Here is a 49557-nt window from a genome sequence, read left to right as displayed (position 1 = left end):
GGTGACATGTGGAGCTGACGAATACTAATAGATCGAGGACTTAACCATATAATATGAAGCAAGTGTTATCTAGTTTTGAAGGAATATGCCTTCATAGTTTGGTGATGATGGCAGAGAGGTCACACCCGTTCCCATACCGAACACGGAAGTTAAGCTCTTTAGCGCCGATGGTAGTTGGGGCCTTGCCCCTGTGAGAGTAGGACGTCGCCAAGCAACTTTAAGACGAGTCATTTTGACTCGTCTTTTTTGTCTTTGGAAAGATTATAAAGAACAAACACATTGCCCAAATAAGATTCATATCATATATATATAACGAAACGATGTATATCTTTTTGAAAAGTGTCAAGGAATAGAAATATGAAATACTTGAATTCAAAGAGAGGGGAGGAAATGTCCTAACTCATTTTTATTTAGAGAAGAATGAGATGGATAAAGCTATGAAATCAAAAGATGAAGTCTGTATTGTATGTGAAAATAAAAGAGATAATGGTATACATGTACGCACTAGTTTTATATGTGGTGATTGTGAACGGGATATGGTGAGAACAGATACAAATGATCCTAAATATATATACTATTTACAACAATTGCGAAAGATCGAAATATCATATTCATGAATAGGCGCATGCCTATTATTTTTTTTGCCCGAATATCTGTATAATAGATAGAGAATGAAAAGTAAGGAAGAGATAAACATGAATCAAAGTCGAATGCCATTATATGAGGCATTAATCCAGTTTAAAAATAAGAAACCTTTATCTTTACATGTTCCAGGGCATAAGAATGGCTTAGATTTTCCAAAGGAGGCCCGAACTGGTTTTAGTGACATACTTTCTATCGATGTAACAGAATTGACAGGGCTAGATGATCTGCATAGTCCATTTGAGTGTATAGATGAAGCACAGCGACTGTTAGCTGAAGTATATGGCGTCCAAAAAAGTTACTTTTTAGTTAATGGCTCTACTGTCGGGAACTTGGCAATGATCTTATCCTGCTGCGGAGAGCATGATATCGTACTTGTACAAAGAAATTGTCATAAATCTGTTATCAATGGTTTGAAATTAGCTGGAGTTCATCCAGTCTTTTTAGAACCTTGGGTGGATGAAGTATATGGTGTACCGGTTGGAGTTCAGCATGTGGTTATTAAGAAGGCGATTGAACAATATCCAAGTGCTAAGGCACTAGTCTTAACACATCCCAATTACTACGGTATGGGAGTAAATTTAAAGGAAAGTATTGCTTACGCACATACGCATAAAATTCCTGTTTTAGTGGATGAAGCACATGGTGCACATTTTTGCCTAGGAGAGCCGTTTCCAAAGTCTGCACTGGCATATGGTGCGGATATTGTTGTACATTCAGCACATAAAACATTACCCGCTATGACCATGGGATCGTATTTACATATAAATAGTCATTTAATAAATGAAGAAAAGGTTTCTTCCTATTTAAATATGTTACAATCTAGCAGCCCATCTTATCCAATTATGGCATCACTTGATGTAGCTCGTTTTGCATTAGCAAATAGGAAAGAAGAGGGATGTCATAAAATTATAGAATTTATGCAGCGATTTAGGGCGGGGTTGCAGTCTATTCCCCAACTTGCTGTTTTACAGTATCCCTTGCAGGATGAACTGAAGGTTACAGTACAAACACGCTGCCAGCTATCTGGATACGAATTACAGTCCATATTTGAAAAAGTAGGTATATATACAGAAATGGCAGATCCATATAATGTTTTGTTTATTTTACCATTACAAGTAAACGATCAGTATATGGAGGTGGTGCAGTCAATACGACTAGCATTACAGAACTATAAGGTGAAAGACAAGACATCATCTATTCGGTATACTTACAATGGGGGAATTTCTCCTTTACAATTTACGTATAAACAATTAGAAGGGTATGCGAAAAGAGTGGTACCCATGCAAGAGGCTGTTGGTATGATCTCGGCCGGTATGGTTATTCCATATCCACCAGGAATTCCATTGATCATGTATGGGGAGGAAATTACGGAAGAGCATGCTAAACAAATTTCTTATTTAGAAGAAACTGGAGCGCGTTTTCAAGGAAATACAACATCTATAGATGTATATGGTATAGAGAGAAAGTAGGTTTTAGGATGAAGGGATTATTTGTAACAATTGAGGGACCAGAAGGTTCAGGTAAATCAACATTAATTACCAAGTTATTACCGTACTTTGAAAAGAAAGCAAAAAAGGTAATTGCGACAAGAGAACCAGGTGGTATTGCAATTTCAGAAGAGATTCGAACTATTTTACATAAACAAGAATATACGATGATGGAAGCACGTACGGAAGCACTATTATATGCCGCGGCGCGTAGGCAGCATTTAGTAGAAAAGGTTATGCCAGCATTGAAGGAGAATTATCTTGTATTATGTGATCGCTTTATTGATAGTTCTCTTGCTTACCAAGGTTATGCAAGAGGTTTAGGGATTAACAAAGTATTTGAAATTAATCGCTTTGCAACAGAAGATTGTATGCCTGGTTTAACAATTTATTTAGATATTGAGCCAGAAGTAGGTTTAGCACGTATTGAAAAAGATGCTGGTAGGGAAGTAAATCGTTTAGACATGGAAAGTATCACATTCCATAAGCGCGTACGTGAGGGATATTTACAAGTTGTAGAAAGATTCTCAGACCGTATTGCTGTTGTGAATGCTGACCAGCCAATGGAAAAGATTGTAGAAGAAGCCATTCAGCTTATAGAAGGTAAATTATTATAATAGAAGGCAAGTATAAGACAAGTGAGGTATGCATTATGACGAAGACGTGGGAGCAGCTTTCCGCTATACAGCCCATTGGTGTAAAGATGTTGATGAATAGTATTGCAAAAGAGCGTATATCCCATGCTTATTTGTTAGAAGGGGGAAAAGGAACAGGAAAATTCGCAACGGCAATTCAAATGGCCAAAAGCTTTCTTTGCTTACAAAGAAATGGTGTAGAGCCTTGCCATTCATGTACGAATTGCCGCCGAATTGATTCGGGTAATCATCCTAATTTACATATTGTAAAACCGGATGGATTATCTATTAAAAAACAACAAATTCATGATTTACAAGAAGAGTTTTCAAAAACAGGCTTAGAAGCAAATAAGAAGGTATACATTATTGAGCATGCAGACCGTATGACGGCAAATGCTGCCAATACCTTATTGAAATTTTTAGAAGAACCAAATAGTGATACAACAGCTATTTTGCTTACTGAACAAAGTCATCAAATTTTAAATACTATTTTATCTCGTTGCCAGGTTGTTACATTTAGACCACTTCCTACTGAATCTTTAATTAGGAGATTGCAGAGTGAAGGTATTACAGTTTCTTTATCTACTCTTGCTGCACAAATTACGAATAGTTTTGAGGAAGCATTATTACTGTGCAATGATGAATGGTTTGCACAAGCACGAACTTTAGTGATAAAATTATGTGAAGCGCTCGAAAAAGATACGGCCTCTCTTTTTTTTGTACAAGAAAAATGGGGGAAACACTTTGGAGAGAAAGAACAATTACAGCAAGGTTTAGATATGTTACTCCTTATTTATAAGGATTTATTATATGTTCAATTAGGAGAGGAAGATCGTCTTGTTTTCCAGGAGCAAAAGGAGATGTTCCAATCTTTCTCCTATGCTCAGAAGCGCATTGTATCAGCTCTTTTTAATATATTAGAGGCAAAAAATAGAATCAACGCTAATGTAAATGCGCAGCTTGTGTTCGAACAGTTAGTGTTGCGGTTGCAGGAGGGATGACCGTTTTGTATGATGTAGTAGGTGTTCGCTTTAAGAAGGCCGGAAAGGTATATTACTTTGATCCTAATCAATTTGATATCTCAGAAAATGAGTTTGTGATCGTGGAAACGGTAAGAGGTATTGAATATGGAAAAGTGGTTATTACAAAAAAACAAGTTGATGAAAACGATGTTGTATTACCGCTAAAGAAGGTTATTCGAATTGCAAATGAAAATGATCGAACCATTGTTGAAGAGAACAAGCATGCTGCAAAAGAGGCATATCAAGTTTGTCAACAAAAGGTGGGGGAACACAATCTGGATATGAAACTTGTAGACGTAGAATATACGTTTGATCGTAATAAGATTATTTTTTATTTTACAGCAGATGGTCGGATTGATTTCCGCGAGCTGGTCAAAGACTTAGCAGCAATTTTTCGGACACGAATTGAGCTAAGACAAATTGGTGTTCGCGATGAAGCAAAAATGCTTGGTGGTATTGGTCCATGTGGTCGTATGCTTTGTTGTTCTACATTTTTAGGGGATTTTGAACCTGTATCCATTAAAATGGCCAAGGATCAAAACTTATCATTAAATCCTGCAAAAATTTCTGGTTTGTGTGGCCGCTTAATGTGTTGCTTAAAATATGAGAATGACGAATATGAGGCGGCAAAAGAGCAACTTCCTGATTTAGATCAACGTATACAAACACCACATGGTCTTGGACGTGTCATCGGATTAAATATTTTAGAAAGATTAATTCAAGTGGAACTAGTAGACAAGGAACGGATAGTAGAATATACGTTAGATGAATTAATTAATGAAGGGGTCGTTTCGAGTCAAACCACAGATTAATGAGGTGGGTGCTTGTGGAGAAAAAGGATATTTTTGCAGCGGTTTCCAGCATGGAAGAGCAAATTGGGCATTTATATAAACAGTTGGGAGAATTAAAGCAACATCTTGCAGAATTACTGGAAGAAAACCAACATATTAAAATGGAAAATGAAAATTTGCGACGTCGTTTTGAAGAAGTGCAGAATAAGGAAAAACAAAAAACTCAAAAACGCAAAGAAATGAAACCAAAAACAGATATTGGCGAAGGATATGATAATTTAGCACGCTTATATCAAGAAGGTTTCCATATCTGTAATTTACATTATGGAAGTGTACGTAAAGAGGGAGATTGTTTATTCTGTCTGTCATTTTTAAATAAAAAATGAAATTACCTTTCCAATATATTTGGAAAGGTAATTTTTTATACATGAGAGAACAAATCGTGTTTTTACGTTAATAGAGAATCAAATAGGGTAGGTTAAGTGTAAGAAAGGAAATAGCATATGAATTTATATGAAGATGAGCGTTTAGATTATTTACTAGCAGAAGAAATGAAAATTATTCAAAGTCCATCTGTGTTTAATTTTTCTTTAGACGCAGTTTTACTCGCAAATTTTGTTTGGGTTCCGATTCAAAGAGGCAATCTACTTGATTTATGTACAGGAAATGCAGTTATTCCGCTTTTATTAAGTACAAGAACAAAAGGTACGATCACAGGTGTAGAAATTCAAGAGCGTCTATATGATATGGGGGTTAGAAGCGTTAGGTATAATAATCTGGAAGGACGAATTCATTTAATTCACGGAGATTTAAAGGATATGCCAGAAAAGCTGGGGCGCCATCAATACGATGTTGTAACATGTAATCCACCTTATTTTCAAACACCAAAAGCATCTGAGAAAAATATGAATGAACATTTAGCTATAGCACGTCATGAAATTATGTGTACATTGGAAGATGTCGTATACGCTAGTAGTCAATTGGTGAAGCAAGGTGGTAAAGTGGCATTTGTTCATCGTCCAGGTCGTTTGCTTGATATTATAACGTTAATGAGAAAATATAAAATTGAACCAAAACGTGTACAATTTGTATATCCAAAATCTGGTAAAGAGGCAAATACACTGTTAATTGAAGGAATTAAGGATGGAAATGCAGATTTAAAAATTTTACCACCTCTTTTTGTATATGAGGAAAATAATGAGTATACAAAGGAGCTTCGTTCGATTTTGTATGGAGAAGAATAAACATTATTTTTATGTTGTGGAATGTTCAGATGGAAGTTACTATGCCGGATATACCAATCATATAGAGAAACGAATTCAAACCCATAACAATGGCAAGGGAGCTAAGTATACACGTGCTAGGCTCCCGGTTGTTTTGAAATACTTGGAGGTTCATGAAGATAAACGAACAGCTATGCAAGCTGAATATCATTTTAAGCAGTTAAAACGAAGAGAAAAAGAAGAATACATGCAAAAAGGAGAACGTTATGTGGCAGCAAAAAAGCTTTCAACAAAATGAAAAGGGAGTACTATACTTAGTTCCGACTCCAATTGGTAATTTAGAGGATATGACATTCCGTGCTATTCGGATATTGAAAGAGGCGGATGTTATTGCTGCTGAAGATACAAGGCAGACGAAAAAACTTTGTAACTATTTCGAAATTGAAACGCCAGTTATGAGTTATCATGAACATAATAAAGAAGTAAGTGGCCGAAAAATTTTAGATAAGTTAGAGGATGGCAAGACAGTAGCACTTGTGAGTGATGCTGGTATGCCGTGTATTTCTGACCCTGGTTACGATATTGTTGTAGAAGCTGTGGCAGAACAATATCATGTGATTCCGCTTCCAGGAGCAAATGCTGCACTTACAGCGTTAATTGCATCAGGATTAGAAACGAGACATTTCCATTTCTATGGATTTTTGCAGAGGAATAAAAAAGAGCGTAAAGCCGAATTAGAAAAACTTCGTTATATCCCAACTACAATGATGTTTTATGAAGCACCACATCGACTAGATGATACATTAATTTCTATGAAAGAAGTACTTGGGAATAGAGAAATTGTATTGTGCCGAGAGCTAACGAAAAAGTTTGAAGAGTTTATTCGTGGCTCAGTCGAAGAAGCAATTGAATGGACAAAACAAAATGAGGTTCGTGGCGAATTTTGTATTTTAGTAGCTGGATCAACAGAAGAAGCTGCCCCAGAGGAACAATGGTGGGAATCTGTTTCAGTGTATGAGCATATTGAACAATACATAAACGAACAAGGAATGTCTTCAAAAGAGGCCATTAAAGCAGTCGCTAAAGAGCGAGATTTGTCGAAACGGGACGTCTATCAAATCTATCATGTTGATAAAAAATAAGCTTCTCATAATTGAGAAGCTTATTTTGCTGCCTGAATGTATTGTTGAAGCTCGTTTAAGATTTGTTCAGCGCCTTCTTTGCTTAAGATGATTTTACCTTCAGCTAAAGAAAGGTTGCCATCAGATACTTCACCAGTTACTTGGCAAGTCATATTTGGTTTATATTTTTTTAGAATGATTTTTTCGTCATCAACGTAAATTTCAAGAGCATCCTTTTCAGCAATACCTAATGTACGGCGTAATTCAATTGGAATTACTACACGACCTAATTCATCAACTTTACGAACGATACCAGTAGATTTCATATTCGTTATCCTCCTCATATTTTGTAAGTTTTCGAGTCTATATTTTGATTCGTCATTTTTCGACAAAATACCCTATGAACATATGATACCAATCATTTACATTTCCGTCAATTCTTAAATTATATATTTTATAAAAGATTTATAGATTTTTTATCCTTCTTATTTCTTATATATAATAGAATAGGCAAGACTTGTATAAGTATTTTACTTTATTTTCTGACTTTATCAATATTTCAGATAAATTTTTGTATATTTTTTTGGAATATGAGTAATAGATGATAAAGATATCGATTATTAATTCGTTTTTATGCGTCAGTTTTTGATATACTGTTTATAAATACATATGAGGTCATTTGGGAGGTTCAAAACAATGACAGAGGAAAATAAGTCCTTTTATATTACTACTCCAATTTATTACCCAAGCGGAAAGCTCCATATTGGGCATGCTTATACAACGGTAGCGGGAGATGCAATGGCACGCTACAAACGCATGCAAGGGTATGATGTTCATTATTTAACAGGTACTGATGAACATGGACAAAAGATTCAAAAGAAAGCAGAAGAATTACAAGTTACACCGCAAGCATATGTCGATAACATTGTAGCGGGAATTAAAGATTTATGGAAAAAAATGGATATCTCTTATGATGATTTTATTCGTACAACCGAAGATCGTCATAAAGAAGTTGTCGAAAAGATTTTTAAACAACTTGTTGATCAAGGAGATATTTATCTTGATGAATATGAAGGATGGTACTCTGTACAAGATGAAACATTCTATACAGAGCATCAACTTGTTGATCCGATTATGGAAGGTGACAAAGTAGTCGGCGGAAAAAGCCCAGATAGTGGCCACGCTGTTGAACTTGTTCGTGAAGAATCGTATTTCTTTAGAATGGGGAAATATGTAGATCGACTTTTACAGTTCTATGAAGAGAATCCTCATTTCATTCAACCAGAATCCCGTAAAAATGAAATGATCAATAACTTCATTAAACCAGGATTAGAAGATTTAGCAGTTTCTCGTACTTCATTTGACTGGGGAATTCGTGTTCCAGGAAATCCGAAACATGTTATTTACGTATGGGTAGATGCATTATCTAACTATATTACAGCACTAGGATACGGAACATCGAATGAAGAGAAATATAAGAAGTTCTGGCCAGCAGATGTTCATTTAGTTGGAAAAGAAATTGTTCGATTCCATACAATTTATTGGCCGATTATTTTAATGGCATTAGATTTACCACTTCCGAAAAAAGTGTTTGCTCATGGCTGGATCTTAATGAAAGATGGAAAAATGAGTAAATCGAAAGGAAATGTAGTGGATCCTGTTACATTAATTGATCGTTATGGATTAGATGCATTGCGTTATTACTTACTGCGTGAAGTTCCATTTGGATCAGATGGCGTATTTACACCAGAAGGCTTTGTTGAACGTATTAATTTTGATCTTGCTAACGACTTAGGGAATTTATTAAATCGTACAGTAGCGATGATTGATAAGTACTTTAATGGAGAAATACCTGCGTTTAAGGCCAATGTAACAGAATTTGATGAAACATTGGTAGCATTTGCGCAAGATACATTGAACAAAGTAGAAGAAGCAATGGAAAACATGGAGTTTTCAGTAGCATTAAGTTCTATTTGGCAATTGGTTAGCCGTACAAATAAATATATTGATGAAACGCAACCTTGGGTATTGGCGAAAGATGAGAATGATCGTGATAAACTTGCATCCGTAATGGCACATTTAGCAGAAGCGCTTCGCCAAACGGGTATTATGCTTATGCCATTTTTAACGACAACACCAGGTAAAATCTTTGCACAACTTGGCATTACTGATGCAGCACATCAATCTTGGGAAAGTCTTTCTACGATTGGTTGCATTCCAGCTGGTACGAAAGTAGTGAAGGGACAACCAATCTTCCCACGTTTAGAGATGGAAGTAGAGGTTGAATATATTAAAGAACAAATGAAAGGTTCTGCTCCTAAAGTAGAAGAGAAAAAGGAAGAGGAACCAAAAGTAGAAGAAATTACAATTGATGATTTCTTTAAAGTAGAACTGCGTGTAGCAGAAGTAATAGAAGCTGCACCTGTAAAAAAAGCAGATAAATTGTTAAAAATCCAACTTGATTTAGGTACAGAAAAACGCCAAGTTGTTTCTGGAATCGCTAAATTTTACACACCAGAAGAATTAAAAGGGAAAAAGGTTATTTGTGTAACGAATTTAAAACCAGTAAAATTACGCGGTGAATTATCACAAGGCATGATTTTAGCAGGCGAAGAAAACGGTATATTATCGTTGGCGACAATTGATCAAAATTTACCAAATGGTACAAAAATCAAGTAATTATGACAAAGAAAGAGGTGTTTCACGTGTAACATTCGTGGAGCATCTTTTTTCTTGTTAGAAACCTTTCTGAAATTCCCTTTTTTGTATTAAAATTGTGATATTGTTGTCATTACGTTGTTAGGAAAGTGATTTTTTCTATTAATAGAATTTATTTCAAATAAAAGGAGTTATTTGTCATGTTGTTTGATACACATTCACATTTAAATGCAGAGCAATTTGAAGAAGATTTACAGGAAGTCATTGCAAGAATGAAAGAAGCTGGTGTTACATATACAGTTGTTGTCGGTTTTGATGAAGTGACAATAAAGAAAGCAATTGAACTCGCAGAAACGTATGATTTTATTTATGCAGCAGTTGGCTGGCACCCTGTTGATGCAATTGATATGACAGAAGAGCATTTAGTATGGTTAGAGGAGTTAGCTGCTCATCCAAAAGTGGTTGCTCTTGGTGAAATGGGATTGGATTATCATTGGGACAAGTCTCCAAAAGAAATACAGAAAGAAGTATTTCGTAAACAAATTCAGTTAGCTAAGAAAGTAAAATTACCTATTATTATACATAATCGTGATGCAACGCAAGATATTGTAGATATTTTAGAAGAAGAAAATGCGGCTGAAGTAGGAGGGATTATGCATTGCTTTAGTGGCAGTGTGGAAGTAGCGAAGAAATGTATTGATATGAATTTCTTAATCTCATTAGGAGGACCGGTAACGTTCAAAAATGCAAAGAAACCAAAAGAAGTTGCTATGGAAATCCCGATGGAGAAATTACTGATAGAAACAGATTGTCCATACTTAACGCCTCATCCATTTCGTGGTAAGCGAAATGAACCAAGTTATGTCAAACTTGTAGCAGAAGAAATTGCAAACTTAAAAGGAATTTCATATGAAGATGTTGCACAAGTAACAACAGAAAATGCAAAAGCTTTATTTGGTGTTAAATAAGAGAAAAGAATGGTGAGCCCCATTCTTTTCCTTTATTACCTTCTCCTATCGTTATCTTCCGGTGAAAAAAGCTACTAGAAATGGTGGAAGAGAAGTACAAGCTATATGTATCCATTTTGATTTTCCAGCATATAAGTCACTGCTATGAAGAACAAAAAGTGACCGCTACTTATTTTCTCTCTTTGTTTTCACTTGGCATGGGGCAGGAAAAGGATCTGACCGCTTCTATGCATGGCCGGATTCTCCCTCCCACCTAAAAAGAAAGGTTTTATGTCGATTTTTCAATTTTTACTTATATAGTTGAGGAAAAGGGGCATCTTCTTATGGGTCTTGATAAGAAAAGCATGTTAATGGGGCTGAGAGTAAGTAAAAGTGTTGCAATGAAGGTTGTAAGTGCAGATGGATATAATTTCTTGGTCTTAATATGAAATGAATCACTGTTGATTCTTGTGTTATTCCACTTGGTACAAAGGTTTGGATAGAAGGTTATAGAGATGGCTTTGCTGGGGACACAGAATAGATTTGTTAATACCCACTGAGGCACAGGTATACTCGGGGAGAAGAAAACAAGTAAAGAGTAAAGTGTTACAATAAGAATGGTAGGCAGAGGGTTTTTTTCTCCTCTGCTTTTTAAATTGTATGAATGGGAAAATAATAATGGAAAAGTATTCGTTTTTTTGTTTTACTAAGTAGAGACGAAATGAGTGTGGAGGCAGGCATGAAAATTAAAGAGATTATCGTTGTAGAAGGTAAAGATGATACAGTTGCGATTAAGCGTGCTGTTGATGCAGATACAATTGAAACGAACGGTTCAGCAATCGGTGATCATGTTATTGAGCAGGTGAAATTAGCACAGCAAAAACGGGGCGTTATTATTTTGACAGACCCGGATTATCCAGGAGAACGTATTCGGAAAATTATTTCTGAGAAAGTTCCAGGTTGTAAACATGCTTTTTTACCAAAAGAGGAAGCACTTGCTAAAAGGAAAAAAGGCGTCGGCATAGAACATGCTTCTAATGAATCCATTCGCCGTGCTTTAGAAAATGTTCATGAGGAAATGGAAGCTTATATGAGCGAAATTAGTTGGAGCGACTTAGTAGATGCTGGCTTAGTGGGCGGAGAAATGGCAAAAAGCCGCAGGGAAAGAATGGGTAAGCTATTAAAGATTGGTTATACAAATGCAAAGCAGTTACATAAACGTTTACAAGTGTTTCAAATTTCAAAAGAAGCATTTGCGGAAGCTTATAAAAAAGTATTACAGGAGGAAAAGAAATGAAGGATATCGCAACACCGAATCGTACAAAAGATATTGTTGAAAAGTACGGGTTTTCATTCAAAAAAAGTCTAGGACAAAATTTTTTAATTGATACAAATGTATTAAATCGTATTGTAGATTATGCAGAAATCGGATCAGAGAGTGGAGCAATTGAAATTGGTCCTGGTATTGGGGCGTTAACAGAGCAATTAGCAAAACGTGCGAAAAAAGTAGTAGCTTTCGAAATTGATCAGCGATTATTACCAATCTTAGATGAGACATTAGCTCCTTATGGTAATGTAACTGTCATTAATAAAGATGTTTTAAAAGCAGATGTGCATGAAGTATTCAAAGAACAATTTGAAGAAGGACAAGACGTAATGGTAGTAGCTAATTTACCGTACTATGTTACAACACCAATCTTATTTAAATTGCTTGAAGAAAAGTTACCAGTTCGTGGATTTGTTGTTATGATGCAGAAGGAAGTAGGAGATCGTTTAGCCGCTAAACCAGGAACGAAAGATTACGGTTCTTTATCTATTGCAATTCAATATTATACTGAAGTAGAGACAGTTATGACTGTTCCACGTACGGTATTTGTACCACAACCGAATGTAGATTCAGCGGTTATTCGTCTTCTAAAACGTCCAAAGCCGATTGTTGAAGTAAAAGATGAGAAATTCTTCTTTGAGGTAGTACGAGCAAGTTTTGCACAACGTCGTAAGACTTTAATGAACAATTTATCAAATAACCTAAATGGTTTCCCAAAAGATAAAGAGTTATTAGATCGTATTTTAACAGAGGTAGGAATTGATCCGAAAAGACGAGGCGAAACATTATCAATTGAAGAATTTGCAGCATTAAGTAATGCATTAGTTCCTCATAAAGTAAAACTTTAATGAATGAGGATAGCTGATTGCAAATAGCTAGATAAGCAATAAAGGGACAGCTCAATTGAGCTGTCTTTTTTGTCACCCTTTCCACTCTGAACTCATACGTTAAGAACAGAAGATGGTTAGTGAGATGGCCTAATGGGTTTGGAGGTAGGATAATGGCTGTACATGTTGGAGATCTAGTAGAACGACATTCGTATAATCGAGATATTCTTTTTCGGATTACAGAAATAAAAGGTGAAATGGCAATATTGTTTGGTGAAGAAGTTAGGCTTGTAGCAGATGCGCCGCTTGAAGATTTAATTCTCGTTGATCAGCGCGAATATAAAAAAAGAGCAAAACGTGAAAAGGAAACAATGGAGCGCACATATCGCTTATTTCAGCAAGATTATGTGTTGATGAAGCAGCGCCATGAACATACTTCTACAGGTGGATATACGAGTGAAGTCAATTATTTTCAAATGCCAGGGCGGGTTTTGCATATAGATGGAGACCCATTATATTTACGAAAGTGTTTAGATTTATATACCAAGATAGGTGTTCCGGTTCAAGGTGTTCATTGTAAAGAAACAGAAATGCATGAAAAAGTAGTCGATTTGATTGATCATTTTCGCCCTGATATTTTAGTAATAACAGGTCATGATGCGTATACCAAGTCAAAGGGATTGATGGGGGATTTAGCTGCTTATCGTCATTCTAGACATTTTGTACAGGCTGTTCGAGAAGTGCGAAAGAAATATCCATCATTAGATCAGCTTGTTATTTTTGCTGGGGCATGTCAATCTCATTTTGAGGCGTTGATTCGGGCTGGCGCCAATTTTGCCAGTTCCCCCTCTAGAATTAACATTCATGCTTTAGATCCCGTTTATGTAGTAGGGAAAATCAGTTTTACTTCTTTTATGGAACGCGTAAATGTATGGGATGTTGTACGTAATACGATTACTGGTGAAAAGGGCCTTGGTGGGATTGAAACACGGGGGATTTTGCGAACTGGATTGCCCTTTCAATATTATGATGAGTAAGCAAGGTACATGGGTGCCTTGCTTTTTTTTGAAGGTTTTAGTTAGCTTAGTAAGCGATAGGTGTATAAATAATGATTTGAAAGAGTTTGGATAAAAAAAGGTAAGAACGTACAGACTATACAATGATACTTTTACAATATAGTATTTCTTCTATCTATTCGAACGCATTAGGTTCTTGTAACTATATTATCTGTTACTTGCGATTAATATTGGGATAGATATATCGTGTTTTTAAGTATTCAATCTAAATTACAGCGAGGTGTAGCATGGTATATGTCAAAACGTTTAGATGAAATTAAAAGCGAACTAGACCATCATCTTGGAAAGCGCCTTATGTTAAAGGCGAATAGTGGAAGAAGAAAGACGGTGGAACAATCCGGTGTGCTGGCAGAGACATATCGCTCTGTATTTGTTGTACAGCTAGATCAACAGGAAGATACATTGCAGCGTGTTTCGTATAGCTATGCAGATGTTTTAACAGAGACAGTAGAATTAACGTTTTATGATGATCCTCATAATGAGGTTATTTTAGGATAAGTATTTTGTTGTTACATATATTCCCATAAATGAAACGATATATTATTTTGCATACTAACTATACCGTAGCAAAATAAGGAGGGACCCTGCATTGAGTAGACGAAGAGGAGTCATGTCAAATCAGTTTAAAGAAGAGCTTGCAAAGGAGCTTGGATTTTATGATGTTGTTCAGAAAGAAGGATGGGGCGGAATTCGTGCGAAAGATGCTGGTAATATGGTGAAACGGGCCATTGAGATTGCAGAGCAGCAATTAATGAAACAAAACCAGTAGTTGTAAGATAACTTCTATGCTACGGTAGCCGAGGAGAAACTCCTCGGCTTTTTGCACGCTAAAAGGTGTCATCATTTTGTATAAGTAGTTTCATTCTGAATGCTTTTCGTTATAATTAGGGAAGTGTCATCGTCTTACTATAAATTTATGGTAAAATAAACGATAAAAGATTGAGTACATAGAGTGGGTGAATAGATTGAAGCTACTAGTGAAAGCACCAGCAAAGATTAATCTGTCGTTAGATGTACTGGGAAAAAGACAAGACGGCTATCATGAAGTAAAAATGATTATGACAACAATTGATTTAGCGGATCGTTTAGAGCTAACAGAATTATTAGAAGACCGTATTGAAATTGTATCCCATAATCGGTATGTCCCAGACGACCAACGTAATTTAGCTTATCAAGCAGCAAAATTATTAAAAAAGAAGTTTAAGGTGAAGCAAGGTGTATCTATTGCTATTGAAAAAACAATTCCAGTAGCAGCAGGATTGGCAGGTGGAAGCAGTGATGCGGCTGCTACATTACGTGGCCTTAATAAGCTGTGGAACTTAGGTCTTACAATAGATGAATTGGCAGAACTTGGTGCGGAAATTGGATCAGATGTATCCTTTTGTGTGTACGGAGGAACAGCAATTGCTACAGGAAGAGGAGAAAAAATTGAGCATATCAAGACACCTCCTTCTTGTTGGGTAATTTTAGCAAAACCACATATTGGTGTATCTACTGCTGACGTATATGGAAATTTACAATTAAATCGTGTTACACATCCAAACGTAGAGAAAATGGTTGAAGTGATTAATCAAGGTGACTATAAAGGAATATGTAATGCAGTTGGAAATGTATTAGAAGATGTGACGTTTGAAATGCACCCTGAAGTTGCTCGTATTAAGGCACAGATGAAGCGCTTTGGCGCAGATGCCGTTTTAATGAGCGGCAGTGGTCCAACTGTGTTTGGGCTTGTACATCATGATTCACGCATGCATCGTATTTATAATGGTTTGAAAGGTTTTTGCGAACAAGTATATGCAGTACGTCTATTAGGAGAGCGAGAAACGCTTGAATAAAGACGTATAATAAGTTATTATTTGTTTAGAATATTCGTGATTTGAGGTGAGAGTGTGAAAATTAGACGAAGTACAAGGTTAGTCGATATGACTTATTATTTGCTACAAAACCCTCGTCAGCTAGTGTCTCTCACTTTTTTTGCTGAAAGGTATCAATCTGCTAAATCTTCTATTAGTGAAGATTTAGTTATTATTAAGCAAACGTTTGAGCAACAAGGGGTCGGCACATTGCAAACGATACCAGGAGCAGCAGGAGGAGTGAAATATATTCCATATATAAGTGAAGAAGAGGCGAATCTGATTATTAACGAGCTGTGTAACTTATTTGAAAATCCAGATCGTATTTTACCAGGTGGATACTTATATATGACGGATCTTTTAAGTAATCCTCGTCATATTAATGGTGCAGGGCGTTTATTTGCTTCTGTTTTTGCAAGACAATCAATTGATGCGGTTATGACGGTAGCAACAAAGGGGATCCCACTTGCTTACGCAGTGGCCAACTATTTAGATGTGCCAGTAGTAATTGCAAGAAAAGACAATAAGGTAACAGAAGGACCAACTGTTAGTATTAACTATGTATCAGGTTCATCTAAGCGTATTCAAACAATGACTTTAGCGAAGCGCAGTCTTCCAGAAGGAGCTAATGTTTTAATTGTTGATGACTTCATGAAAGCTGGAGGAACGATTCAAGGCATGATTAGTATGCTAGAAGAGTTTAAAGCGAATGTAGTTGGAATTGGTGTATTAGTAGAATCTACAGATATCGAAGAAAGACTGATTAATAACTTTGTTTCGTTAATTCGTTTATCAGAAGTAGATATAAAGAACAAAACCATTCAGGTGGAAAGAGGGAATTATTCACTTGCACCATTTGATGAAGGGCTCATAGAAGGTGAATAAAAAGGTAAAGCAAAAGGCTTTATCTTTTTTTGTAAATGAAAGTGCTAGTAGGCGGTAAGTCTTTTCTTATATCATTAGAGTCTTACCGCCTACTAGCACAGTGCATTCTATTTATTTTAGAATAGATGAAACTAAGTTTGTATGGGCATTTTGATGGTAAAAATAAAATAATAAAAGGGTGAGAAGTATGAAAGTCGTTCAAACAAATCAGGCACCACAAGCAATTGGGCCATATTCACAAGGAATTATTGTAAATAATATGTTCTATAGCTCAGGACAAATTCCATTAACAGCAGGTGGAGAACTTGTAACAGGTGATGTAAAAGTACAAACAGAGCAAGTGTTTCAAAATTTACAAGCTGTATTAGAAGAAGCTGGTGCGTCATTCGATACAGTTGTAAAAACAACTGTATTCTTGCAAGACATGGATGATTTTAATGCTGTAAACGAAGTGTACGGCTCTTATTTTTCCATACATAAACCAGCGCGTTCTTGTGTGCAAGTTGCAAGATTACCGAAAGATGTTTCTGTCGAAATCGAAGTAATCGCTCTTATAAAATAAACTTTTGTAAGCGATATCTCCAATTAATTCTCATATTCCATTAAAATAAAAAATTTTATCTTAAAAATTTTTAAAAAATTAGAGGGAAAATAGAAAATTTGTGGAATTTATACAAATATATCGCTTATTTAGAAAAGGGTGGTGAACACAAGATGGAAGTGACTGACGTAAGATTACGCCGCGTAAACACAGAAGGCCGTATGAGAGCAATTGCCTCTATTACCCTAGACCATGAATTTGTTGTTCATGATATTCGTGTAATTGATGGCAATAATGGATTATTTGTAGCAATGCCAAGCAAACGTACTCCAGATGGAGAATTTCGTGACATTGCACATCCAATTAATTCTAACACACGCTCTAAAATTCAAGATGCGGTTTTAACTGAGTATCACCGTTTAGGCGAATTAGAAGAAGTTGAGTTTGAAGAAGCTGGAGCTTCGTAAAATTCGAATAAAAAGGGCTCTAATAAAAAGAGCTCTATAATTTTGCAACAAACTCCTGTAAACACTTACAGGAGTTTGTTTTTTATTATTTAGTTATCTGTGGTATTGATATATAGCCTTAAGGTGAAATGGTGAGAAAAGAAATTAGGCAGAGGATAATCTACCTGCAAAAGTTTAATTGATTTAATATCATTATATTTTTATAATAAAATTTTTTCTAACATATAAGTTGCTGCTATGAAGAATAAAAGGTGACTTGCACTCGTTTTCTCTTTTTATTTTAACTTGGCATGGGGCAGGAAAAGGATCTGACCGCTTCTATGCATGATCGGATGCTCTCTCCCACCTAAAAAGAAAGGTTTTATGTTGGTTTTTCAATTTGTACTTATACAGTACTTGTTTTGGATGAAGATTTCCATTAATTAAAGCTTCCACTATTGTCCTCGTTATATGTAAACTTCTAATTTGTTTAAAATCATATAAAATAGTATAGCTTATTTCTGAAAAAAGATACTAAAGAGTAAAACATCTTATAAGAAGTATGGTAAAATTTAATAGTTATGCTGTGTTTCTTGAAATATATAAAGATTTAGGATAATATCTTTAATGGATAAATAGGTTGCGATGGAGGGTCTATATGTCAAACAGATTTGCAGTGATTCTAGCTGCAGGTAAGGGCACACGTATGAAGTCAAAGCTATACAAAGTGCTTCATCCTGTATGCGGAAAACCAATGGTGCAGCATGTAGTCGATCAAGTATCTCAATTAGGATTGCAGAAACTTGTAACGGTAGTTGGACATGGTGCTGAAAAAGTACAAGAACAACTAGGGAACGTAAGTGAGTTTGCATTACAAGCAGAACAACTTGGTACAGCACACGCTGTTGATCAAGCTGCTGATGTACTTGCGAATGAAGAAGGAACAACTTTAGTTATTTGTGGTGATACACCGCTTATAACTGCAGAAACAATGGAAGCATTGTTAAAGCATCATGAAGAAGCAGGGGCGAAGGCGACAGTGCTAACGGCATACATAGAAGAACCTGCTGGATATGGCCGCATTGTTCGTAATGAAAGTGGTCATGTTGAAAAAATCGTTGAGCATAAAGATGCAAATGAAGTAGAGCTAGCTATTAAAGAAATCAATACAGGTACGTATTGTTTTGATAATAAAGCACTATTTGCCTCACTTTCTAAAGTTTCAAATGACAACGTACAAGGTGAATACTACCTTCCAGATGTAATTGAAATTTTGAAAAACGAAGGGCAGATTGTATCAGCTTATCAAACGGAGCATTTCGATGAAACGTTAGGTGTTAACGACAGAGTCGCTCTATCGCAAGCGGAAATTATTATGAAAAATCGTATCAACCGTAAGAATATGGTGAATGGTGTTACAATTATCGATCCAAGTAACACATACATTTCTGCGGATGCAATTATTGGCAGTGATACAGTTCTTCATCCAGGAACGATTATTGAGGGGAAAACTGTAATTGGTTCTGATTGTGAAATTGGCCCGCATACAGTAATACGCGATAGTGAAATTGGAGACCAGACAACAATTCGTCAATCTACTGTACACGACAGCAAGGTTGGTACAGAAGTTTCGATTGGTCCATTTGCACACATTCGCCCAGATTCAGTCATTGGTGATGAAGTACGCGTTGGAAACTTCGTAGAAATTAAAAAGACTGTTTTTGGTAATAGAAGTAAAGCTTCACACTTAAGTTATATTGGCGATGCACAAATTGGAGAAGAAGTGAATCTTGGGTGTGGTTCAATTACGGTGAACTACGATGGCAAGAATAAATTTAAAACAGTTATCGGAGATGGCGTATTTATTGGTTGTAATTCGAACCTTGTTGCTCCTGTAACAGTTGAAGATGGTGCTTATGTGGCGGCAGGCTCTACAATTACAGAGGATGTCCCATCAAAAGCATTATCAATTGCACGTGCACGTCAAGTTAACAAAGAAGACTATGTTGATCAATTGCTGAATAAGAAAAAATCATAATGTGGAGGGTTAATCTAGATGTCGACTCAATATCTAAATTCTAATTTGAAAGTATTCTCTTTAAACTCTAATAAGGAACTTGCTGAGCAAATTGCAAAGCATATTGGAGTAGGGTTAGGGAAATGTTCTGTTGACCGTTTTAGTGATGGAGAAGTTCAAATTAACATTGAAGAAAGTATTCGCGGTTGCGATGTATTCATTATTCAATCTACAAGCTTCCCAGTAAACGAACATATCATGGAATTACTTATTATGATTGATGCATTAAAACGTGCATCTGCAAAAACAATTAACATTGTTATTCCTTATTATGGTTATGCGCGTCAAGACCGTAAAGCGCGTTCTCGTGAACCAATTACATCAAAGCTTGTAGCAAACTTGCTTGAAACAGCAGGTGCAACTCGTGTAATCACTCTAGATTTACATGCTCCACAAATTCAAGGGTTCTTTGATATCCCAATCGACCACTTAATGGGTGTACCGATTCTTTCTGATTACTTTGAGACAAAAGGCCTTAAAGATATCGTAATCGTATCTCCTGACCATGGTGGTGTAACACGTGCAAGAAAGATGGCAGATCGCCTAAAAGCACCAATCGCTATTATTGATAAACGTCGTCCGCGTCCGAACGTAGCAGAGGTAATGAATATTATCGGTAATATCGAAGGTAAGACAGCAATTTTAATTGATGACATCATTGATACAGCTGGTACAATTACATTAGCGGCAAATGCTCTTGTTGAGAACGGTGCTTCTGAAGTATATGCTTGCTGTACACACCCAGTTCTATCTGGTCCAGCAATTGAGCGTATTCAAAATTCAAATATTAAAGAGTTAGTTGTAACGAACTCTATCGTATTGCCAGAAGAGAAGAAAATTGATAAAGTACACGAGCTTTCTGTTGCTCCATTAATCGGGGAAGCAATTATTCGCGTTTATGAAGAAGAATCTGTAAGTGTATTATTCAATTAATTGGATAGAATGAGACGTAACCAAATTTGGTTACGTCTTTTCGTATCGTAAAAAGAAAGTAGTGGTACAAGAATGAAATTAATAGTAGGACTTGGGAACCCAGGTAGAGAATATGAATTAACAAGGCATAATATCGGATTTATGGCGATTGATGAACTTGCAAAGCGATGGAGCATTTCTTTAAATGAACAAAAGTTTAAAGGTTTATTTGGGGCAGGATTTGTTAATGGAGAGAAAGTAATTTTACTAAAGCCACTTACGTACATGAATTTATCTGGGGAAAGTATTCGTCCTCTTATGGATTATTATAAAATTGATGTGGAAGACTTTGTTGTCATGTATGATGATCTGGATATTCCTGTAGGTAAATTGCGTCTTCGTATGAAAGGTAGTGCAGGCGGACATAATGGTGTAAAGTCAACAATTACTCATTTAGGAACGCAAGAATTTCAGCGTATTCGTATGGGTATTGATCGTCCGAAAAATGGCATGAAGGTAGTGGATTATGTATTAGGGCGTTTTACAGCAGAAGAAATGCCTGATGTGAATCATTCCATTGAAAACGCTGCGGATGCATGTGAAGAGTGGTTAAAGAAACCGTTTCTTCAAATTATGAATACTTTTAATAGTTAATCTCACAAACTGGAATATTTTATAATGTTTTTATCCATACTACTAATAATTGTACACTTAGGAGGATAGTATGGAAGGACATTATTATTGTAGGCATTGTGGATGTAACGTAGGTTCCATTACCGCAGAAAAAGTATATAGCAACGTTTTGTTTCAACTAACAGAGCAAGAAAAATTGGATATGATTCATTTTCATGAAAATGGAAATATATATATAAAAACAATTTGTGAATCATGCCAAGAAACGCTCGCATCTTATCCTGAGTACTATGAATATGAAAAATTTCTGCAATAAAATGTTGTCGCTTTGGCATGCCCAAAGCATTTTTCTGTTTTCTTTTTCCAAAATATTTGCATAAAAATAATATTAACTTGCTCTTTATGTTGAGAGGAGTTTTGAAAATGATAGGGTTATTAGAGCAATTTTATAAAAATAAAGAAATTGAATCCATTATAAATGGTTTAGAAGAAGGGCTAAAGGAGCAACTCGTATCAGGGATGGCAACCTCTTCTCGTTCTTTATTAATGGCCGCTTTATATAAAAAAACAAAGCAGTCACAGCTTATTGTGACACACAATTTATATCAAGCACAAAAAGTATATGAAGATTTAGTATCACTGCTTGGTGAAAAAGATGTGTGGCTATATCCAGTTAATGAATTAATTGCGTCGGAGATTGGGGTTGCCAGCCCTGAACTTAAGGCGCAACGTATCGAAGTATTAAATCGTTTAGCTAGGGGAGAGAATGGTATCATTGTTGTCCCCGTTGCTGGACTACGTAGATTTTTACCAATAAAAGAATTATGGAAGCAAAAGCAAATTGAAATCAGTCTAGGGCAAGAGATTGATTTAGATGCACTGCTCCATACATTACATCATATTGGTTATGAGCGTAAGTCGATGGTAGAGGCTCCAGGAGAGTTTAGTTTACGCGGAGGGATATTGGATATTTATCCATTAACTGAAGAACTACCGTTCCGTATTGAATTTTTTGATACAGAGGTAGATTCTATTCGATTATTCGATGTAGAAGAACAACGCTCTCAAGATAAAAAGGAAAGTGTTAAATTTGGTCCTGCAACAGAGTTTCTATTTTCGGGAGAAGAACTAAGTTCAGGGATAGAGAGTCTTGAAAAAGGTTTAAGGAAGACGATACAAAAGCTCTCTGATGACAAAATTAAGACAGCGGTACTTGAAACGGTTAGTCATGAGATAGAAATATTGAAAAATGGTCAGAGCATCGAGCAAATGTTTAAATATTTATCTATCTTCTACAAAAAACCCGCTAGTCTAATAGATTATTTACCTGAAAACGGCGTGGTTATTTTAGATGAGATTTCTCGTATTCAAGAGACTGCATCACATCTTGAAACGGAAGAAGCAGAATGGTATACATCACTTCTTAGTGAAGGGGCAATTATTCAAGATTTAGTGTTCTCTCACTCATTTGAAGAGTTCCTACACCATAAAAAAAGAAGTTTTGTGTATTTAACATTGTTTCTACGTCACATTGCACATACACACCCGCAAAATATTGTAAATGTAACGTGTAAAACAATGCAGGATTTCCATGGACAAATGCAGCTGTTAAAAACCGAAATTGATAGATGGAATGAGGGACATTTTACAACGGTTGTACTTGGGACGGATGAAGAACGTGCAAAGAAATTACAACATATTTTAAGTGATTATGATATTGAAGCAGATATTGTAGAATCTACAGATATATTACTCCCTGGGCGCCTGCAAATTGCTGTAGGTGATTTGCATGCAGGATTTGAAATGCCGATGCAAAAGCTTGTTGTTATTACAGAGAAAGAGCTTTTTCATAAAAAGGTAAAAAAATCACAGCGTAAGCAAAAACTATCGAATGCAGAGCGAATTAAAAGTTATTCGGAATTAAAGGTTGGAGACTACGTTGTTCATGTAAATCATGGTATCGGTAAATTCCTAGGAATTGAAACGTTAGAAATTAATGGTGTCCATAAAGATTACTTGAACATTAAATATCAAGGTAACGATAAGTTATATGTTCCAATTGAACAAATTGACCAAGTGCAAAAATATGTAGGTTCAGAAGGAAAAGATCCGAAAGTTTATAAACTTGGTGGTAATGATTGGAAAAAGGTAAAAACAAAAGTAGAAAAATCTGTACAAGATATTGCGGATGATTTAATTAAATTATATGCAGAACGTGAAGCTTCAAAAGGATATGCATATACACCGGATACTGCAGAGCAACAGGAGTTCGAATCATCTTTCCCATATCAAGAAACAGAGGATCAATTGCGTTCTATTGAAGAAATTAAGAAAGATATGGAACGTGGACGCCCAATGGATCGACTTCTTTGTGGTGATGTTGGATATGGAAAAACGGAAGTGGCTATTCGTGCAGCATTTAAAGCGATTATGGATGAAAAGCAAGTTGCGATTTTAGTACCGACAACAATTCTTGCGCAACAACACTATGAAACAATTCGAGAGCGTTTTCAAGACTATCCAATTAATATTGGATTGTTAAGCAGGTTCCGTACTAGAAAACAACAAAATGAAACGATTAAAGGTTTGAAAGATGGAACAGTTGATTTTGTTATTGGAACGCACCGTATCTTATCTAAAGATGTAACGTATAAAGATCTAGGTCTACTTATTATTGATGAGGAACAACGATTTGGTGTTACGCATAAAGAAAAGATTAAACAATTGAAAGCGAATGTGGATGTATTAACATTAACTGCAACACCGATTCCGCGTACGCTTCATATGTCTATGCTTGGTGTACGAGATTTATCTGTTATTGAGACACCACCAGAAAATCGTTTCCCAGTCCAAACATATGTAGTTGAGTATAATCCAGGATTAATTCGAGAAGCGATAGAAAGAGAACTTGCAAGAGGTGGTCAAGTTTACTTCTTATATAATCGTGTGGAAGACATTGAAAGAAAAGCAGACGAAATCTCCATGTTAGTTCCAGATGCACGTGTGACGTATGCGCATGGAAAAATGAACGAGAGCGAGCTAGAATCTGTTATGCTATCGTTTTTAGAGGGACAGCATGATGTTCTTGTGAGTACAACGATTATCGAAACAGGTGTTGATATTCCAAATGTAAATACATTAATTGTATTTGATGCGGATCGTATGGGATTATCGCAATTGTATCAGCTTCGTGGGCGCGTAGGACGTTCAAATCGCGTTGCTTATGCATATTTTGCATATAAGCGTGATAAGGTGTTATCAGAAGTTGCTGAGAAACGTTTACAAGCAATTAAGGAATTTACAGAACTTGGATCAGGATTTAAAATTGCGATGCGAGATCTATCCATTCGTGGCGCTGGTAACTTGTTAGGAGCTGAGCAACATGGATTTATTGATTCCGTCGGATTTGATTTATATTCACAAATGTTAAAAGATGCAATTGAACAACGTAAGGGAACGCAAGGAATTGAGAATACGATTGATGTTGAAATTGATTTAGAAGTGGATGCATACTTGCCAGACGCTTATATTTCAGATAGTAAACAAAAAATTATGATGTACAAACAATTTAGAGGTGTTTCTACAATTGAGGACATTGAAGAGTTGCAAGAAGAGATGATCGATCGATTTGGTGATTATCCACAAGAGGTTGGATATCTATTACAAATTGCGAATATTAAGGTGCTGGCAACGAAAGAACAAATTGAGTTAATTAAACAAACGAAATTTGAGGTTACATTCTTATTCTCAGAACAAGCAAGCCAAAATATTGATGGCGGAAAACTATTTATGCTCGGAAATAGCTTTGGTCGCATGATTGGTCTTGGTATGGAAGGTTCTCGTTTGAAAATTGTTATGAAAACGAATGGATTAGAGACATCAAAATGGTTAACGATTGCTGAAAATTTATTAAAAGGCCTGCCAGACGTAAAAAAAGAAGTAATAAATGCTTAAAACAAAATAAAAAATCCAATTCGGCGTGCATAGAAGAACTAATGTGTAAAATACTATGTTTAACAGTTGGTGATTTTTACATGAACAGGTAAATTCACCACTTTCATCATCAGTAGAAAGTGAGGCAGCATTAGAATGAAAGCAACTGGAATCGTACGTCGAATTGATGATTTAGGTAGGGTGGTAATTCCGAAAGAAATCCGTAGAACTTTACGTATTCGAGAAGGAGATCCACTAGAAATTTTTGTTGATCGCGATGGAGAAGTGATTTTGAAAAAATATTCTCCAATTAGCGAATTAGGTGACTTCGCAAAAGAATATGCTGATGCTTTATACGATAGCTTAGGGCATAATGTACTCGTATGCGATCGTGATTCAATTATCGCTGTAGCGGGAGTATCTAAAAAAGAATACTTAAATAAAAGTGTTGGTGATTTAGTTGAAAAGACAATGGAAGAGCGGAAGTCCGTTATTATGACAGACGAAAGCGAAATTTCAATTATTGATGGAGTAACGGAAAAGGTCAACTCTTATACGGTCGGTCCTATTGTCGCAAATGGGGACCCCATTGGAGCTGTTATCATCTTTTCGAAAGATGCAATTATAAGCGAGGTAGAACATAAAGCGGTAAATACTGCAGCAAGCTTTTTAGCGAAGCAAATGGAGCAGTAGAGGAATAGAGTTTTTATAAGTAGCAATCTTTCTTAGTTATGATATTTTTTTATGAGAAAATGGGATTCTTATTTGTAGATAGGATTAATGTTTGTGAAAAGGTAGCACTTTGCTACCTTTTTTTATTGAACAAAGAAATGATTTATTCATACTGATTATTAGTCCTCACAAATCAGGCTTTTATGGATAGGGATACTGCCTGCAAAAAAACAGGATAAAGTGAAATGGAATCCTGCTTTTTTCTTTGTGATATAATACGAGGGGTGAGAATAGAAAAAGGAGTTTTTTTGTATGGAAGCGAAGAAATATCAGGCCTTTTGGCGTGGGGCTATCATATTAACAATTGCAAGTTTTGTTACGAAGGTATTAAGCGCTTTTTACCGTATTCCATATCAAAATATAGCGGGAGATGTTGGGTTTTATATTTACCAACAAATTTATCCCTTTTATGGATTTTGCTTAATTCTAGCTACCTATGGCTTTCCGATTATTATTTCTAAAATGGTGGCGGAACGTTTGGAGCAGGGTAAGCCAAAAGAAGCGGAAGAGATTGTTTGTGTTTCCTTTTGGTTTTTATTAGGTATCGGTTGTATAGGCTTTTTTATATTGTTTTTTGGTGCTCATACGATTGCATCGGCCATGGGCGATGGGCATTTAGATAAGTTGCTACGGGTTATTTCATTTTCATTTTTATTAATGCCTTTTTTATCTGTAGCAAGAGGATATTTTCAAGGATTTAATAATATGATGCCAACAGCTATTTCACAGGTGATCGAACAAACAATTCGTGTTTCAATCATTGTATTTTTGTCAATGTTCCTTATAGCTCACGAGTTTGATTTATATACGGTTGGTGCAGGAGCAATGTTAGGATCGATTGCAGGTGGGTTTATTGGTATCGTTGTGCTTTTATGGTATATGCGTCATGATTTTCGTTCGATCTTCTTGCAAGGATGGAAAAGGATAAGAAATAAGAAAAAGCTAATTCGAGTTCTTTTTTGGCAAGGGATAGCCATTTGTGTTAGTAATTTAGTATTAATTTTTATCCAAATGGCAGATTCAGTTTCGTTTTATACTTTGCTTATTCATGCAGGAGAACAGTCAGAAACCGCAAAGGTATTAAAAGGTATTTATGATAGAAGTATCCCTTTAATGCAACTCGGTACAGTTATAACGACTTCATTTTCACTTTCGCTTATTCCTATTATTACGGCAGCGAAAGAAAGAGGAGATCATTCGTTTATTCGAGATAAGGTGCAGTTAGCGTTGAAAATTACAGTTGTAATTGGATCTGCAGCAGCACTTGGGTTAGCTTGTATTATTAAGCCAACAAATATTATGTTGTTTGAAAATAGTGATGGATCAGGTGTGCTAGCTATATTAGCTATCTCCATTTTATTTAGTTCATTATCTATTACAACGGCTTCTATTTTACAAGGATTGGGACAAGCATTGAAGCCAGCCCTGTTTGTTATATTTGGAGGTTGCTTAAAATTGCTGCTAAATCATATGCTAATGCCACATTTTGGTGTAACAGGAGCAGCGATTGCAACTTTAATCGCACTTATGGGCATTGTTTTTTTAAATAGTGCACTACTTATTCGAGTTGTAGGAGAACCAATCATTTATAAACAAAATATATTTGGTGTAATGGCCAGTGGATTAGGTATGACTTTTATATTAATGATATTTATGCGTATGTCTGAAGGCGTTGGATTAGTAGAGGAAGGATACAGAGGAATGGCGACAGTTGAGGCACTATTAGGTGTAGTGATTGGCGGTTTAATATATGTATTCTTGATTTTGAAAATGCATGTTTTTACAAAAGAGGAATTAGGAACTTTTATGAAGCGAGACAAAGTAAAGGACTCTTTAAAAAAGAGCGGATAGGGGTGAAGGATTGTGAGTGGAGTAATTACTGTTTTAGGATTAGGTGCTGGTGAGTTAGATCAGTTAACAATGGGTGTATACCGGAAAATAAAAGAAGCAACTCACATGTATGTACGAACAAAGGAACATCCGGTTATAGAAGAATTAGAAAAAGAAGGAATTAAATATACTGCTTTTGATGATGTATATGAAGCGCATGATACATTTGAGATTGTATATGAAACAATTGCAAATACATTATTAGAAAAAGCACAAGATGCAGACATCATTTATGCTGTACCAGGTCATCCGCTTGTTGCGGAAAGGACTGTTCAGTTGCTTTTACAAAAAGGAAAAGATGCACAGGTTGAAGTTCGAATTGAAGGTGGACAAAGCTTCTTGGATCCAATGTTTGCTAGTTTGAAAATAGATCCAATCGAAGGATTTCAATTGATTGATGCTACATCATTTGAACGAGGGCAATTAGAATTACGGCAACATCTAATTTTTTGCCAAGTATATGATGCGTTCGTTGCATCCGATGTGAAATTAACATTGATGGAAATGTTACCTGATGACGAGTACGAGGTGTATATTGTAACAGCAGCGGGGACATCTTTTGAACAGGTAGAAAAGGTACCACTATATATGTTGGATCACGAAACAGAACTGAATAACTTAACGAGTGTGTATGTGCCGCCAGTTGTAGAACGTGCATCCTTATATCAGCAGTTTGATGTGCTTCGGGAGATTATCGCTGAGCTTCGTGGACCAAATGGTTGTCCGTGGGATAAAAAGCAAACACACCAGTCTTTAAAGAAATATTTAATTGAGGAAGCGTATGAAGTACTAGAGGCAATTGATGAAGAAGATGGTGATCATCTAATTGAAGAACTCGGTGATGTATTATTACAAGTTATGCTCCATGCCCAAATTGGAGAGGATGAAGGATGGTTCTCTATTGATGATATTATTCGAACATTATCTGAAAAAATGGTGCGCCGCCATCCACATGTATTTGGAGATATAGATGTAGATAATGAAGAAGAAGTTATTTCAAATTGGGAAGAAATTAAAAAGCAAGAAAAAGGGAATGCAAGAGAATCTGTTTTAGCAGGAATTCCAAAAAGCTTACCGCAATTAATGCGCGCTCATGAAATTCAGAAAAAGGCTGGGAAAGTTGGCTTTGATTGGGTTGATGTACAACCAATGATGGATAAAGCATTAGAAGAGTGGAAGGAATTCCAGCAAGAAGTTGCGAAAATGGATAAAGAAAAAATGCTGGGCGAGTTTGGAGATTTATTATTCGCCTTTGTGAATATAGCTCGCCACTATAAATTGGATCCTGAAGAAGCGCTTCATATGACAAATGAAAAATTTATGGGTCGCTTTTTATACATGGAAGCAAAAGTAGCTGAAATGAATAAGGAAATGCAGGAATTAACATTAGAACAAATGGACGTTCTGTGGGAGGAAGCAAAACGGACAGAGAAACGATAAGGGGGAAATAAAATGCGTTTAGATAAGTTTTTGAAAGTATCACGTTTAATTAAACGAAGAACATTGGCAAAAGAAGTAGCTGATCAAGGGAGAATTTCAATTAATGGACAAGCTGCAAAGGCAAGTTCTGTTGTAAAAGTGGAAGATGAATTAACAATTCGTTTTGGGCAGAAGGTAGTAACTGTTAAAGTAAATGAATTAAAAGAAACAACAAAAAAAGAAGACGCAGCTAATATGTATACTGTCGTTCGCGAGGAAAAGGTAAAAGCTGAAGAAGGCTTGTTCTAAATCTTTTCATCCCCTCATACATTACTATTAGCTAGTATAAAGCTATGGGGGGATTTGCGTGAATAATGGCTACTCAGCTATGTCTTCTAATCAGCAAAATGTTTCTGTAGAGCATGATATTATTATGCGTGGCAGACGTGTAATTGATATTACGGGTGTAAAACAAGTAGAAAGTTTTGATAGTGAAGAATTCTTATTAGAAACCGTAATGGGCTTTTTAACGATTCGTGGACAAAACTTACAGATGAAAAATTTAGATGTGGAAAAGGGCATTGTATCGATTAAAGGAAAAATTCATGAAATACTTTATATTGATGAGAATCAAGGGGAGAAAGCTAAAGGCTTCTTTAGTAAGTTATTTAAATGAGTTTAACAGTCCAATTGTATACAATGCTTTCGATGATTGGAATGGGTGCTTGGATTGGGGCAGCCTTAGATACATACCAACGTTTCTTAAAGCGTACGCAGCGTAAACGTTGGGTTGTATTTATACATGATATACTATTTTGGATTGTCCAAGCATTATTTGTCTTTTATGTATTATTGCTTGTTAACGAGGCGGAGTTACGTGTATATGTATTTGTGGCTTTGCTATGTGGTTTTGCGGCATATCAAAGCTTATTGAAATCATTGTACATGAAAATGCTAAATGTTCTCATCTATGTTTTTGTACAAGCGATTCAATTTTTTATTCGAATTATAAAGCTACTTATGATAAAACCTGTTATTATTATAGCGCAGCTTGTTATTGCATTTATATTATTTTTATTTCGTATCATGCTTTCAATTGGACATGTATTATGGAAATGTTTGATTTGGATATTACTTTTTGTATGGAAAGTTTTTTTCTGGCCTGTTCGATTTATTGCTTTGCTCATATGGAAACTTCTCCCTAACCGTGTTACACTTTTTATAAAGAGACATGCGGGGTTCCTGCAACGTGCAAAGAAATTGAAGGAGCATATCTTCCAATTTTGGGAGCGTATAAAAAAGAAGTTAGGGGGACCTCGGAAATGAGGGAACTGAAACAAAGATTAATCGAAGAACAGAATCCAAATCCTGTCAAAGAACATATAATACAAACGAATGAAAACAGGAAACGACTTTATCGCCGTTTAGCAGTTTTTCTTGTCTTTGCTTTTACAATTATTGTGAGTATTATTGTGACGTTTTATCAACAAAATAATGATATTAAAGTAAGAGAAGCAAAAGTTAAGGACATGAAAAAAGAATTGGATTCATTAACGGAGAAAGAAAAAAAGCTAAAAGATGATGTTCAAAAGTTAAATGATGAAGAGTACGTTTTAAAGATTGCTAGAAGGGATTATTTCTTCTCCGGAAAAGGGGAGATAATTTTTCCTGTTTCTAAGTAGAGTATGTCTTATTGACACTATATTTTAGGATTATATATAATAAAGTAAAATTTGACTTTTTAACCACTAAGGAGGAGCATTTTTTTTATGTCAATCGAGGTAGGCAGCAAGTTACAGGGTAAAGTAACAGGTATTACAAATTTTGGGGCTTTTGTGGAGCTGCCAGAAGGCTTAACGGGTCTTGTTCATATTAGTGAAGTTGCTGATAATTATGTGAAAGATATTAACGATCACTTAAAAGTAGGCGACCAAGTAGAAGTAAAAGTTATTAATGTTGAAAAAGATGGCAAAATTGGTTTATCTATTAAAAAAGCGAAAGAACGTGAAAGAACAGAGGGAGATCGTCCACGCGGTGAATACCAACGTGGTGGTGACCAACAACGTTCTGGACGTCCACAACGTAATCGTTCTTTTAACAAAGATAACCGTGGTGGCCGTGATAACGGCGGCAATCAAAAAGAAACGTTTGAGCAAAAAATGGCACGCTTTTTAAAAGATAGTGAAGATCGTTTGACTTCTTTAAAGCGTAATACAGAATCTAAACGTGGTGGCCGTGGCGCTCGTCGCGGATAAAACGAACGTTTTATTCTTAACATATAGAGAGGTGCCCAGAGTAAGCTACTCGGGGTGCTTTTTTATGTGAATAAATATATTTTAAAAAAAGAATAAAAAACTTTTTTGAAATATGTTGACTTTAAATTGAATTTGATATAAGATACTAATTGTCCGTTAAATACGACGACATGGCGGTGTAGCTCAGCTGGCTAGAGCGTACGGTTCATACCCGTGAGGTCGGGGGTTCGATCCCCTCCGCCGCTATATTTTATTTAATGGCCCGTTGGTCAAGTGGTTAAGACACCGCCCTTTCACGGCGGTAACACGGGTTCGAATCCCGTACGGGTCATCCAAAAAAGATTATGCATACATGCATGATCTTTTTTTATTAAGTAATTATAAATACATACAATATTTCTACAAAAACATCCTACGTTTTCTGAATATTCAATCCAAATAACTTGTGTTTTCTTGATAACTTGTATATATATAGGTTTATTTTGAATAAAAAGTCGAACGATTCTAAGAGTGATGCCTGTTGTTTTGACAAAAATCCCAATAATTATCTTTTATAATGACAGTAATTAAACTATGCAGGTGGTGTTAAAAATATGCCTAAAGCAGGAAGGAATACAATGAATACAGGTACTACGTTAGCGATGGGAGATGGACAGCTAAGAACAATAAAGCGGACAAGCAAATTGAAGGCGAAGTTGGAGCATGTTTTCTTTAGATGGGGATTTGTTATCGTTGTAATCGGTTTTCTTTTGGGACGAGCATATATATTAACAAATATTTTACCGTTTGCATTACCATTTTTTGCTGCTGTTTATGTAATGAAGCGGGATAAAATGCCGCTTGCGTTTCTTGCCCTCATGGGTGGTGCACTTTCTGTTTCGATAGACAATTTACTTTTTACTTTTGCATCTATCTTTACTTTCTTCATTTATAATATCTTCTTTAGTCGGTTCACACGTAAAACCGTTGGACTCGTACCATTTCAAGTATTTATCTCCGCGTTAACCGCACATCTTGTTGTTGTTTATTTTGCGCAGCAAACCGTCACTATGTATGATCTACTCGTAAGTACAATTGAAGCGGGACTTAGCTTTGTATTAACAATGATTTTTTTACAAAGTGTACCGCTGTTAACAGAAAGAAAAGGGAAACAACAAGCATTAGAAACCGAAGAAATCGTTTGTTTAATCATATTACTAGCGTCTGTACTAACTGGTACAACAGATTGGTTTATTTACGACGCGTCTATTCAACACATTTTCACTAGATATTTAGTATTATTATTTGCTTTTGTCGCAGGGGCAGCTACTGGTTCGACAGTGGGGGTCGTGACTGGATTAATATTGAGTTTAGCCAATGTGGCAAGTTTATCTCAGCTTAGCTTATTAGCTTTTTCAGGATTGCTTGGTGGATTGTTAAAAGAGGGAAAGCGAATTGGGGTAAGCCTAGGTTTATTGATTGGTACAAGCTTAATTACGTTGTATGTAGATAAACAAACTAGTATCGTCACAACTTTAATCGAATCTGGTGTGGCAATCATTTTCTTTCTATTAACACCAAAGGTCATTATGGATCGAATTGCTAAATTTATGCCAGGGACACAAGAGCATTCGCATGATCAACAACAATACTTACGAAGAATGCGTGATGTTACAGCAAATAAAATTAATCAGTTTGCAAATGTATTTTCTGCATTATCTAATAGCTTTTCAGTGTATGGATATGTAGAGGAGGAGGATAGAGAAACAGAAGCAGATTTATTTTTAAGTACAATTACAGCGAAGACATGCCAAACATGCTTCAAGAAAGATCAATGCTGGGTAGTGAACTTTGATAAAACATATGACTATATGAAACAAATTATGAATGAGACAGAAGAAGGGACACTTCAGCATAATCGTAAGTTGGTTCGTGAATGGGATAAACACTGTGTCAGAGGGAAAAAAGTGACGGATTTAGTAGCTGGCGAATTGGATCACTTCTATGAAGGGCAAAAATTACGAAAACAAATGAGAGAGAATCGTAGAATTGTTGCGGAACAATTATTAGGCGTTTCGAAAGTAATGGAGGATTTCGCAAAAGAAATTCAGCGTGAACGAGAAAATCACCAAGTGCAGGAAGAACGAATTTTACAAGCGTTCCGGGATTTTGGGGTTGAGGTCGAGCACGTTGATATTTATTGCTTAGATAGAGGGAATATTGATATTGAAATGATGATTCCAGCAGTATCTAATGAGCATGGGGAATGTGATAAATTAGTCGCGCCAATGCTTTCAGACATTTTAAAAGAAAATATTGTTGTGAAACATGAGGAGCGATCTGCTTATCCGAATGGTCATAGTATGATATCGTTTGGATCTGCAAAAACGTTTTCTCTTGATACAGGACTTGCTACAGCCGCAAAGGGAGGCGGATTTGTATCAGGAGATTCATATGCGATGATGGATTTAAGTGTTGGAAAGTATGCTCTTGCAATTAGTGATGGGATGGGAAATGGGCAGAGAGCACATATGGAAAGCAAAGAGACGGTAAAATTACTGCAAAAAATATTACAGTCCGGTATTGATGAAGAGATAGCGATTAAATCTATTAATTCAATTCTTTCTCTGAGAACGACAGAAGAAATGTTTACAACACTTGATTTAGCTATGGTAGATTTACGGGATGCAAGTGCGAAGTTTTTGAAGGTTGGTTCAACACCAAGCTTTGTAAAACGCGGAAATAATATTATAAAAATAGAAGCAAGTAATTTACCAATGGGAATTATTGAGGATGTTGAAGTGGATGTTGTGGGTGAACAGTTAAAAACAGGGGATATTTTAATTATGATGAGCGATGGGATTTTTGAAGGAGCACAGCATGTAGAAAATCATGAATTGTGGATGAAACGTAAAATTAAGGAACTACAAACAGATAATCCACAAGAAATTGCCGACATTATTATGGAAGAGGTCATTCGTTCTGGTGATGGATATATCAATGATGATATGACTATTGTCGTTGCGAAGGTAAAGAAGAATATGCCAAAATGGGCTACAATTCCAATTGTAGGTATGCAAGCACAATAAAAGTGTTAACGTAATTTCTGAGGCTTAGGGTAATTCCTAGGCCTTTTTTTCTATGGAGAGAAGCAGTTTCGTTCTTCCTATGAAGATATAGGGAGAGATGTAAGATAAAATGTGAATTTGGTACACCTTTTTTTTGCACAAAGTTTGTAAAAGTTGTACCATTATAAGCAAGGTAAATTATGTTATTGTTTGGTTTTAACGAAAGGTGATTGCGAATTTGAAAGATACATTTGTTGAAAAAGTAGATGATTTTGTAAAGCAGCATGATGTATTAGAGGAACATTCGGCAATTGTTGTAGGAGTTTCTGGCGGCCCTGACTCTGTAGCCCTTTTATATTATTTATTAGAGAAAAGGGAAGAGAAGAAATTGAAAATTGTAGTCGCACATGTGGATCATATGTTTAGAGGAGATGAATCCTACGAAGACTTACGATTTGTAGAAAATCTTTGCCAGGAGATTGGGGTTATTTGCGAAACAATAAGAATTAATGTATCGCAATATCAACAGCAATATGGAATGAATGCACAGGTGGCTGCTAGAGAATGCCGATATGCATTTTTGGAAAGAATAATGAAGAAATATGATGCACCGTATGTAGCTCTTGGACATCATGGAGATGATCAAGTAGAGACGATTTTAATGCGTCTTGTACGAGGAAGCACTCCGAAAGGATATGCAGGAATTGCTGTGAAGCGTCCTTTTCATAATGGATATTTAATTAGGCCGTTATTGGCGGTAACAAAGGAAGAGATTGTTAATTACTGCAATAGCTTAGGAATCATACCGCGTATGGATCCGAGTAACGAAAAAGAAATATATACGAGGAATCGATTACGCAAATATGTTCTTCCTTATTTAAAAGAAGAGAATCCGCATGTGCATGAGCGATTTCAAAAATTTAGTATGCTTATGCAAGAGGATGAGGCATATTTGCAGGAATTAGCTTTTGAAAAGATGAATAAAGTAATTACAAAAAAAAGTAACAAACATATCGTCTTATCAATTCCTGCCTTTGAATCCATGTCTATGCCTTTACAAAGGAGAGGGATTCAACTAATATTAAACTATCTTTATGAATATAAGATTCCGTCTTCGCTTTCTTCTATACATATTGACAAAGTAATTGCATTTTTTAAACGAACACAGCCATCAGGTTCACTTGATTTCCCTGAAGGTTTGAAAATTGTTCGTACATATGAAGAATGTAGTTTCCGATTTAAGCAAGAAATTGTTTTCCCTTTTTCGCAAGCTTTATCAGTGCCAGGAGCAGTTACATTAGCGAATGGAGATAAGATTATAGCAGAAATAAATGAGGAGATACCAAGTAACATGAATGAAACGGTATTTGTTGCTAAGTATAATGATATATCATATCCTCTTCTTATTCGCTCTCGGGAAAATGGAGATTGCATGTCAATACAAGGTATGAGTGGTACGAAAAAGATAAAAGCTATTTTTATCGAAGCGAAAGTGCCGAAAGAAAAAAGAGAAGAGTGGCCGATTGTTTGTGATGCAAGTGGAAATATTATTTGGGTTCCCTTGTTGAAACGATCTGCATTTGCTATTTCGCAAGAAACAGCAAATAAGGATAAATATATGATTATTCACTACAAAAGCAAGGAGTCTTCCGGGAGGATAATGAAATGATGAATCAAGATATCGAAAAAGTATTAATTTCTGAAGAGCAAATACAAGAAAAGGTGCACGAGCTAGGTGCAATCATTGCAGAGGATTACAAAAATACAGTACCTCTTGCAATTGGTGTATTAAAAGGTGCAATGCCATTTATGGCAGACTTATTAAAGAGAACAGATACATATCTTGAAATGGATTTTATGGCTGTGTCTAGCTATGGTCATTCTACAGTTTCAACAGGTGAGGTAAAGATTTTAAAAGACCTTGATACTTCTGTAGAAGGTCGTGATATTTTAATCGTTGAGGATATTATTGATAGTGGTCTTACATTAAGCTACTTAGTAGACCTGTTTAAATATCGCAAAGCGAAATCTGTAAAAATTGTTACACTACTAGATAAGCCAACTGGTCGAAAAGTAGACCTAAAAGCAGATTATGTTGGATTCACTGTTCCTCATGAATTTGTTGTAGGATATGGTTTAGATTATAAGGAGCAATACCGTAACCTTCCTTATGTAGGAGTATTAAAACCAAGCGTTTACTCAAATTAATTAAATACAGGCGTTATAATTGTATAGGAAAGTTTTTTTATGTTACGATTTACTATAGTGTTTATGCCGTGAGAGGAGGTTAGGAATGAATCGTATCTTCCGTAATACCATCTTTTATTTACTGATATTCTTAGTAGTAATTGGAATCGTGAGCTATTTTAATGGTTCGACGCAAAAAACGACATCAGTTAGCTACGATAAATTCATTACTAAACTTGAAAAAGGTGAAGTGCACAATGTGCAGCTTCAACCGAAAAATGGTGTGTTTGAAGTAAAAGGACAATTCAGTACTGCTAGTAAGGATGAACAATTTGTTACTTATGCACCAAATACTGAAGAATTACAAAAGAAAATTAATGATAAAGCGCAAGGCGTAGAGGTGAAGTACCAACCAGCAGAGGAAACAAGTGCTTGGGTAACATTCTTTACTTCTATCATTCCGTTTGTCATTATCTTCATTTTATTCTTCTTCTTAATGAACCAAGCGCAGGGCGGTGGTAGCCGTGTTATGAACTTTGGGAAAAGTAAGGCGAAGTTATACAATGATGAAAAGAAAAAAGTACGCTTCAGAGATGTAGCTGGAGCAGACGAAGAGAAACAAGAACTTGTTGAGGTAGTTGAATTCTTAAAAGACCCTCGTAAGTTTGCTGAAGTTGGTGCCCGTATTCCAAAGGGTGTCCTATTAGTTGGACCTCCGGGTACAGGTAAAACATTACTTGCACGTGCTGTTGCAGGTGAAGCAGGCGTTCCGTTCTTCTCTATTAGTGGTTCTGATTTCGTAGAGATGTTTGTCGGTGTCGGTGCTTCCCGTGTACGTGATCTATTTGAAAATGCGAAGAAAAATGCTCCTTGTATCATTTTCATTGATGAAATTGACGCAGTAGGTCGCCAACGTGGCGCAGGCCTTGGTGGTGGTCACGATGAGCGTGAGCAAACGCTGAACCAACTTCTTGTTGAAATGGATGGATTCGGTGCAAACGAAGGTATTATTATCATCGCTGCAACAAACCGTCCTGATATCCTTGACCCAGCATTATTACGTCCGGGACGTTTTGACCGTCAGATTACAGTGGATCGTCCAGATGTAAATGGACGTGAAGCAGTACTGAAAGTCCACGCTCGTAATAAGCCGCTCGATGAGGATATTAACTTACGAGCAATTGCAACTCGTACACCGGGATTCTCTGGTGCAGATCTTGAAAACTTATTAAATGAAGCTGCGCTAGTAGCTGCGCGTCAAGATAAGAAGAAAATTGACATGTCTGATATCGATGAGGCGACGGATCGTGTTATTGCAGGTCCTGCTAAGAAGAGTCGTGTTATTTCTGAAAAAGAACGTAATATCGTTGCATTCCATGAAGCAGGCCATACTGTAATTGGTGTTGTCCTTGATGAAGCCGATATCGTTCATAAAGTAACAATTGTTCCTCGTGGGCAAGCTGGTGGGTATGCAGTAATGCTTCCAAAAGAAGACCGTTACTTCATGACGAAACCAGAATTGCTTGATAAAATCACTGGCTTACTTGGCGGCCGTGTAGCTGAGGAAGTTGTATTTGGAGAAGTAAGTACAGGAGCTCATAATGACTTCCAACGTGCGACTGGTATTGCTAGACGTATGGTAACGGAGTTTGGTATGAGTGACAAACTTGGTCCAATGCAATTTGGTAGCTCACAAGGAGGTCAAGTGTTCTTAGGAAGAGACTTCCATTCAGAGCAAAACTACAGTGATGCAATTGCACATGACATCGATGTAGAAATGCAAAACATTATGAAAGAATGTTATGCTCGTGCAAAACAAATTCTTACTGAAAAACGAGATAAGCTCGACATTATCGCAAAAACGTTACTTGAAGTAGAAACGTTAGATGCAGAGCAAATCAATCATTTATATGAACATGGAACTTTACCTGAGCGTAAAAAATCTTCTGAAGGTGATGTGAAAGTGAACATCACAATGAAAAAAGATGATGAAAACGCAGAGGATAAGGGAGAAACAAAGGAGTGACAATAGTCACTCCTTTTTTCTATGTTGAAGGACTTGTGCGCTTGTATGTAATATAAATTTGAATTCTCCTTGCATTAAAAATTGAAATAGTGAACAATCTTTTTGTAAAATGATAAAGATGGAAAAACTGATTATATAGGTATGTATGATATGATGGCATTATAAGTTTTGTACATATTGCACAAATATAGATTAAATAAGATAAGTGGTGAGAATATGATTTTTGTATTGGATGTAGGGAATACAAATGCGGTGCTTGGTGTGTTCGAAGAGGGGAAGCTTCGCCAGCATTGGCGTATGGAAACAGATCGTCATAAAACGGAAGATGAATATGGTATGTTAGTGAAACAACTACTTGAGCATGAAGGTCTTTCTTTTCAGAATGTGAAAGGGATTATTGTTTCTTCAGTTGTACCGCCAATTATGTTTGCTTTAGAGCGCATGTGTGAAAAGTACTTCAAAATTAAGCCTCTTGTAGTAGGGCCAGGAATAAAAACGGGTTTAAATATTAAATACGAAAATCCACGTGAAGTTGGGGCGGACCGTATTGTAAATGCTGTAGCTGGTATTCAATTATATGGAAGTCCGCTTATTATTGTTGATTTTGGTACAGCTACTACATATTGCTATATTAATGAGGATAAGCATTATATGGGCGGTGTAATTACACCAGGTATTATGATTTCAGCAGAAGCTTTATACAGTAGGGCTGCAAAGCTTCCTCGTATTGAAATTACAAAACCAAGTAGTATTGTTGGGAAAAATACAGTAAGTGCAATGCAAGCAGGCATTCTTTATGGATATGTTGGGCAAGTGGAAGGTATTGTGAAGCGCATGAAAGAAGAAGCTAAACAAGAACCGACAGTTATTGCAACTGGTGGATTAGCGAAGTTAATTGCAGAAGAATCTAATGTAATTGATATTGTCGATCCGTTTTTAACACTAAAAGGTTTGCACATGTTATATGAACGTAATGCAAATTTACAACATGAGAAGGGTGAATAAATCAGTATGAAAGATTATTTAGTAAAAGCGTTAGCGTTTGATGGAGAGGTTCGTGCGTATAGTGTGCGTACAACAAATACAGTAAGTGAGGCGCAAAGACGTCATGATACGTGGAGAACTGCTTCTGCAGCACTTGGTCGTTCGTTAACAGCTGGTGCAATGATGGGAGCTATGTTAAAAGGCGATCAGAAACTAACAATTAAGGTAGAAGGTAATGGTCCGCTTGGTCCAATCTTAGTGGATGCTCATGCAAATGGGGATGTACGTGGGTATGTAACAAATCCGCATGTTGATTTTGAAGCGACGGAGCAGGGGAAATTACGTGTATATCAGGCAGTGGGTACAGAAGGGTTTTTAACGGTAATTAAAGACATTGGTATGCGTGAACCGTTTATTGGGCAGTCCCCAATTGTTTCGGGAGAATTAGGAGAAGACTTTACGTATTATTTTGCTGTTTCTGAGCAAACGCCTTCTTCTGTTGGAGTTGGTGTCCTTGTGAATGGGGATGACAGTATATTGGCAGCTGGTGGATTTATTCTGCAAATTATGCCAGGGGCACAGGAAGAGACCATTTCATATATTGAAGAACGTCTACAAAAAATCCCGCCAGTTTCAAAATTAATTGAACAAGGTCTTTCGCCAGAAGAATTGCTATATGAAGTACTAGGGGAAGACAAAGTGAAAGTGTTAGAAACGATGGATGTTCAATTCAATTGTACATGTTCACGCGAGCGCATCGAAAGTGTGTTAATTAGTCTAGGTAAAAAAGAATTGGAACAAGTTCGTGAGGAAGAAGATGAAACAGAAGTGCATTGTCATTTCTGTAATGAACGATATAAGTTCTCTAAAGAAGATATTACAAACCTAATTGAAGGACTGTAATAATAACCGTTAGTAATGGTTAATCAATCATCCGAATAAATTGACAAACAGGGAATTTTCTGACAAAATTAAAATATAGATAAAACCAATAAAAATACTCGGTGTTAGGAGTGACAGGAATGCGAGTGGCACAGTCAGTTTCAGAATTAATCGGGAAAACGCCGATCGTTAAGTTGAACCGCATCGTAGAACAAGATAGCGCAGATATATACTTAAAATTAGAATTTATGAATCCTGGAAGTAGCGTAAAAGATCGTATTGCACTAGCAATGATCGAAGCTGCTGAGCAAAAAGGGCTATTAAAAGAAGGCGATACAATCATTGAACCAACAAGTGGTAACACAGGGATTGGTTTAGCGATGGTAGCAGCTGCAAAAGGATATAAAGCAATTCTAGTAATGCCGGAAACGATGAGTATTGAACGTCGTAATTTATTGCGTGCTTATGGTGCTGAATTAGTATTGACTCCAGGGTCTGAAGGAATGGGCGGTGCAATTCGTAAAGCAACTGAATTAGCAAAAGAGCATGGTTACTTTATACCGCAACAATTTCAAAATCCAGCAAACCCAGAAATTCACCGCTTAACAACAGGGCCAGAAATTGTTGAACAAATGGGTGATCAATTAGATGCGTTTATCGCTGGTATCGGTACTGGTGGAACGATTACGGGCGCTGGTGAGGTACTAAAAGAAGCATATAAAGACATTAAAATTTATGCGGTAGAACCGGCGGATTCTCCAGTGTTATCTGGCGGAAAACCAGGTCCACATAAGATCCAAGGTATTGGGGCCGGATTTGTTCCTGAGACATTGGATGTAGACATATATGATGAAATCATTCAAGTGAAAACAGAACAAGCATTTGAATATGCGAGAAAAGTAGCTCGTGAAGAAGGGATTTTAGTTGGTATCTCTTCAGGCGCCGTTATTTATGCTGCGACAGAAGTTGCAAAAAAATTAGGTAAAGGGAAAAAGGTACTTGTTATTATCCCGAGTAATGGTGAACGTTATTTAAGTACACCGCTTTATCAATTTGAATCATAATCTCATATGTTCGAGAACAAGCATTTCTGAAAAAGGGATGCTTGTTCTTTTTTCGTTTGAAAATAGGAAAAGAGTGAATGACTAGAAAACTTCATGTAAAATAAGTAGTAGTAAAGTTAAATTATTTTCACAAGCTCTCAAGGACAATCATTTCATACTAACCATCTATGATTTAGGATGATTAGTCTAAGGGAGTGGGATAAAAGAAGACGGGGTGTTGATATGCAGCAAAGAAAATCTTTAGCGCTTTCTATTCCATATCATTTAGATTTTTTTAAGCAGTATAAGTTTCTTTCTCAGAATAAGAATCAACATATTTTGTTAGAAAGTGGACGTGGAGGTCGCTATAGTATCGTGGGGCTCGATCCTGTAGCGGTGATTCAGGGGGGGAATGAAACGTTATATATAAGTGAGAGCGGTAAGGAAACAATAGAACGAGGGAATCCATTAGACTTAATGCAAAAGTATATGGAACGATGGAAAACGAATCATAATCCAGATTATCCACCATTTCAAGGTGGCGCAATCGGGTATTTTAGTTATGACTGTATACGTTATATTGAGAAGCTTCCTTCCTTCGCGGAGGATGATGTGGATATACCTGATATATTCTTTTTATTATTTGATGACGTGTTTGTGTATGATCAACAAGAGAAAGTACTATGGATTATTACGCATTATATAGATGAACGTGAAGACGCAGAGAGGCGTTTAAATGAATGGAAGAGCCTTTGGATGAAGGAAGCTCCTGAAGTTAAAATACCATTTGAATGTCCTGAAAATAGAAATGAAGCGGTAGCTTTTACAGAAGAAGGATTTATGAAAGCTGTTCAGCGTATTCAAGAATACATTGGGGCCGGAGACGTGTTTCAAGTAAATCTGTCTACAAGGCAGGAGAAAACATTACAAACACATCCGTTTGAAATTTATACGAACCTTCGTGAAATTAATCCATCACCATATATGGGATATTTAGAACTTGGGGATTTTCAAATTGTTAGCGGCTCGCCAGAATTATTAATTAAAAAACAAGGAAACGAAGTAAGTACTAGACCGATTGCAGGGACGCGTTCTCGTGGGAACAATGAAAAAGAAGATGAAAGTTTAGCGAAAGAGCTGATTGAAAATGAAAAGGAACGAGCAGAACATGTGATGCTCGTTGATTTAGAACGAAATGATTTAGGCCGAGTTTGTAAGTATGGAACTGTTGAAGTGGATGAATTCATGGTAATTGAAAAATACTCGCATGTTATGCATATCGTTTCAAATGTTCGCGGTGAGGTCCGAGAAAATAAGGATGCTTTCGACTTAGTGAGAGCAGTATTTCCTGGTGGGACAATCACAGGTGCCCCGAAAATTCGCACGATGGAAATTATAGAGGAACTGGAACCAGTAAGGCGTGGTATCTATACAGGATCAATTGGATGGATTGGCTATTCAGGGGATATGGAATTAAATATTGTAATTCGGACGCTACTTGCAAAAGACGGTCAAGCATATGTACAGGCTGGAGCAGGAATTGTAATTGATTCAAATCCGGAAAATGAGTATAAAGAGTCGTTGAAAAAAGCAATTGCCTTATGGCGTGCAAAAGAAAGCAGCGAAGAAACGGTTAGGTGAGAGAAATGATATTGATGATTGATAATTATGATTCTTTTACATTTAATTTAGTGCAGTTTCTTGGAGAACTTGGACAAGAGCTTGTTGTTAAACGTAATGATGAAATTACAATTTCAGATATTGAACAAATGAAACCAGATTTTTTAATGATTTCACCAGGGCCTTGTAGTCCGAATGAAGCTGGTATAAGTATGGGTGTTATTAAATATTTCGCAGGGAAGATTCCTATTTTTGGCGTGTGCCTAGGTCATCAATCCATTGCGCAAGTATTTGGAGGTGATGTTGTTCGTGCAGAACGTTTAATGCATGGAAAAACATCGCCAATGTATCATGATGGAAAAACAATTTTCTCGGAAATTCCAAATCCATTTACAGCAACGCGTTACCATTCTCTTATTGTCAAAAAAGAAACATTGCCGGAATGTTTAGAAGTGACATCTTGGACAGAAGAAGGAGAGATTATGGCACTACGTCATAAAACATTGCCAATTGAAGGAGTACAGTTTCATCCAGAATCCATTATGACTTCACATGGGAAAGAATTATTACAAAACTTTATTCGGAGTTACAGCCCGAGTATATCATCATGTTAATTTATGTGAATGGTACGTATGTAGAAGCTAGTGAGGCAAAAATCTCTCCTTATGATCATGGGTATTTATATGGACTGGGGGTTTTCGAGACATTCCGTATTTATAATGGTCATCCATTTTTATTAGATGATCATTATGAACGTTTAATGGATGCTCTTTCTGCATTGCAAATTGAGTGGAAGCTGACGAAAGATGATGTGCTTCGTATTTTGCAGAAGTTACTCGAAAGGAATGGGCTCGATCATGCATATGTTCGCTTCAATGTATCGGCTGGTATAGATGAAATAGGCTTACAAACAGGGGTATATGAAGAGCCGTCTGTTATTGTATTTATAAAACCATTAGCAGCTCCAGGTGCAGTGGTAGAAAAGGAAGGCGTTATTTTGAAGCAAGCTCGGAATACGCCGGAAGGAGCTTTTCGTTTAAAGTCCCATCATTATTTAAATAACATTTTAGGAAAACGTGAAATTGGAAATGTTGTGAGTAAAGAAGGGATTTTCTTTACTGAAGCAGGTTATGTAGCTGAGGGGATTGTTTCGAATCTCTTTTTTGTGAAAGAGAGTATTTTATATACACCATCGCTTGAAACGGGAATTTTAAACGGGATCACTCGTGCTTTTATTATAAGGATTGCTGAAATGTTAAATATACAAGTGAAGGAAGGCTTCTTTACGAAAGGTGAGTTGCTTTCGGCAGATGAAGTGTTTGTAACAAATTCTGTTCAAGAAATTGTCCCGCTTCGTCATATTGAAGGAAGAGATTTCCCGGGTAAAGAGGGTGAGGTTACAAGGGAACTAATGCATGTATATGAAATGCATAGAGAAAATCTTTGGAGCCGAAATGAATTGCAGAGAGGAGATATATAGTTTGAAGTGGAATTATGATTTGCGCTGCGGCGAATATACATTAAATTTAAATGAGAAAACATTAATTATGGGGATTTTGAATGTGACGCCAGATTCATTCTCGGATGGTGGAAACTATAACGAGGTAGAAACGGCTGTTCGTCATGCGAAAGAAATGGAAAGTAGTGGGGCTGATATCATTGATATTGGCGGTGAATCGACTCGTCCTGGCTTTGCGAAAGTTTCGGTAGAAGAGGAGTTAGAGCGTGTAATTCCGATGATTCAAGCGGTTTCAAGAGAGGTGAAACTGCCTATTTCTATTGATACGTATAAAGCGGAAGTTGCAAAGCAAGCAATTGAAGCAGGGGCTCATATTATTAATGATGTTTGGGGAGCGAAGGCGGAACCGAAGATTGCAGAAGTTGCGGCACATTATAATGTACCGATTATTTTAATGCATAATCGTGACAATACAAATTATCGCAATTTGATGGCTGATATGATTGCGGATTTATATGAGAGTGTTAAAATTGCAAAAGACGCAGGTGTACGTGATGAAAATATTATTTTAGATCCAGGTATTGGCTTTGCCAAAACACCTGAACAAAATTTAGAGGCTATGCGTAATTTAGAACAACTAAATGTATTAGGGTATCCGGTTCTTCTTGCAACTTCAAGAAAATCATTTATCGGTCATGTTTTAGATTTACCGGTAGAGGAACGTGTAGAGGGGACGGGGGCGTCAATTTGTCTTGGGATTGAAAAAGGCTGTGAAATGATACGTGTTCATGACGTAAAAGAAATGGCGCGTATGGCGAAGATGATGGACGCGATGCTCGGTAAGGGGGTAAAGTGATTGGATAAAATTTATATCCATGATATGGAGTTTTACGGTTATCATGGGGTATTTCCAGAAGAGAATAAACTGGGGCAACGATTTAAGGTAGATTTGACGGTAGAGCTAGATTTGAAGTCAGCGGGTGAGAGTGACAACTTGGAGCATTCCGTAAACTATGGAGAGCTTTTTGAACTATGCCGACAAGTTGTGGAGGATCAAACATATAAACTGGTAGAAAGTATTGCGGAAAATATAGCTGCAAACATATTAAAGCAGTATGTAAGTATTTCGCGTTGTACAGTAAAGGTTATTAAGCCAGATCCGCCGATACCAGGACATTATCGTGCTGTAGCGGTAGAAATCACGAGAGAGCGATCATGAAAAATATAGCGTACGTTGCACTAGGATCAAATATCGGTGATCGTTATACTTATTTAACTCAAGCAATTGAGTTGTTAAATAACAATTCTCATATTCAGGTTGAGGATGTTTCTTCCGTATATGAAACGGATCCAGTTGGGTATACAGATCAAAATCGTTTTTTAAATCTAGTTATAAAAATTTCTACCAATTTATTGCCGCAAGAATTATTGAAAGTAACGCAAAACGTTGAGGTTGACTTAGGAAGAAAAAGGGAATTTAGGTGGGGGCCACGAACCATTGACCTTGACATTTTACTCTATAATCAAGAAAATATTGAAGCAGAGAATCTTATTGTTCCGCATCCGCGGATGTTTGAAAGAGCTTTTGTTATCGTTCCGTTGTTTGAGATTAATCAAGATATAAAACAAAACATTTCACGTTCACAAGTAGAAGAAATGAAAAGGCGAGAGGGAGTAACGGTATGGAAGCAGAAAAATGGGGAAGACGCATTCGTGCTTTTCGGAAGTTAAAAGGTTATACGCAGGAAGGTTTTGCGAAAGAATTAGGGGTATCTGTATCGGTTTTAGGAGAAGTTGAGAGAGGAAATAGATCACCTTCTCAAGATTTCGTTGTAGAAGTTGCGAAGACATTAAATGTTTCAATAGACGAATTAATGCCCAAGTGAGGATAAAGGGAGGAGATAGTCAAGTGTTAAAGATTGCAAACATTGAGATGAAGAATCCGGTTGTACTAGCACCGATGGCGGGAGTGTGTAATTCTGCATTCCGTTTAACAGTAAAGGAATTTGGTGCAGGTCTAGTATGTGCTGAAATGGTAAGTGATAAGGCGATTTTATTTAATAACCAAAAAACATTAGATATGTTATATATCGATGAGAGAGAGAAACCGCTAAGTTTACAAATTTTTGGCGGTGAGAAAGAAACGCTTGTTGGTGCTGCGAAATATGTAGATAAGAATACAACAGCGGATATTATTGATATTAATATGGGTTGCCCAGTTCCGAAGATTACAAAGTGTGATGCGGGGGCGAAATGGCTTTTAGATCCAAATAAAGTATATGAAATGGTTGCGGCAGTTGTAGATGCTGTTGAAAAGCCAGTTACAGTTAAAATGCGTATCGGTTGGGATGAAGACCACATTTTTGCAATTGAAAACGCTAGAGCTGTTGAACGTGCAGGAGGCCAGGCGGTAGCGGTTCATGGACGTACACGTGTACAGATGTATGAAGGGAAAGCGGATTGGGATATTATTAAACAAGTAAAACAATCTGTAAATATCCCGGTTATCGGAAATGGTGACGTAGAAACTCCTCAAGATGCAAAACGTATGCTTGATGAAGTTGGTGTAGATGGTGTTATGATTGGTCGTGCAGCTCTTGGTAATCCATGGATGATTTATCGTACGGTAAAGTATTTAGAAACAGGAGAATTAATGCCAGAACCGACAGTGCGTGAGAAAATTGATGTATGTATGCTGCACTTAGATCGCCTTATTGACTTAAAGAACGAAGATATTGCAGTGAGAGAAATGAGAAAGCATGCAGCTTGGTATTTAAAAGGTGTTCGTGGTAATGCGGGAGTACGTAATGCGATTAATACTTGCAATACACATCAAGACCTTGCTTCTTTATTAGGTGCATTTGTAGAAGAAGTAGAAGCGAAACAAAATACAATTCATGTTGGTTAAGGGGAAGTGAGAGGGGATGATTGACATTCTCTCATTCACTTCCTATAATTACGTGAAAGAAAGAAGAACTGCCAGTTACTTGCTGGCAGTTTTTCTAGTTGAGTAGAAAATGCTATACTGTATATATTGTAAAATTTAATAGAGCTGGAGTGATATCAATACCATGGATAACATGAACCACGAAGAATTAAACGACCAATTGCTTGTTCGTCGCGAGAAGTTACATAGCTTACGTGAACAAGGTATCGATCCGTTTGGTAAACGTTTTGAACGCACAAATTCAACGAAAGAATTACTAAGCTTGTATGGAGAATTCTCTAAAGAAGAGTTAGAAGAGAAAGAAATCTCTGTTTCTATCGCTGGTCGTATTATGACGAAACGCGGTAAAGGGAAAGCGGGTTTTGCGCATATCCAAGACTTACATGGACAAGTTCAAATCTATGTTCGTAAAGATGCTGTTGGAGATGAGCAATATGAATTGTTTAAGACAGCTGACTTAGGTGACTTGGTAGGGATTGAAGGGAAAGTTTTCAAAACAAATGTAGGAGAGCTTTCAGTAAAAGCAACAGGATTTACACTATTAACGAAATCTCTTCGTCCACTTCCAGATAAATACCATGGATTGAAAGACGTTGAACAGCGTTACCGTCAACGTTACCTAGATTTAATCACGAGTATGGAGAGCCGTGAAACATTCGTTACTCGTAGTAAAATCATTCGTGAAATGAGAAGATACTTAGATGACAATGGTTATCTTGAAGTAGAAACACCAATGATGCACGCGATTGCTGGTGGGGCATCTGCTCGTCCATTCATTACACATCATAATGCGTTAGATATGGAATTATATATGCGTATTGCGATTGAGTTACACTTAAAGCGCCTTATTGTAGGTGGTTTAGAGAAAGTATACGAAATCGGCCGTGTATTCCGTAATGAAGGTGTATCAACACGTCATAACCCTGAATTTACAATGATTGAATTATATGAAGCGTATGCTGACTATAAAGATATTATGAAACTAACAGAAAATATGATTGCTCATATCGCAAAACAAGTACTAGGTACAACAACAATTCAGTACGGTGAGCAAGAAATTAATTTAGAGCCAGAATGGACACGTCTTCATATGGTAGACGCAATTAAACAATATTCTGGAGCGGATTTCTGGAGCCCGATGAGCGTGGAGGAAGCACGTGCATTAGCGAAAGAACATGGTGTGGAAATTAAAGATACAATGGAAGTTGGTCATATTATTAATGAATTCTTCGAACAAAAAGTAGAAGAAAAATTAATTCAACCTACATTTATCTATGGTCACCCAGTGGAAATTTCCCCACTTGCGAAAAAGAATGATGAAGATCCACGATTTACAGACCGTTTCGAATTATTCATTGTTGCTCGTGAGCATGCGAATGCATTCACAGAATTAAATGATCCAATCGATCAAAAAGAGCGCTTTGAGGCTCAATTAAAAGAGCGTGAACAAGGTAATGATGAAGCTCATATGATGGACGATGATTATATCGAAGCTCTTGAGTATGGTATGCCTCCTACAGGTGGATTAGGGATTGGTATTGATCGCCTTGTTATGCTATTAACAAATGCACCATCTATTCGTGACGTACTGTTATTCCCAGCAATGCGTCATAAGAAAGACTAAGCTTTGGAGATTTCTCCAAAGCTTTTCTTTTTGTTATTCTGTGTTTGTATATGGTGAATTTAGAATTGCTCATTATTATATAGAAGGAAGGTATCTTTATATAGGAGATTGATACTGTTTTTATACTTTTTTACTAGGTTAAAAATTTTATAAAAAAACTATTGCATTTTAATAAATTAACTGGTATATTTATATTCGTTGTCACGAAAGGCAACGCAAGAAACAAATGAAAAACAACTTTTTAAATAAAAAAAGTTGTTGACGAAAATATAACAAAATGTTATATTAGTAAAGTCGCTTCGGTGGCAAACGAGTTCTCTGAAAACTGAACGAAACAAACAACGTGAAACGTCAATTTTTATTTTATGATGCTAGACAAACTAACTTTATTGGAGAGTTTGAT

General features: G+C 36.5%; 50 protein-coding genes, 2 tRNA genes and 1 rRNA gene. 52 read left to right on the top strand and 1 reads right to left on the bottom strand.

Going from position 1 to position 49557, the window contains the following annotated elements:
* Positions 1 to 97 precede the first annotated feature (97 nt).
* The 10 genes from rrf (at position 98) to rsmI (ending at position 6945) form a co-directional block, all read left to right on the top strand.
* Positions 98 to 213, top strand: a 5S ribosomal RNA gene (gene rrf, locus ACIQ7L_RS26250).
* Positions 214 to 437: 224 nt separating this feature from the next.
* Positions 438 to 617: a sigma factor G inhibitor Gin gene (locus ACIQ7L_RS26245; protein WP_097897769.1), complete on the top strand. Its 180-nt coding sequence runs from the start codon at positions 438 to 440 to the stop codon at positions 615 to 617.
* A gap of 78 nt (positions 618 to 695) precedes the next feature.
* Positions 696 to 2114, top strand: a complete 1419-nt coding sequence (locus tag ACIQ7L_RS26240; RefSeq protein WP_400572885.1) for an aminotransferase class I/II-fold pyridoxal phosphate-dependent enzyme — start codon at positions 696 to 698, stop codon at positions 2112 to 2114.
* 8 nt (positions 2115 to 2122) lie between these two features.
* Positions 2123 to 2749, top strand: a complete 627-nt coding sequence (gene tmk, locus ACIQ7L_RS26235) for a dTMP kinase (protein WP_097897765.1) — start codon at positions 2123 to 2125, stop codon at positions 2747 to 2749.
* A 35-nt stretch (positions 2750 to 2784) separates the two neighbouring features.
* Positions 2785 to 3768 (top strand): DNA polymerase III subunit delta', encoded by a 984-nt coding sequence (gene holB / locus ACIQ7L_RS26230; protein WP_400572883.1) that lies wholly within the window; start codon positions 2785 to 2787, stop codon positions 3766 to 3768.
* 5 nt (positions 3769 to 3773) lie between these two features.
* Positions 3774 to 4601 carry a PSP1 domain-containing protein gene (locus ACIQ7L_RS26225; protein WP_141523165.1) on the top strand — a complete coding sequence of 276 codons (828 nt, stop codon included), beginning with the start codon at positions 3774 to 3776 and terminating at the stop codon, positions 4599 to 4601.
* Positions 4602 to 4615: 14 nt separating this feature from the next.
* Positions 4616 to 4966, top strand: coding sequence for a DNA replication initiation control protein YabA (yabA, locus tag ACIQ7L_RS26220; protein ID WP_000412052.1), 351 nt, complete (start codon positions 4616 to 4618; stop codon positions 4964 to 4966).
* Between the two features lie 117 nt (positions 4967 to 5083).
* Positions 5084 to 5824, top strand: coding sequence for a tRNA1(Val) (adenine(37)-N6)-methyltransferase (locus ACIQ7L_RS26215; RefSeq protein WP_400572881.1), 741 nt, complete (start codon positions 5084 to 5086; stop codon positions 5822 to 5824).
* Positions 5811 to 6101, top strand: coding sequence for a GIY-YIG nuclease family protein (locus tag ACIQ7L_RS26210; RefSeq protein ID WP_335359117.1), 291 nt, complete (start codon positions 5811 to 5813; stop codon positions 6099 to 6101). Before ACIQ7L_RS26215 ends, ACIQ7L_RS26210 begins: the two co-directional genes overlap by 14 nt.
* A complete protein-coding gene (rsmI, locus tag ACIQ7L_RS26205; RefSeq protein ID WP_097897760.1) occupies positions 6070 to 6945 on the top strand; it encodes a 16S rRNA (cytidine(1402)-2'-O)-methyltransferase in 876 nt (291 codons plus the stop codon). Before ACIQ7L_RS26210 ends, rsmI begins: the two co-directional genes overlap by 32 nt.
* A gap of 20 nt (positions 6946 to 6965) precedes the next feature.
* Here the strand turns inward: rsmI and ACIQ7L_RS26200 are convergent, their stop codons facing one another.
* Positions 6966 to 7250 carry a transition state genes transcriptional regulator AbrB gene (locus ACIQ7L_RS26200; protein WP_097897759.1) on the bottom strand — a complete coding sequence of 95 codons (285 nt, stop codon included), beginning with the start codon at positions 7248 to 7250 and terminating at the stop codon, positions 6966 to 6968.
* 370 nt (positions 7251 to 7620) lie between these two features.
* Here ACIQ7L_RS26200 and metG point away from each other — a divergent pair, with 370 nt between their 5' ends.
* The 42 genes from metG (at position 7621) to lysS (ending at position 49154) form a co-directional block, all read left to right on the top strand.
* Positions 7621 to 9603, top strand: coding sequence for a methionine--tRNA ligase (gene metG, locus ACIQ7L_RS26195; protein WP_400572878.1), 1983 nt, complete (start codon positions 7621 to 7623; stop codon positions 9601 to 9603).
* Positions 9604 to 9782: 179 nt separating this feature from the next.
* A complete protein-coding gene (locus ACIQ7L_RS26190) occupies positions 9783 to 10550 on the top strand; it encodes a TatD family hydrolase (RefSeq protein ID WP_400572876.1) in 768 nt (255 codons plus the stop codon).
* A 718-nt stretch (positions 10551 to 11268) separates the two neighbouring features.
* On the top strand, positions 11269 to 11826 hold the full coding sequence (rnmV, locus tag ACIQ7L_RS26185) for a ribonuclease M5 (protein ID WP_097897756.1): 558 nt from the start codon (positions 11269 to 11271) through the stop codon (positions 11824 to 11826).
* Positions 11823 to 12704: a 16S rRNA (adenine(1518)-N(6)/adenine(1519)-N(6))-dimethyltransferase RsmA gene (gene rsmA / locus ACIQ7L_RS26180; protein WP_097897755.1), complete on the top strand. Its 882-nt coding sequence runs from the start codon at positions 11823 to 11825 to the stop codon at positions 12702 to 12704. Before rnmV ends, rsmA begins: the two co-directional genes overlap by 4 nt.
* Before the next feature lie 152 nt (positions 12705 to 12856).
* A complete protein-coding gene (gene yabG / locus ACIQ7L_RS26175) occupies positions 12857 to 13720 on the top strand; it encodes a sporulation peptidase YabG (protein ID WP_400572874.1) in 864 nt (287 codons plus the stop codon).
* 273 nt (positions 13721 to 13993) lie between these two features.
* Positions 13994 to 14257: a biofilm formation stimulator Veg gene (gene veg / locus ACIQ7L_RS26170; protein ID WP_026593109.1), complete on the top strand. Its 264-nt coding sequence runs from the start codon at positions 13994 to 13996 to the stop codon at positions 14255 to 14257.
* Between the two features lie 91 nt (positions 14258 to 14348).
* Positions 14349 to 14528, top strand: a complete 180-nt coding sequence (gene sspF, locus ACIQ7L_RS26165) for an acid-soluble spore protein SspF (protein ID WP_001985066.1) — start codon at positions 14349 to 14351, stop codon at positions 14526 to 14528.
* 196 nt (positions 14529 to 14724) lie between these two features.
* Positions 14725 to 15594 carry a 4-(cytidine 5'-diphospho)-2-C-methyl-D-erythritol kinase gene (gene ispE, locus ACIQ7L_RS26160; protein ID WP_400572872.1) on the top strand — a complete coding sequence of 290 codons (870 nt, stop codon included), beginning with the start codon at positions 14725 to 14727 and terminating at the stop codon, positions 15592 to 15594.
* Between the two features lie 54 nt (positions 15595 to 15648).
* A complete protein-coding gene (purR, locus tag ACIQ7L_RS26155; protein ID WP_400572870.1) occupies positions 15649 to 16497 on the top strand; it encodes a pur operon repressor in 849 nt (282 codons plus the stop codon).
* A 187-nt stretch (positions 16498 to 16684) separates the two neighbouring features.
* Positions 16685 to 17059, top strand: a complete 375-nt coding sequence (locus ACIQ7L_RS26150) for a RidA family protein (protein ID WP_097897751.1) — start codon at positions 16685 to 16687, stop codon at positions 17057 to 17059.
* A gap of 152 nt (positions 17060 to 17211) precedes the next feature.
* Entirely contained in the window at positions 17212 to 17505 is a 294-nt protein-coding gene (gene spoVG / locus ACIQ7L_RS26145) for a septation regulator SpoVG (RefSeq protein ID WP_000454042.1), read from the top strand.
* 637 nt (positions 17506 to 18142) lie between these two features.
* The gene (glmU, locus tag ACIQ7L_RS26140) at positions 18143 to 19522 is read left to right on the top strand and encodes a bifunctional UDP-N-acetylglucosamine diphosphorylase/glucosamine-1-phosphate N-acetyltransferase GlmU (protein ID WP_400572867.1); all 1380 of its coding nucleotides are present in this window, start codon (positions 18143 to 18145) and stop codon (positions 19520 to 19522) included.
* A gap of 18 nt (positions 19523 to 19540) precedes the next feature.
* Positions 19541 to 20494 carry a ribose-phosphate diphosphokinase gene (locus tag ACIQ7L_RS26135; RefSeq protein ID WP_017154389.1) on the top strand — a complete coding sequence of 318 codons (954 nt, stop codon included), beginning with the start codon at positions 19541 to 19543 and terminating at the stop codon, positions 20492 to 20494.
* 72 nt (positions 20495 to 20566) lie between these two features.
* Positions 20567 to 21127, top strand: coding sequence for an aminoacyl-tRNA hydrolase (pth, locus tag ACIQ7L_RS26130; protein ID WP_400572865.1), 561 nt, complete (start codon positions 20567 to 20569; stop codon positions 21125 to 21127).
* A gap of 70 nt (positions 21128 to 21197) precedes the next feature.
* Positions 21198 to 21422: an anti-sigma-F factor Fin gene (locus ACIQ7L_RS26125; protein ID WP_335359111.1), complete on the top strand. Its 225-nt coding sequence runs from the start codon at positions 21198 to 21200 to the stop codon at positions 21420 to 21422.
* A 107-nt stretch (positions 21423 to 21529) separates the two neighbouring features.
* Complete coding sequence (gene mfd, locus ACIQ7L_RS26120; protein WP_400572862.1) at positions 21530 to 25060, top strand: transcription-repair coupling factor; 3531 nt, start codon at positions 21530 to 21532, stop codon at positions 25058 to 25060.
* 135 nt (positions 25061 to 25195) lie between these two features.
* The gene (gene spoVT / locus ACIQ7L_RS26115) at positions 25196 to 25732 is read left to right on the top strand and encodes a stage V sporulation protein T (RefSeq protein WP_400572860.1); all 537 of its coding nucleotides are present in this window, start codon (positions 25196 to 25198) and stop codon (positions 25730 to 25732) included.
* 291 nt (positions 25733 to 26023) lie between these two features.
* Positions 26024 to 27622, top strand: a complete 1599-nt coding sequence (locus ACIQ7L_RS26110) for a putative polysaccharide biosynthesis protein (protein ID WP_400572858.1) — start codon at positions 26024 to 26026, stop codon at positions 27620 to 27622.
* Between the two features lie 12 nt (positions 27623 to 27634).
* Positions 27635 to 29101, top strand: a complete 1467-nt coding sequence (gene yabN, locus ACIQ7L_RS26105; protein ID WP_400572856.1) for a bifunctional methyltransferase/pyrophosphohydrolase YabN — start codon at positions 27635 to 27637, stop codon at positions 29099 to 29101.
* A 12-nt stretch (positions 29102 to 29113) separates the two neighbouring features.
* Positions 29114 to 29389, top strand: a complete 276-nt coding sequence (locus ACIQ7L_RS26100) for an RNA-binding S4 domain-containing protein (RefSeq protein WP_335359114.1) — start codon at positions 29114 to 29116, stop codon at positions 29387 to 29389.
* Between the two features lie 79 nt (positions 29390 to 29468).
* Entirely contained in the window at positions 29469 to 29756 is a 288-nt protein-coding gene (gene yabP / locus ACIQ7L_RS26095; RefSeq protein WP_373605252.1) for a sporulation protein YabP, read from the top strand.
* Positions 29753 to 30406 (top strand): spore cortex biosynthesis protein YabQ, encoded by a 654-nt coding sequence (gene yabQ / locus ACIQ7L_RS26090; RefSeq protein ID WP_400572854.1) that lies wholly within the window; start codon positions 29753 to 29755, stop codon positions 30404 to 30406. The genes yabP and yabQ overlap by 4 nt, the downstream gene beginning before the upstream one ends.
* Positions 30403 to 30762 (top strand): cell division protein DivIC, encoded by a 360-nt coding sequence (gene divIC / locus ACIQ7L_RS26085; protein ID WP_097897740.1) that lies wholly within the window; start codon positions 30403 to 30405, stop codon positions 30760 to 30762. The genes yabQ and divIC overlap by 4 nt, the downstream gene beginning before the upstream one ends.
* An 87-nt stretch (positions 30763 to 30849) precedes the next feature.
* Positions 30850 to 31335 (top strand): S1 domain-containing RNA-binding protein, encoded by a 486-nt coding sequence (locus ACIQ7L_RS26080; RefSeq protein WP_097897739.1) that lies wholly within the window; start codon positions 30850 to 30852, stop codon positions 31333 to 31335.
* A 172-nt stretch (positions 31336 to 31507) separates the two neighbouring features.
* A tRNA-Met gene (locus tag ACIQ7L_RS26075) sits at positions 31508 to 31581 on the top strand.
* Between the two features lie 13 nt (positions 31582 to 31594).
* Positions 31595 to 31666: transfer RNA gene (locus ACIQ7L_RS26070), tRNA-Glu, on the top strand.
* A gap of 262 nt (positions 31667 to 31928) precedes the next feature.
* Positions 31929 to 34403 carry a stage II sporulation protein E gene (gene spoIIE / locus ACIQ7L_RS26065; RefSeq protein WP_400572851.1) on the top strand — a complete coding sequence of 825 codons (2475 nt, stop codon included), beginning with the start codon at positions 31929 to 31931 and terminating at the stop codon, positions 34401 to 34403.
* Between the two features lie 217 nt (positions 34404 to 34620).
* Entirely contained in the window at positions 34621 to 36051 is a 1431-nt protein-coding gene (gene tilS / locus ACIQ7L_RS26060) for a tRNA lysidine(34) synthetase TilS (protein ID WP_400572849.1), read from the top strand.
* Entirely contained in the window at positions 36048 to 36590 is a 543-nt protein-coding gene (hpt, locus tag ACIQ7L_RS26055) for a hypoxanthine phosphoribosyltransferase (protein WP_000981837.1), read from the top strand. Before tilS ends, hpt begins: the two co-directional genes overlap by 4 nt.
* Positions 36591 to 36675: 85 nt before the next feature.
* Positions 36676 to 38595 (top strand): ATP-dependent zinc metalloprotease FtsH, encoded by a 1920-nt coding sequence (gene ftsH, locus ACIQ7L_RS26050; RefSeq protein ID WP_400572847.1) that lies wholly within the window; start codon positions 36676 to 36678, stop codon positions 38593 to 38595.
* A 216-nt stretch (positions 38596 to 38811) separates the two neighbouring features.
* Positions 38812 to 39600, top strand: a complete 789-nt coding sequence (locus ACIQ7L_RS26045; RefSeq protein WP_400572845.1) for a type III pantothenate kinase — start codon at positions 38812 to 38814, stop codon at positions 39598 to 39600.
* A gap of 6 nt (positions 39601 to 39606) precedes the next feature.
* Positions 39607 to 40482, top strand: a complete 876-nt coding sequence (gene hslO, locus ACIQ7L_RS26040) for a redox-regulated molecular chaperone HslO (protein WP_097897735.1) — start codon at positions 39607 to 39609, stop codon at positions 40480 to 40482.
* Between the two features lie 119 nt (positions 40483 to 40601).
* Positions 40602 to 41525, top strand: coding sequence for a cysteine synthase A (gene cysK / locus ACIQ7L_RS26035; protein WP_400572843.1), 924 nt, complete (start codon positions 40602 to 40604; stop codon positions 41523 to 41525).
* 222 nt (positions 41526 to 41747) lie between these two features.
* Positions 41748 to 43145, top strand: coding sequence for an anthranilate synthase component I (gene trpE / locus ACIQ7L_RS26030; protein ID WP_400572841.1), 1398 nt, complete (start codon positions 41748 to 41750; stop codon positions 43143 to 43145).
* 5 nt (positions 43146 to 43150) lie between these two features.
* Positions 43151 to 43738: an aminodeoxychorismate/anthranilate synthase component II gene (gene pabA / locus ACIQ7L_RS26025; protein WP_400572839.1), complete on the top strand. Its 588-nt coding sequence runs from the start codon at positions 43151 to 43153 to the stop codon at positions 43736 to 43738.
* Complete coding sequence (gene pabC, locus ACIQ7L_RS26020) at positions 43732 to 44604, top strand: aminodeoxychorismate lyase (RefSeq protein WP_400572837.1); 873 nt, start codon at positions 43732 to 43734, stop codon at positions 44602 to 44604. Before pabA ends, pabC begins: the two co-directional genes overlap by 7 nt.
* Complete coding sequence (gene folP, locus ACIQ7L_RS26015; protein WP_400572835.1) at positions 44579 to 45439, top strand: dihydropteroate synthase; 861 nt, start codon at positions 44579 to 44581, stop codon at positions 45437 to 45439. Before pabC ends, folP begins: the two co-directional genes overlap by 26 nt.
* Entirely contained in the window at positions 45440 to 45802 is a 363-nt protein-coding gene (gene folB / locus ACIQ7L_RS26010) for a dihydroneopterin aldolase (protein ID WP_400572833.1), read from the top strand.
* Complete coding sequence (gene folK / locus ACIQ7L_RS26005) at positions 45799 to 46314, top strand: 2-amino-4-hydroxy-6-hydroxymethyldihydropteridine diphosphokinase (RefSeq protein ID WP_400572831.1); 516 nt, start codon at positions 45799 to 45801, stop codon at positions 46312 to 46314. Before folB ends, folK begins: the two co-directional genes overlap by 4 nt.
* Complete coding sequence (locus tag ACIQ7L_RS26000) at positions 46266 to 46469, top strand: helix-turn-helix domain-containing protein (RefSeq protein ID WP_002009706.1); 204 nt, start codon at positions 46266 to 46268, stop codon at positions 46467 to 46469. The genes folK and ACIQ7L_RS26000 overlap by 49 nt, the downstream gene beginning before the upstream one ends.
* A gap of 23 nt (positions 46470 to 46492) precedes the next feature.
* On the top strand, positions 46493 to 47491 hold the full coding sequence (gene dusB, locus ACIQ7L_RS25995) for a tRNA dihydrouridine synthase DusB (protein ID WP_400572829.1): 999 nt from the start codon (positions 46493 to 46495) through the stop codon (positions 47489 to 47491).
* 163 nt (positions 47492 to 47654) lie between these two features.
* Positions 47655 to 49154, top strand: coding sequence for a lysine--tRNA ligase (gene lysS, locus ACIQ7L_RS25990; protein ID WP_400572827.1), 1500 nt, complete (start codon positions 47655 to 47657; stop codon positions 49152 to 49154).
* Positions 49155 to 49557: the final 403 nt, after the last annotated feature.

Source organism: Bacillus sp. NPDC094106 (assembly GCF_044764345.1).
In the GTDB taxonomy this organism is placed as follows: domain Bacteria; phylum Bacillota; class Bacilli; order Bacillales; family Bacillaceae_G; genus Bacillus_A.
This window is presented reverse-complemented; position numbering and strand designations above follow the sequence as displayed.

Excerpts from the sequence above, each read along its gene's own strand:
- ACIQ7L_RS26245 (WP_097897769.1), top strand. The coding sequence starts at position 438 with ATGAAATCAAAAGATGAAGTCTGTATTGTATGTGAAAATAAAAGAGAT.
- ACIQ7L_RS26240 (WP_400572885.1), top strand. The coding sequence starts at position 696 with ATGAATCAAAGTCGAATGCCATTATATGAGGCATTAATCCAGTTTAAA.
- tmk (WP_097897765.1), top strand. The coding sequence starts at position 2,123 with ATGAAGGGATTATTTGTAACAATTGAGGGACCAGAAGGTTCAGGTAAA.
- holB (WP_400572883.1), top strand. The coding sequence starts at position 2,785 with ATGACGAAGACGTGGGAGCAGCTTTCCGCTATACAGCCCATTGGTGTA.
- ACIQ7L_RS26215 (WP_400572881.1), top strand. The coding sequence starts at position 5,084 with ATGAATTTATATGAAGATGAGCGTTTAGATTATTTACTAGCAGAAGAA.
- ACIQ7L_RS26210 (WP_335359117.1), top strand. The coding sequence starts at position 5,811 with ATGGAGAAGAATAAACATTATTTTTATGTTGTGGAATGTTCAGATGGA.
- rsmI (WP_097897760.1), top strand. The coding sequence starts at position 6,070 with ATGTGGCAGCAAAAAAGCTTTCAACAAAATGAAAAGGGAGTACTATAC.
- ACIQ7L_RS26200 (WP_097897759.1), bottom strand. The coding sequence starts at position 7,250 with ATGAAATCTACTGGTATCGTTCGTAAAGTTGATGAATTAGGTCGTGTA.
- metG (WP_400572878.1), top strand. The coding sequence starts at position 7,621 with ATGACAGAGGAAAATAAGTCCTTTTATATTACTACTCCAATTTATTAC.
- ACIQ7L_RS26190 (WP_400572876.1), top strand. The coding sequence starts at position 9,783 with ATGTTGTTTGATACACATTCACATTTAAATGCAGAGCAATTTGAAGAA.
- rnmV (WP_097897756.1), top strand. The coding sequence starts at position 11,269 with ATGAAAATTAAAGAGATTATCGTTGTAGAAGGTAAAGATGATACAGTT.
- rsmA (WP_097897755.1), top strand. The coding sequence starts at position 11,823 with ATGAAGGATATCGCAACACCGAATCGTACAAAAGATATTGTTGAAAAG.
- yabG (WP_400572874.1), top strand. The coding sequence starts at position 12,857 with ATGGCTGTACATGTTGGAGATCTAGTAGAACGACATTCGTATAATCGA.
- veg (WP_026593109.1), top strand. The coding sequence starts at position 13,994 with ATGTCAAAACGTTTAGATGAAATTAAAAGCGAACTAGACCATCATCTT.
- ACIQ7L_RS26150 (WP_097897751.1), top strand. The coding sequence starts at position 16,685 with ATGAAAGTCGTTCAAACAAATCAGGCACCACAAGCAATTGGGCCATAT.
- spoVG (WP_000454042.1), top strand. The coding sequence starts at position 17,212 with ATGGAAGTGACTGACGTAAGATTACGCCGCGTAAACACAGAAGGCCGT.
- glmU (WP_400572867.1), top strand. The coding sequence starts at position 18,143 with ATGTCAAACAGATTTGCAGTGATTCTAGCTGCAGGTAAGGGCACACGT.
- ACIQ7L_RS26135 (WP_017154389.1), top strand. The coding sequence starts at position 19,541 with ATGTCGACTCAATATCTAAATTCTAATTTGAAAGTATTCTCTTTAAAC.
- pth (WP_400572865.1), top strand. The coding sequence starts at position 20,567 with ATGAAATTAATAGTAGGACTTGGGAACCCAGGTAGAGAATATGAATTA.
- ACIQ7L_RS26125 (WP_335359111.1), top strand. The coding sequence starts at position 21,198 with ATGGAAGGACATTATTATTGTAGGCATTGTGGATGTAACGTAGGTTCC.
- mfd (WP_400572862.1), top strand. The coding sequence starts at position 21,530 with ATGATAGGGTTATTAGAGCAATTTTATAAAAATAAAGAAATTGAATCC.
- spoVT (WP_400572860.1), top strand. The coding sequence starts at position 25,196 with ATGAAAGCAACTGGAATCGTACGTCGAATTGATGATTTAGGTAGGGTG.
- ACIQ7L_RS26110 (WP_400572858.1), top strand. The coding sequence starts at position 26,024 with ATGGAAGCGAAGAAATATCAGGCCTTTTGGCGTGGGGCTATCATATTA.
- ACIQ7L_RS26100 (WP_335359114.1), top strand. The coding sequence starts at position 29,114 with ATGCGTTTAGATAAGTTTTTGAAAGTATCACGTTTAATTAAACGAAGA.
- yabP (WP_373605252.1), top strand. The coding sequence starts at position 29,469 with ATGTCTTCTAATCAGCAAAATGTTTCTGTAGAGCATGATATTATTATG.
- yabQ (WP_400572854.1), top strand. The coding sequence starts at position 29,753 with ATGAGTTTAACAGTCCAATTGTATACAATGCTTTCGATGATTGGAATG.
- divIC (WP_097897740.1), top strand. The coding sequence starts at position 30,403 with ATGAGGGAACTGAAACAAAGATTAATCGAAGAACAGAATCCAAATCCT.
- ACIQ7L_RS26080 (WP_097897739.1), top strand. The coding sequence starts at position 30,850 with ATGTCAATCGAGGTAGGCAGCAAGTTACAGGGTAAAGTAACAGGTATT.
- spoIIE (WP_400572851.1), top strand. The coding sequence starts at position 31,929 with ATGCCTAAAGCAGGAAGGAATACAATGAATACAGGTACTACGTTAGCG.
- hpt (WP_000981837.1), top strand. The coding sequence starts at position 36,048 with ATGATGAATCAAGATATCGAAAAAGTATTAATTTCTGAAGAGCAAATA.
- ftsH (WP_400572847.1), top strand. The coding sequence starts at position 36,676 with ATGAATCGTATCTTCCGTAATACCATCTTTTATTTACTGATATTCTTA.
- ACIQ7L_RS26045 (WP_400572845.1), top strand. The coding sequence starts at position 38,812 with ATGATTTTTGTATTGGATGTAGGGAATACAAATGCGGTGCTTGGTGTG.
- hslO (WP_097897735.1), top strand. The coding sequence starts at position 39,607 with ATGAAAGATTATTTAGTAAAAGCGTTAGCGTTTGATGGAGAGGTTCGT.
- cysK (WP_400572843.1), top strand. The coding sequence starts at position 40,602 with ATGCGAGTGGCACAGTCAGTTTCAGAATTAATCGGGAAAACGCCGATC.
- trpE (WP_400572841.1), top strand. The coding sequence starts at position 41,748 with ATGCAGCAAAGAAAATCTTTAGCGCTTTCTATTCCATATCATTTAGAT.
- pabA (WP_400572839.1), top strand. The coding sequence starts at position 43,151 with ATGATATTGATGATTGATAATTATGATTCTTTTACATTTAATTTAGTG.
- pabC (WP_400572837.1), top strand. The coding sequence starts at position 43,732 with ATGTTAATTTATGTGAATGGTACGTATGTAGAAGCTAGTGAGGCAAAA.
- folP (WP_400572835.1), top strand. The coding sequence starts at position 44,579 with ATGAATTGCAGAGAGGAGATATATAGTTTGAAGTGGAATTATGATTTG.
- folK (WP_400572831.1), top strand. The coding sequence starts at position 45,799 with ATGAAAAATATAGCGTACGTTGCACTAGGATCAAATATCGGTGATCGT.
- ACIQ7L_RS26000 (WP_002009706.1), top strand. The coding sequence starts at position 46,266 with ATGGAAGCAGAAAAATGGGGAAGACGCATTCGTGCTTTTCGGAAGTTA.
- lysS (WP_400572827.1), top strand. The coding sequence starts at position 47,655 with ATGGATAACATGAACCACGAAGAATTAAACGACCAATTGCTTGTTCGT.